The 57,671-nt window shown below is 46.3% G+C and carries 52 protein-coding genes and 1 pseudogene (2 of these 53 cut by a window edge); 21 read left to right on the forward strand and 32 right to left on the reverse strand.

Going from position 1 to position 57,671, the window contains the following annotated elements; genetic code table 11:
- On the forward strand, nt 1-1,055 hold the 3' portion of the coding sequence (locus VIC_RS18735; RefSeq protein ID WP_006961754.1) for a methyl-accepting chemotaxis protein. Its footprint begins 505 nt before the window's first position; the window shows 1,055 of its 1,560 coding nt (coding positions 506-1,560); its start codon lies off the left edge, out of view; it ends in the stop codon at nt 1,053-1,055.
- Between the two features lie 85 nt (nt 1,056-1,140).
- Here VIC_RS18735 and VIC_RS18740 read toward each other — a convergent pair whose 3' ends face one another.
- The 5 genes and pseudogenes from VIC_RS18740 to VIC_RS18760 form a co-directional block, all read right to left on the reverse strand.
- Nucleotides 1,141-1,821 carry a DUF1826 domain-containing protein gene (locus VIC_RS18740; RefSeq protein ID WP_006961755.1) on the reverse strand — a complete coding sequence of 227 codons (681 nt, stop codon included), beginning with the start codon at nt 1,819-1,821 and terminating at the stop codon, nt 1,141-1,143.
- A 357-nt stretch (nt 1,822-2,178) separates the two neighbouring features.
- A pseudogene (locus tag VIC_RS18745) lies at nt 2,179-3,056 on the reverse strand (6-pyruvoyl trahydropterin synthase family protein).
- A gap of 394 nt (nt 3,057-3,450) precedes the next feature.
- The gene (locus tag VIC_RS18750) at nt 3,451-4,149 is read right to left on the reverse strand and encodes a VC0807 family protein (protein WP_006961757.1); all 699 of its coding nucleotides are present in this window, start codon (nt 4,147-4,149) and stop codon (nt 3,451-3,453) included.
- A gap of 179 nt (nt 4,150-4,328) precedes the next feature.
- Nucleotides 4,329-5,111, reverse strand: a complete 783-nt coding sequence (map, locus tag VIC_RS18755) for a type I methionyl aminopeptidase (RefSeq protein ID WP_172974080.1) — start codon at nt 5,109-5,111, stop codon at nt 4,329-4,331.
- A complete protein-coding gene (locus VIC_RS18760; protein WP_006961764.1) occupies nt 5,104-5,328 on the reverse strand; it encodes a ParD-like family protein in 225 nt (74 codons plus the stop codon). Before VIC_RS18760 ends, map begins: the two co-directional genes overlap by 8 nt.
- 328 nt (nt 5,329-5,656) lie before the next feature.
- Here VIC_RS18760 and VIC_RS18765 point away from each other — a divergent pair, with 328 nt between their 5' ends.
- Together VIC_RS18765 and VIC_RS18770 are read left to right on the forward strand one after the other, a co-directional pair.
- On the forward strand, nt 5,657-6,964 hold the full coding sequence (locus tag VIC_RS18765) for a poly(ADP-ribose) polymerase family protein (RefSeq protein WP_006961766.1): 1,308 nt from the start codon (nt 5,657-5,659) through the stop codon (nt 6,962-6,964).
- 163 nt (nt 6,965-7,127) lie between these two features.
- The gene (locus VIC_RS18770) at nt 7,128-7,925 is read left to right on the forward strand and encodes a Cof-type HAD-IIB family hydrolase (protein ID WP_006961768.1); all 798 of its coding nucleotides are present in this window, start codon (nt 7,128-7,130) and stop codon (nt 7,923-7,925) included.
- A gap of 11 nt (nt 7,926-7,936) precedes the next feature.
- Here the strand turns inward: VIC_RS18770 and VIC_RS18775 are convergent, their stop codons facing one another.
- The 9 genes from VIC_RS18775 to VIC_RS18815 form a co-directional block, all read right to left on the reverse strand.
- Entirely contained in the window at nt 7,937-8,578 is a 642-nt protein-coding gene (locus VIC_RS18775) for a hypothetical protein (protein ID WP_006961770.1), read from the reverse strand.
- Nucleotides 8,579-8,665: 87 nt separating this feature from the next.
- On the reverse strand, nt 8,666-9,511 hold the full coding sequence (locus VIC_RS18780; RefSeq protein WP_039952198.1) for a DMT family transporter: 846 nt from the start codon (nt 9,509-9,511) through the stop codon (nt 8,666-8,668).
- Nucleotides 9,512-9,654: 143 nt separating this feature from the next.
- On the reverse strand, nt 9,655-11,427 hold the full coding sequence (locus VIC_RS18785; RefSeq protein ID WP_006961773.1) for a lysophospholipid acyltransferase family protein: 1,773 nt from the start codon (nt 11,425-11,427) through the stop codon (nt 9,655-9,657).
- A gap of 1 nt (nt 11,428) precedes the next feature.
- Nucleotides 11,429-11,881: a hypothetical protein gene (locus VIC_RS18790; RefSeq protein ID WP_006961775.1), complete on the reverse strand. Its 453-nt coding sequence runs from the start codon at nt 11,879-11,881 to the stop codon at nt 11,429-11,431.
- Between the two features lie 15 nt (nt 11,882-11,896).
- Nucleotides 11,897-12,334, reverse strand: coding sequence for a YHS domain-containing (seleno)protein (locus tag VIC_RS18795; RefSeq protein WP_006961785.1), 438 nt, complete (start codon nt 12,332-12,334; stop codon nt 11,897-11,899).
- Entirely contained in the window at nt 12,331-13,077 is a 747-nt protein-coding gene (locus VIC_RS18800) for an NRDE family protein (protein WP_006961786.1), read from the reverse strand. The genes VIC_RS18795 and VIC_RS18800 overlap by 4 nt, the downstream gene beginning before the upstream one ends.
- A 3-nt stretch (nt 13,078-13,080) precedes the next feature.
- Nucleotides 13,081-13,629, reverse strand: a complete 549-nt coding sequence (locus tag VIC_RS18805; protein WP_006961787.1) for a hypothetical protein — start codon at nt 13,627-13,629, stop codon at nt 13,081-13,083.
- 24 nt (nt 13,630-13,653) lie between these two features.
- The gene (locus VIC_RS18810) at nt 13,654-14,784 is read right to left on the reverse strand and encodes a hypothetical protein (RefSeq protein ID WP_006961788.1); all 1,131 of its coding nucleotides are present in this window, start codon (nt 14,782-14,784) and stop codon (nt 13,654-13,656) included.
- Nucleotides 14,768-15,367, reverse strand: a complete 600-nt coding sequence (locus VIC_RS18815) for a DedA family protein (protein WP_006961789.1) — start codon at nt 15,365-15,367, stop codon at nt 14,768-14,770. The genes VIC_RS18810 and VIC_RS18815 overlap by 17 nt, the downstream gene beginning before the upstream one ends.
- A 322-nt stretch (nt 15,368-15,689) precedes the next feature.
- Between VIC_RS18815 and VIC_RS18820 the strand changes: the two genes are divergently transcribed.
- Nucleotides 15,690-16,466 (forward strand): SDR family NAD(P)-dependent oxidoreductase, encoded by a 777-nt coding sequence (locus tag VIC_RS18820; protein ID WP_006961790.1) that lies wholly within the window; start codon nt 15,690-15,692, stop codon nt 16,464-16,466.
- A 4-nt stretch (nt 16,467-16,470) separates the two neighbouring features.
- Nucleotides 16,471-17,466: an AraC family transcriptional regulator gene (locus VIC_RS18825; protein WP_006961791.1), complete on the forward strand. Its 996-nt coding sequence runs from the start codon at nt 16,471-16,473 to the stop codon at nt 17,464-17,466.
- Here the strand turns inward: VIC_RS18825 and VIC_RS18830 are convergent.
- On the reverse strand, nt 17,463-18,368 hold the full coding sequence (locus VIC_RS18830; RefSeq protein WP_006961792.1) for a LysR family transcriptional regulator: 906 nt from the start codon (nt 18,366-18,368) through the stop codon (nt 17,463-17,465). The genes VIC_RS18825 and VIC_RS18830 overlap by 4 nt on opposite strands.
- 111 nt (nt 18,369-18,479) lie before the next feature.
- Here VIC_RS18830 and VIC_RS18835 point away from each other — a divergent pair, with 111 nt between their 5' ends.
- The 4 genes from VIC_RS18835 to VIC_RS18850 all read left to right on the forward strand — a co-directional run bounded on the left by VIC_RS18835 (nt 18,480) and on the right by VIC_RS18850 (nt 21,624).
- Complete coding sequence (locus tag VIC_RS18835; protein WP_039952201.1) at nt 18,480-19,058, forward strand: nuclear transport factor 2 family protein; 579 nt, start codon at nt 18,480-18,482, stop codon at nt 19,056-19,058.
- A 13-nt stretch (nt 19,059-19,071) separates the two neighbouring features.
- Nucleotides 19,072-20,034, forward strand: coding sequence for an NAD(P)H-dependent oxidoreductase (locus tag VIC_RS18840; protein ID WP_006961794.1), 963 nt, complete (start codon nt 19,072-19,074; stop codon nt 20,032-20,034).
- 108 nt (nt 20,035-20,142) lie between these two features.
- The gene (locus VIC_RS18845; protein ID WP_006961795.1) at nt 20,143-21,012 is read left to right on the forward strand and encodes an alpha/beta hydrolase; all 870 of its coding nucleotides are present in this window, start codon (nt 20,143-20,145) and stop codon (nt 21,010-21,012) included.
- A 150-nt stretch (nt 21,013-21,162) separates the two neighbouring features.
- Complete coding sequence (locus tag VIC_RS18850) at nt 21,163-21,624, forward strand: GNAT family N-acetyltransferase (RefSeq protein ID WP_006961796.1); 462 nt, start codon at nt 21,163-21,165, stop codon at nt 21,622-21,624.
- Between the two features lie 61 nt (nt 21,625-21,685).
- On the opposite strand, the gene VIC_RS18855 is transcribed toward VIC_RS18850, so the two are convergent.
- On the reverse strand, nt 21,686-22,591 hold the full coding sequence (locus VIC_RS18855) for a LysR family transcriptional regulator (RefSeq protein ID WP_236612191.1): 906 nt from the start codon (nt 22,589-22,591) through the stop codon (nt 21,686-21,688).
- Nucleotides 22,592-22,877: 286 nt separating this feature from the next.
- Here VIC_RS18855 and VIC_RS18860 point away from each other — a divergent pair, with 286 nt between their 5' ends.
- Complete coding sequence (locus tag VIC_RS18860; RefSeq protein ID WP_006961798.1) at nt 22,878-24,080, forward strand: hypothetical protein; 1,203 nt, start codon at nt 22,878-22,880, stop codon at nt 24,078-24,080.
- A 52-nt stretch (nt 24,081-24,132) separates the two neighbouring features.
- Here VIC_RS18860 and VIC_RS18865 read toward each other — a convergent pair whose 3' ends face one another.
- Nucleotides 24,133-24,558 carry a VOC family protein gene (locus VIC_RS18865; protein ID WP_006961799.1) on the reverse strand — a complete coding sequence of 142 codons (426 nt, stop codon included), beginning with the start codon at nt 24,556-24,558 and terminating at the stop codon, nt 24,133-24,135.
- A 133-nt stretch (nt 24,559-24,691) separates the two neighbouring features.
- Here VIC_RS18865 and VIC_RS18870 point away from each other — a divergent pair, with 133 nt between their 5' ends.
- Nucleotides 24,692-25,327 carry an START domain-containing protein gene (locus VIC_RS18870; protein ID WP_006961800.1) on the forward strand — a complete coding sequence of 212 codons (636 nt, stop codon included), beginning with the start codon at nt 24,692-24,694 and terminating at the stop codon, nt 25,325-25,327.
- Between the two features lie 3 nt (nt 25,328-25,330).
- Here VIC_RS18870 and VIC_RS18875 read toward each other — a convergent pair whose 3' ends face one another.
- The 9 genes from VIC_RS18875 to VIC_RS18915 form a co-directional block, all read right to left on the reverse strand.
- Complete coding sequence (locus VIC_RS18875) at nt 25,331-26,479, reverse strand: DUF1501 domain-containing protein (protein WP_006961801.1); 1,149 nt, start codon at nt 26,477-26,479, stop codon at nt 25,331-25,333.
- Between the two features lie 11 nt (nt 26,480-26,490).
- Nucleotides 26,491-27,849, reverse strand: a complete 1,359-nt coding sequence (locus VIC_RS18880; RefSeq protein ID WP_006961802.1) for a DUF1800 domain-containing protein — start codon at nt 27,847-27,849, stop codon at nt 26,491-26,493.
- A gap of 128 nt (nt 27,850-27,977) precedes the next feature.
- Nucleotides 27,978-28,292, reverse strand: coding sequence for a DUF2834 domain-containing protein (locus tag VIC_RS18885; RefSeq protein WP_006961803.1), 315 nt, complete (start codon nt 28,290-28,292; stop codon nt 27,978-27,980).
- A 17-nt stretch (nt 28,293-28,309) separates the two neighbouring features.
- Nucleotides 28,310-29,314: a S66 family peptidase gene (locus VIC_RS18890; protein ID WP_086026965.1), complete on the reverse strand. Its 1,005-nt coding sequence runs from the start codon at nt 29,312-29,314 to the stop codon at nt 28,310-28,312.
- A 98-nt stretch (nt 29,315-29,412) separates the two neighbouring features.
- Complete coding sequence (locus VIC_RS18895) at nt 29,413-30,054, reverse strand: alanine--tRNA ligase-related protein (RefSeq protein WP_006961805.1); 642 nt, start codon at nt 30,052-30,054, stop codon at nt 29,413-29,415.
- A gap of 2 nt (nt 30,055-30,056) precedes the next feature.
- Entirely contained in the window at nt 30,057-30,521 is a 465-nt protein-coding gene (locus VIC_RS18900; RefSeq protein WP_006961806.1) for a GNAT family N-acetyltransferase, read from the reverse strand.
- 110 nt (nt 30,522-30,631) lie between these two features.
- Complete coding sequence (gene glgB / locus VIC_RS18905; RefSeq protein ID WP_006961807.1) at nt 30,632-32,812, reverse strand: 1,4-alpha-glucan branching protein GlgB; 2,181 nt, start codon at nt 32,810-32,812, stop codon at nt 30,632-30,634.
- Between the two features lie 253 nt (nt 32,813-33,065).
- Entirely contained in the window at nt 33,066-35,246 is a 2,181-nt protein-coding gene (gene malQ / locus VIC_RS18910; protein WP_006961811.1) for a 4-alpha-glucanotransferase, read from the reverse strand.
- Between the two features lie 100 nt (nt 35,247-35,346).
- Nucleotides 35,347-37,800 (reverse strand): glycogen/starch/alpha-glucan phosphorylase, encoded by a 2,454-nt coding sequence (locus VIC_RS18915; RefSeq protein ID WP_006961812.1) that lies wholly within the window; start codon nt 37,798-37,800, stop codon nt 35,347-35,349.
- 556 nt (nt 37,801-38,356) lie between these two features.
- On the opposite strand from VIC_RS18915, the gene malT reads away from it, so the two are divergent.
- The gene (gene malT / locus VIC_RS18920) at nt 38,357-41,065 is read left to right on the forward strand and encodes an HTH-type transcriptional regulator MalT (RefSeq protein WP_039952207.1); all 2,709 of its coding nucleotides are present in this window, start codon (nt 38,357-38,359) and stop codon (nt 41,063-41,065) included.
- A 47-nt stretch (nt 41,066-41,112) separates the two neighbouring features.
- Here malT and VIC_RS18925 read toward each other — a convergent pair whose 3' ends face one another.
- The gene (locus VIC_RS18925; protein ID WP_006961815.1) at nt 41,113-42,036 is read right to left on the reverse strand and encodes a LysR family transcriptional regulator; all 924 of its coding nucleotides are present in this window, start codon (nt 42,034-42,036) and stop codon (nt 41,113-41,115) included.
- A gap of 15 nt (nt 42,037-42,051) precedes the next feature.
- The gene (locus tag VIC_RS18930; protein WP_006961817.1) at nt 42,052-42,543 is read right to left on the reverse strand and encodes a GNAT family N-acetyltransferase; all 492 of its coding nucleotides are present in this window, start codon (nt 42,541-42,543) and stop codon (nt 42,052-42,054) included.
- 325 nt (nt 42,544-42,868) lie between these two features.
- On the opposite strand from VIC_RS18930, the gene VIC_RS18935 reads away from it, so the two are divergent.
- Nucleotides 42,869-45,745 (forward strand): alkaline phosphatase family protein, encoded by a 2,877-nt coding sequence (locus VIC_RS18935; RefSeq protein WP_006961818.1) that lies wholly within the window; start codon nt 42,869-42,871, stop codon nt 45,743-45,745.
- A 67-nt stretch (nt 45,746-45,812) separates the two neighbouring features.
- Here VIC_RS18935 and VIC_RS18940 read toward each other — a convergent pair whose 3' ends face one another.
- Both VIC_RS18940 and VIC_RS18945 read right to left on the reverse strand, forming a co-directional pair.
- Nucleotides 45,813-46,169: a YibL family ribosome-associated protein gene (locus tag VIC_RS18940; RefSeq protein ID WP_006961819.1), complete on the reverse strand. Its 357-nt coding sequence runs from the start codon at nt 46,167-46,169 to the stop codon at nt 45,813-45,815.
- Between the two features lie 73 nt (nt 46,170-46,242).
- The gene (locus VIC_RS18945; RefSeq protein ID WP_006961820.1) at nt 46,243-46,881 is read right to left on the reverse strand and encodes a CatB-related O-acetyltransferase; all 639 of its coding nucleotides are present in this window, start codon (nt 46,879-46,881) and stop codon (nt 46,243-46,245) included.
- Between the two features lie 221 nt (nt 46,882-47,102).
- Between VIC_RS18945 and VIC_RS18950 the strand changes: the two genes are divergently transcribed.
- The 3 genes from VIC_RS18950 (at nt 47,103) to VIC_RS18960 (ending at nt 50,209) form a co-directional block, all read left to right on the forward strand.
- The gene (locus tag VIC_RS18950) at nt 47,103-47,888 is read left to right on the forward strand and encodes a DUF4344 domain-containing metallopeptidase (protein WP_006961821.1); all 786 of its coding nucleotides are present in this window, start codon (nt 47,103-47,105) and stop codon (nt 47,886-47,888) included.
- Nucleotides 47,889-47,926: 38 nt separating this feature from the next.
- Nucleotides 47,927-48,313 carry a thiol-disulfide oxidoreductase DCC family protein gene (locus VIC_RS18955; RefSeq protein ID WP_006961822.1) on the forward strand — a complete coding sequence of 129 codons (387 nt, stop codon included), beginning with the start codon at nt 47,927-47,929 and terminating at the stop codon, nt 48,311-48,313.
- A gap of 234 nt (nt 48,314-48,547) precedes the next feature.
- Nucleotides 48,548-50,209 carry a methyl-accepting chemotaxis protein gene (locus tag VIC_RS18960; RefSeq protein WP_006961823.1) on the forward strand — a complete coding sequence of 554 codons (1,662 nt, stop codon included), beginning with the start codon at nt 48,548-48,550 and terminating at the stop codon, nt 50,207-50,209.
- A 43-nt stretch (nt 50,210-50,252) separates the two neighbouring features.
- On the opposite strand, the gene VIC_RS18965 is transcribed toward VIC_RS18960, so the two are convergent.
- Nucleotides 50,253-51,170, reverse strand: coding sequence for a GlxA family transcriptional regulator (locus tag VIC_RS18965; protein ID WP_006961824.1), 918 nt, complete (start codon nt 51,168-51,170; stop codon nt 50,253-50,255).
- A 106-nt stretch (nt 51,171-51,276) separates the two neighbouring features.
- On the opposite strand from VIC_RS18965, the gene VIC_RS18970 reads away from it, so the two are divergent.
- The 3 genes from VIC_RS18970 to VIC_RS18980 all read left to right on the forward strand — a co-directional run bounded on the left by VIC_RS18970 (nt 51,277) and on the right by VIC_RS18980 (nt 55,383).
- Complete coding sequence (locus VIC_RS18970; RefSeq protein WP_006961825.1) at nt 51,277-51,795, forward strand: cysteine hydrolase family protein; 519 nt, start codon at nt 51,277-51,279, stop codon at nt 51,793-51,795.
- 344 nt (nt 51,796-52,139) lie between these two features.
- Nucleotides 52,140-53,720 carry a S8 family peptidase gene (locus tag VIC_RS18975; RefSeq protein ID WP_021455271.1) on the forward strand — a complete coding sequence of 527 codons (1,581 nt, stop codon included), beginning with the start codon at nt 52,140-52,142 and terminating at the stop codon, nt 53,718-53,720.
- Nucleotides 53,721-53,952: 232 nt separating this feature from the next.
- Nucleotides 53,953-55,383, forward strand: coding sequence for an amidohydrolase (locus VIC_RS18980; protein ID WP_006961827.1), 1,431 nt, complete (start codon nt 53,953-53,955; stop codon nt 55,381-55,383).
- Between the two features lie 60 nt (nt 55,384-55,443).
- On the opposite strand, the gene VIC_RS18985 is transcribed toward VIC_RS18980, so the two are convergent.
- Nucleotides 55,444-56,349, reverse strand: coding sequence for a helix-turn-helix transcriptional regulator (locus VIC_RS18985; protein ID WP_006961828.1), 906 nt, complete (start codon nt 56,347-56,349; stop codon nt 55,444-55,446).
- A gap of 190 nt (nt 56,350-56,539) precedes the next feature.
- Here VIC_RS18985 and VIC_RS18990 point away from each other — a divergent pair, with 190 nt between their 5' ends.
- On the forward strand, nt 56,540-57,514 hold the full coding sequence (locus tag VIC_RS18990; RefSeq protein ID WP_039952212.1) for an alpha/beta hydrolase: 975 nt from the start codon (nt 56,540-56,542) through the stop codon (nt 57,512-57,514).
- A gap of 11 nt (nt 57,515-57,525) precedes the next feature.
- Nucleotides 57,526-57,671 carry the start of a nuclear transport factor 2 family protein gene (locus VIC_RS18995; protein ID WP_006961830.1) on the forward strand. The gene runs 406 nt beyond the window's last position, so only the first 146 of its 552 coding nucleotides appear in the window; its start codon is at nt 57,526-57,528; the stop codon falls past the right edge of the window.

Here is a 57,671-nt window from a genome sequence, read left to right on the forward strand (position 1 = left end):
TGACATCTATGGTGGTGATCTTTGTGATTTGTGTGGCGCTGCTCTTCCTTCTGCTGGGCAAGTTGATGCAACCTCTTTCGGTACTGAAAAATGCTCTGCATGATATCTCTCAAGGGAACGGTGACTTGACGGTTCGCCTCCCTATTAAAGGAAATGACGAAGTCGCTCAGATTTCTTCTGCATTCAACGTCTTTGTCAGCAAAGTCCATGAGATCATTTCTCAAGTGGTCAGCACTGGCGCGGAACTTAACAACTCGGCGATCGCTCTTCGTCAACAATCTCAACAAGCACTGACAAGAGGACAAGAGCAAAACGAACAAACCATGCTGGTTGTGACATCAATGAACGAGATGATCGCGACGGTCAATGAAATCGCATCCAATGCCGCTGGCGCCGCAAATGCTGCGAGCACAGCAACAAATGAAGCCCAAGAGGGCCACAAAACCATCGAGAGCACGACCACTGCGATTACCAACTTAGAAACCGAGATGAACAGCACGTCGAATATCATCGTCAGCTTGGCCGAGAATACTCAGTCGATTGGTTCTATTCTCGATGTGATTAGAGGGATTTCTGAGCAAACCAACTTATTGGCTTTGAACGCTGCTATCGAAGCAGCTCGTGCCGGTGAAGCTGGTCGAGGGTTTGCTGTTGTTGCTGATGAAGTACGTAATCTAGCAACCAAAACCGCTCAGTCGACCGATGAGATTGATGCGATGATTAATCAACTGCAAACCGAAGCTCAAAGTGCAGTGAGCTCAATGAACAATAGTAAAACCTTGATTGTTCAGGGTACGTCACAAACTCAATTGGCACGACAATCACTGGAAGAAATCACAACCCAAGTGATGACCATTTTGGATATCAATACGCAAGTAGCAACCGCCACAGAGCAGCAATCTACCGTGGCCAATGAGATCAACATGAACATGGACACAGTGAGCAACTCAGTGAAACATGGCCTTAGTGCCAGCGAACAGCTTGAGCAATCCAGTCAGCAACTCGCAGAGCTTTCACAAGTGCTCGACAGCCATGTGGGTTCATTCAAAATCTAATCCGCCCTATACCGTCGACTCGATACGATCGAAAAAGCCAGTAACCACAGTTACTGGCTTTTTTATTTGCATGCCATCAAGCGGCTTAGCCGAAGTCCAACGTCATCAGTAACCTTGGTTGATCAGACACATTCGAAGGCGAGCGATGTACTAAGCCTGTCTCTTCATTGCCTTCCCATCGTCCACCCTTTAGCAGCGCGACATCGCCGCAAACAAGCTGCTGAATATCCGACTCCTGACGATATAAACCAGAGACTGAATCCGGCTGTCCGTTGGCGCCACGTCCTAGTTTTGTGCGATCGAGTACGTGGTTGGGTAACCATTGAGTCGCAACACCATGGTATGTGGTCACTAAACGACAAGGCACTTGGTCAACATGAAAACGTGGGCACATAGCGCCGCTTAGTGTCGCTAAGCGCAGGCCTGCCTGCTCTATGTCGAACAGATAGCAAAACATATCAACCAGCTCAGCCATGTTTTCTAATAGCTTTTTAGGCGCGGTGCCATCTGTCGCGTAATCTAGCGCTTCATAAGCCGATTCTGGCGATAGAGTCAGAGATTTGCTGAGATTCGGATTTGCAGCAACAAATTGGCTTACATCATCAACAAATGCCTGATCAAAGTGACGTCGCCAAATCGCAATGTTGACCTCGTCCTGATAGATGTCTCCCAACACAGTCGGTTGCTCCCCTAAACTGAAACTGGGCACCTCAATTGACGTATCTTGGGTACTGATGACCATCGGTTCAGCGACAACTGCATTCATTGCATGACCTCCTATGCGGCAAACGTATCGTATTCCTTTTACAACCTTGCCTGTTATCGATTGATAGCAGCAAGGATAACCATTGAAATGTTATAACATAACAAATAGAAAAACAAAAACAGCTTGCGGCCCAAGATTTACCGAGATGAATGTATAAGCTTTAAACAAAGGTGGCAGGCGCCGAGTGCAACTCATTGAGTTTGAAAGGCATTAGCATGAAAACCAATCGCTGGTCTTCAAGAAGAGAGATAGGTAAGCCCGCCAGATAAGATGCTCAACCTTCTCTCCAGAGAACGTTGAGCGAGTAAGCGCTGTAATAAATGAAACGCGAAGCGGGCTATAAGCGACTTAATTCGACTAGCGGAACGCCATGGCACCCTTGCCTACGCCTCATAAGCGATGATCTGCAAGGATTGATTAGACTCTAGGCTTGGCTTTACTTGATCAGCGATGTAGCCAGCTAACAGTTCTACTGTAGTATCAGTTGGCAGAATTTCGGTTTCACTCTTCGCAATAGCTAACTCAAATTCGCCCTGTGGCGCAGTATAGCGGAACCCATAATGGCTCTCGTCTGAGATAAGTTGGGCATTTGAGCTCAAATTTAGCCTCGTTACAGATACCTGATCTTCAACAGAACCTAAATAGATATCTTCCCAACGTTTTGCGAACGCCGCTTCTTTCTCACTATCACGCTGACCATCCACCAATATTTCAACCGGAGAGCGGTGACCATGCGCAATGCGCTGGCAGTTACCATCGTGCTTTTTAAGGCCATGAGTGTAGTGATAAAACGCGCCGGTAATATTTTCGTGGCGAAGTGTGATTTCTAGTCCCGTCACGTTGCTTGGCAGGTTATCACGGAGGATGTGATAAACGTGCTCAGTCAGACTTTCGATAGTGATCTCTTCTGCATCAATTAAGCAGTACGCTTCATTCGGGCATTGAAGGTGGATGCTTTTGTTGTCACGCATGACATCCAGTGTGGCATAACCGGGCTTGCTTGTGTTGTGAACGACAGCAGCGCTTTTCATCGGCACCAGCAGACGGTGATCAACATGCAGATCGACGAGGTGTTTAATCTGCTTCTTTACCTTGCCAAAGTCTAACACCATGCTCATTTCATTGAGCTCACCCGACAAGGTCGCATCTAAAATCCAACTATCTCCCACGATGCCTCTGTGTTCACAAATGAATGAAGAATCGATAACGGTAAGATCTCTTACAAATAGGTTCAAGTTGAACTCCTTACTACTTTAATGAGATACGGGAGGCTGATTAACATTTCAGCAGGCACTTCGTCTCATTATTTGTGGTTGAATGAATTGGAGTGGCAGGATGTTACAACGGCTTTGCGAAGTCCACCTTTTTTGAATCTCTTTCACAAGAAAAGTGCAATCTCTATGCAATAGTCGCTAAAAGTCATGTAATTCTCTAGGCAGCCACACCTTAAGCGGGGTTAGACTCTACATTTTAGGCTATCAGAGGAAAACCCGCTTTATTCCTTCGCTGCACCTATTTCAGCCTCTAATGCTGTTCATGCCAGTCAAAAACAAACAAGCCTGAACGCTTATCCGCTCAGGCTTGTTTGGTGTATCTATGTTCTTCGGCTTGAATCTACCGATGCGATATCTACTTGTTGGTATGGAATATCTGCTCGGTTTCAAGAGAAGTCATTGCTCGGATTTGACGCCATAGGTAATAGAAAATACCGAACATCATCAACATGCTTGGAATCGCAATGGCTGGGTAGCTGTACAAAGTGAGCTTGCCCAGCTGTTCGTTAAATTCAGGCGTGCCAGCAGGGCTGGTGACAATCCAAGTTGCGAGGAAATAGTTCATCGCAGAAGAAAACGCAAAGGTACTGGCGAATAGATAGTTTGATGACATCAGGCATCGCTCAAATTCTTGAGATTTACCGTTTTCTTCAAGGCGTTTGGTGATCAAAGAAAGGTTTAACACCGTGTCGTTCAAGAGCATCTTCTGCATTAGCGGGTAACGAGTGAAAGTAGAACCCAATACCGCTAAGCCGATCAGGCCAGGGATCAATGCTTCTTTTAGAGCTAACCAACGCGTGTCAAGCTCCAACAGACCGATGCCGCCCGTCAGTAACACACTGACAAAACCAAGCGCGGAAATGAAGTTGAACTTCTTATTACGGATAAGATCCATACCGCCGTAACCAATAGGGAAAAGCAAAGCGACCACAAGCGCCATTGCCGTGCCTAGGTGCTCTTCACCACTAAACTTCATCAATATGAATGAAGGGATGAATACGTTAAAAAGGATCTCAAATAATGGATTCGACTTTTTCGCCGTCGTGTTGCTCATAATTTCCTACTAACTCTATTATGTCGGCTGCTATTTACTTTGGGGGAAGTGTTCATTGCTTAGCGCGAGATGTAAAGCGCTAAAATGTCGAGTTGTGTAACGACTTATTAAATACATAAGCAACCAATACATTGACTCAAATGATACGTAACCCCACTCACGTCAACTCTATCACAACGCTAAGCACAGGACTTCTCTTCATTTCGCAGCGTCAGCACTTCATAACCCGTACTGGTTACCAGAACTGTATGTTCAGATTGGGCAGACAACTTTTTATCACGGGTCACCACCGTCCAGCCATCTTTCTTTGTTTTTACTCTCGCTGTTCCCTGATTGATCATAGGTTCAATGGTGAAAACCATGCCCTCTTTTAGAGTCAGCCCGTGATTGGGGATTCCGTAGTGAAGTACTTGAGGCTCTTCATGCATTTCGCGACCAATGCCATGCCCACAATATTCCCTAACAATGCTGTAGCCATGAGATTCAGCATAACTTTGAATCGCATGACCGATATCCCCCAGAGTGGCTCCGGGCTTCACTTGTTTGATTCCCTGCCACATGGCGGTGCAAGTCACTTCAACAAGCTTTCTCGCTAACGGAGTGGCATCAGGCATCACGTACATCTTGCTTGAATCTGCAATAAAGCCGTTCTTTTCCAGTGTGATGTCCAGATTGATAATGTCTTTAGGTTTCAAAAACTGGGAAGCTTTCGGGACTCCATGACAAACCACTTCATTGATCGAAGAGTTCAACACGTATTGATAGTCATACTGCCCTTTGCTGGCAGGGCGGGCTTTCAACTCATTAACAATAAAGTCTTCCACCTTATTGTTAATGTCCATCGTCGATACGCCGGGTTGCACGTAGCTATCGAGCATATGGAACACCTCAGCAAGCAGGCGACCAGATTCACGCATTAACTCTGCTTCTGCCGCCGTTTTGATAATGACGCTGTTATTCAACCGTTTCCCCTTCCGCTGATGCCACATTGGCTGCTGAGACTTCTGCCGACTTCATCAGGTCAGAAATAATTTGATTAAACGACAGCTGAGGATGTAGCTCTGCCAACATACCCATTTTGATCCAAAACTCTGCCTGAGAGTTAATCGAACGAGACATCACGGAGCTGGCTTTTCTGATCTCTTCATGCAGCTCATCTGAAATTTTGACAATACCCAATATTATACGCCTTATATACGAAGTGTATATTTATTGTATATATAGCGCTTAATCCGTCAAGCCAATTTCTGATCAGGTGAACAGAGGATTTGGAGCCTTGAATAGCAAACCAAAATACTCCTACTTGGGATTAATGGTCTAACCAGATATTGATAGCGAATCACTCACTCCTTACTGGGTTTGATAATGCGCTATTGTTCATATTGTGTAGGAGTATTCGCACATAATGACTGGTTGACAAATGAGCAACAGCTGTGGTGCTCTAGGCAAGCAGACGCATCTAAAAAATACCGATTAAAGTAAAGTTCTAGACGGGGTATTGAAGAATATGATTACCGATTACGCAAAATATCTAAGCTCTGAGCTTCCAAATTACTGGGGCGAGATTAAAACTTCTTGGAAATCGCCAGAAAGTGGCAAATATATCTATCTAGAACTCACAAGTGGTCACCCTTTTCTTAAACACGTTGAAGACTTTGTTAACGAAAATATCTCTGCAAGAAAAGTTGTTTCGCCGACTGCTGAAAACGCTCGTATGCACTATGCCTATGAGATGAAAAACAACCCTCAAAATAGCGAAATGATCGTTTCGAGAATGACGCGGAGAATGAAAGAAGGTAAGGGCGATGTTAAACCTCCAGAGTCAGCAAATATCTCGATTCGTTCTTTGAAAATCATCTATAACAAAGAGTTGCTAGCGACATATAAAGCGTTTCTCAATACCAATTACTCACTTGGCGAAAACTCAGCTAATAAAATTGGTGCCACCAAATTCCAGTCTAAGTTTCAAAATGACACAGAATATACGGACTTCTGTGCACCGGTGCTTAATCGAAGAAATGGCGAGTTGATGCTCTTTCACGGCACCTCACCTTATATCGGTGATTTAATTGCAGGTGGAGGGTTCAGACCAGACCTAGGGAAGAAAAATGCGAAAACAGGTTGCTATGGGATGCTTGGTCAAGGTGCATATTTCTCAGACAATTTCTCGAAGATTATGACCTATTCGACCTGTCCACAGTGTGGTGACTATCGCTGTTTTTGCAGAGATAATACAGGCCGAAAATTCAGTAAAACAGCACTAATCTCCAGAGTTTGCCTTGGACACTCTAAACTGTTTCCTCACCTTATCCATAAAGCGATTCCATTCACATCTGCCAGGAATGATTTTAGAAAAGTGAGTTCAGATCACGCCAAAGAGCTGGGTTATGATTCGGTCATTTCCAGAGGTACCAACAACAACTTCTGGAATATATCCAGTGGCAACAATGAATTTATGATCACTGGTGCCAGCCAAGCTTATCCGGAGATTATCTTTGATTATGTAATTGGTGAAGATAACGTGTCTGACAACAATTACTTTATCAACCTCATTTCAGGTGCATTGGCGAAATACGATGGCGCAACTAAATTTCGACAAAGCAGCCAATCCAAACACGCTGTCAGAACACTGAAAAACTTAGTAACACGCAGAGAGTCCGATAAACTGGTAACTGCGGTAAATTACTATATGTCGGTCTCAATCAAAAATAGCGTATTAGCCAGTCAGTATGGCAATCCCCTCAAGCCAGGCTCACGCCTGCACAAAATGCTCCAGACTGCTATGGTAGAAAGTGGGGCCTATCAGGATTATTAAGCAATACTCTCAGACTGTGTGGCCTGACTACCTCAGGCCACAATCTGACTGACTCCTGTTCTGCATTTCTGCTTGAGATCGTCACAATTTCCTGTACTTTACCTGATATTCGCTTGAGTATTTTCCAAGCCCTTCGCTTTCTGCATTTTTAGGTAAACACAACATGTCGCTTTCAGATATCAAATTCGTCGCTGCCGATATGGACGGCACTCTGCTGGATGAAAACAGCCAGCTAAACCCTGAATTCTTCGAACTATACGAGCAGCTTGAACAGAAACAGATCATTTTTGCAGCGGCATCGGGGCGTCAGTATTACAGCCTGATGGAGACTTTCTCTCCAGTTAAAGATCGTATGATGTTTGTCGCTGAAAACGGCACGCTGGTCATGCACCAAGGCAAAGAGCTTTACAGCTGCACAATTGATGGCAGTGCCATTGAAGCCATCATTCAGCAAGCACGAACAATTAGTGGAACACACATTGTGCTTTGCGGTAAAAACTCAGCTTACATCGAAACGCAAGACCCTCGAGCGTTGGAAGAGTTTGCCAAGTATTACCACCGCTGCGAGTATGTTGAAGATCTACTCAGCGTTGAAGAAGAGTTCATTAAAATCGCCATTTGCCACTTCGATGGAACTGAAGAACTCGTGTTCCCTGCCATGAACGAGCACTTTGGTGACAATCATCAAGTGGTTGTGAGTGCTAAGATCTGGCTGGATGTGATGAATGCAGAGGCTTCAAAAGGCGCAGCCATTAAACATCTCCAACAAACGCTTGGCTTTAGTCATGAACAAACCATGAGCTTTGGCGACTACCTAAATGACTTAGAAATGCTCAAAGAGAGCTACCACTCCTACGCCATGGAGAATGCTCACGACACCATTAAGCAGACCGCTCGATTCCGCGCACCAAGTAATCGAGAGAATGGCGTCCTTAAAGTCATTAAGGACAAGCTGCTTTAAAGCGCATCAATTTAAAGCCCGTCACCGTCGTTTTCGGGCTTTTTCTCATCTTCGATTATCACTGCGGCTTTCTCTTTCTCCGACAGTTCTGCGAGTTGCTGCGTGATTTCTTCTTGCCTCTTGGAACAGCGTTCAACTGCCTCTGCGGTCACTTTAAGGGCTTTAGCCATCTGAGACACATTGTGTGTTGCACTGAATACCGTACTCTGAAGTGGTCTTAGCAATAGCCAGTACACTGCACCGATGGCAGCGATCAAGATGACACCGACTAAAGCGACGATCAACACGATCTTAAACTGCAAATCGTCGAAAAATCGCTGACTCTTTTCACTGACAACTTGTTGCGAGTGCTGAATAGCGGCAGGGAAGCTAGCAACGGAGTCTCTGGAGATGGAGACCAGTTGATTGAGGTTGGAAATAGTCTCACTCAACGTCTGCTTTTGTTGTTCGGTCAGATTATCACTGTGCGCAATACCATCGAGAGCACCCGCAATGCTATCCAACGATGCACGAGTTTGATCGATGGAATTCTCTATCCCGTCCAACTCCAGCGTCACATTAACGTCAATAAATGCACTGTCACTCTCAGGTGGTGGCTGTCCAAAAGCGCTCAGAGAGATTAAAGCAAGCCCCAGCATCATCCAGATTTTCATCGATTACTTCTCATTAAATTCATATTTCTTCTCCATAATTTAGCTTTGATTTCAGCGCGTTACTGAGACACATAACAAAAACGAGAGTTAACTCCTGAAACGAGCAGTAAAAATCAGCGCGATGCCCCCTAAAATCAGCAATGACGACATGACTGCATTTAGAGTGATCGTTTCACCAAGTAGTAAACTACCCGCAATAAACGCAATCACAGGTACCGCCAACTGAGAAACAGAAGCTTGAAGAACGGAGAGTTGCCTTAGAACCTGATACCAAAGAATGTAACCGAACCCTGATGCGAACACCCCAGACAGTAGCGCCCACATGGCTCCCTGCGCAGTGACAGACTCCAATGAGAGTAATGCGGGGCTGAGCATCAGAGCCATCAGGCTCGCCACCAAAAAACCATGAGTTATCGACTGAGCAGCATTGGCAGTATTACGGCCCAGCAATGTGAACCCAGCCCAACAAATACCTGAGATCAACATTAAAGCAGCGGAACCGAAATTGGGTGTCTCGGCAGACGGCAACATAAGCACAACAAACCCCGTCAGAGAAATACCAATGCCAATGCTCTCACCTATTTTAAGGCGGTTACCTGTCATCAAATGGAAAGCAATCAGTGCCATCTGAACCATTCCGAATAGAATCAACGCTCCCGTCCCTGTAGTGAGCTGGGTATACGCGAATGAAAAGCTTACCGCATAACCAAACAGTGCTCCCCCAGCCCACCAACTGGCTCTGTCGCTGACAAATTGGTAGTTCATCTGGCCTCTGAAAGCTAAGATAAGCCATAGCGTCACCGCCCCAGACACCAAACGAATCCAAGTAAATGAGCCAGGATCAATAGCGTGATTTGCGAGAGCAAACCGACAGAAAAATGAGTTAGCGGCAAACGCAGTGAGCGCAGCGACAAGAAGAATAGATTTATGCATAAATTTCCCTTTCAACCATAGGATTGTATGGCGAAAGCTGAGGTTCAGGATAGCTCGGTTGTTTCTGGTTAATACTCGAAAGCTATATCGATAGACAATTAAAAAGCCGCGATGATTATCGCGGCTTAGACTCATGGATGAGTTTAGTGAGACTGTTCACTGCTTAGTTGTGCAGAATGAATCTCTTGATACGCTTTCGCTTCATCCCGCCCCATATATTTACCTAATGTTCTGACTGGTACCGAAGTCAGGTCGACGACAATCAAGCCATCCAGCGCAAAGTTAAAGGCAGGGTCAACATTAAAGCAAACCAGTTTACCGTTCATTCCGAGGTATTGTCTCAGTAACACAGGTAACCCCATACCTTGCTCAAGGCGACTCAGCACTTTAGAGAGCAACGGTAAATCAGCCAATGAACTCAGCATGTCCGGACGCCAGAATTCCTGACCACTTTTCTCTAGTGGTGTTGTTGGCGATACAAGCTTTGCTTTCTCTTCATCGTAATAATGGACAGACATTACCGATGCAATCAGCTGTCTCGCGACCGGGCTGTAATCATTGCTGATACTGACCGGACCAAATAAATGTGTGTATTTCGGATGGCGCTCAACAAACTTGGCGATGCCTTTCCATAACAGGAGTAAGGAGTGCATATTGCGTTGGTATTGTTTCGACACCACGGAACGCCCAAGCTCAATCGACTGCCCCAAAGTATCAACAAACGCTTCGTCATAGTTGAACAGGCTGGTGGAATATAGCTGCTCTATCCCACCTTTAGCGATCAGTTCATCTACAAGACCTAAGCGATAAGCACCCACTAAATCTTGGTTCGCTCGGTTCCAGACAAACAACTGATGGTAGTGCGGGTCAAATCTGTCGATATCGCACGATAAACCGCTGCCTTCACCGACTTCACGGAAGCTCTCTTCACGCACACGGCCAATCTCCTGCATCATGTGCGGAATCACATCCGTTGGAGCGCAGTAAACATCAAAGTCACCTTGTTCGAGGAGCTTGTATTGTTCAATCTGCGACAACTCATTCTCCAATGTGGCAACACCTACAGGAGCAATGATTGGCTCGGCATCATCCGTCTGTAGTGCAGACATCTGTGGCTTTCCCATACTGCCCATTAAATACGTGTTCAGGCGGAAGTACTGGGTAATATCTTCTTCATCCTCAAAACCTTTGATTTCTGAGAATGGGATAGCATTGCCGATTGATACGGATATCGTCTGCCCTGATTTGTTGAGCAGTTCACGTCCAAGTAGCGCCGTTCTCAGCAAAGGGTGGATTCGTCCCGCTTGATAGAAGAGCTTGCTGTTCATACCATTGATAAAAACCGGCACCGTTGTCGCTTCGGCATGCTTCACAAACTTAGCGACGGACTTACTCCACGCTTTATCGGTGATTTTATTTTCATTCGCCTGCCAAGCAGAGACTTCGCCCGCAGGGAAGATAATCAACACCCCACCCTCTTTGAGGTGCTGATTGGCTTCTTTGATCGCTTTTCTGTTGGTCTGTCTGGCTTGTTCTCCACCAAATACGTTCACTCCAATGAACAGGTCATCCAGTTCAGGAATGCGTTTTAGCAGTTCATTCGCCAGCACTTTTACGTCCTTTCGCGCCTTAGAAATCAGAGACGCGAGAATTATCCCTTCAATGCCACCAAACGGATGGTTAGCAACAATCAGCACCGAACCTTCGGCGGGGATATTTTCCAGACTGCCATGGTCAACTTCATACTGGGTGCCAATTCGGTTGAGCGCTTCTTGCATAAACTCAAAGCTGTCTTCCGGCAAGATATCTTGCTTGTAGAGTGCGTCGAGCGTTGATAAACCCGTTGCCCACTCCACCATTGACTCACCAATACCAAACGGCGTTTTTCGCGGCAATCTGAAAGGACTATCCAACATATTAAGCTCCTTTTGCTAGCAAGTTATGCGTAAACGTTCCTTCCGTTTTCACATCACGGATGAACAGGAATACACCGCACGACCAAACAATACATGCCATACCGAATAGCAAACCACCATCGTCACCAACAATCTCACCCATAGCGTTGAACTCGGGCATAACAATGCCTAGTGGAGTGAATAGGTGGAAGAAAATCGCACCTGTCATGATACCTGCACTCATTGCCGCACCAACACCGTGTAAGCGAGTAAACAGCAGGATTGAGGCAATCAGCTCGGAAAAGCCAATTAAGTAACCACCGTAAACACCAAACCATTCAATCCCTGACCATTCCCCTAGCGTGCCAAAGATATGATCCGTCTCATAAGAGCCTGAGAACTTGAAGAACAACGATTGAATAAAAACAAAGGCAATAAACGCTGAAGGAATATGCTTAATCGGAGAAAATTTCATAGAGGGAAATCCTTGTTAGTTAACTAAAGTTGGCCAATTGATATCAGCTTGCTTGATGTGACCAGCACGGTCGTCATCCCACCAGCTTTTCACTTCTGCGTCATAGTTCAGGTAAAGCTTACCGTCGACGATCGCCCATTGTTTTGGATCCGCTGACGCAAAATCGTTTTTAGCTGAAATCGCCCACGCGCAGTAACCGCCATATTGAGGAGCGTAAGCTTCAGGGTCTGCTTTAAATTTGTCTAAATTTTCCTGAGAAGAGAAATACCAGTCAGCGCCCTCATATTCGACTTGCCACTTGCTGTCTCCTTTAACAGGTTTACCTTCGGTAAAATAGGCAACCGTGTCATAACCGCTCACTGCTTTGCTGCTGAATATTCCGGTGTAAATTTTATCTGCTGACCAAGATGGGAAACTGACTAACATGATTAAAAGGGCAAATAACTTCTTCATTTGAAGACTCCTTGTTCTACAACGTCGGCCTTCAAACAACTTTGTGTCGTTCGAAAATCAACATTGCGATGATTGTCGATTGATTGGTAATTCATCTCTTGTTTAGTAGAAGACACGACAACTGAGGTAAAACTTACAGTGCGAGCGTCATTTCTTTCCATAAGAGGAGAAAGGTGCGGATAGCTGTCATCAAACGTCTGATGAAAGCGTTTACCTATCTCTTCATCTGGCGTCGTCAACACTAATTCGTTAAACAAACTTAGGCGATATTGTCTCGCGTCTTCGTAGTGCAAAGCCGCCGAGACTATCGGCGCAAACGCATGTGAACGCGTAAGCTGCTCCCCATCCCAAGTCCATAACACGGTTTCATTCGCTGTTCTGCGTGTATCGAAAGAAACCACAGTGAAAGGTGCAAAGTGTGTGAGTTCCATTTCCAACAATCGAGCATCGACAGTCTGACTGGAACAACTGCTAGCAAGACGTTTAATGATCATACCCCGACTGGTTAGCGGACCTTTTGGTGTCTTCCCTTGGTAGAAGTTAAGCAAACACACAGTAACACCGTGCTCGTTGGCGGAAATCCAACTGCCTCCACCCACAGGGTCAATCGGCATCACACAGTGCACACCATCAATGACCAGACTTTGTGGCTCAAGCGCTGGCAGGCGAGAACGCTGCTCGTCGCGATTGAAATAAACTTCGTAGTGGTTATTGCCATGGTAAACCCAAGATAATGTACACATAGATTACTGCGCCCTTTGGTAAGTTGCCGTCGTTGGTGCGACGCCAAAATGGCTATCTGATGCCACGCCTCTTAACGATGCCACGACTTTCGCCATCGCAAAGTGATGAGTAGCGTGGAGCGCGGCGAAGGTAATTTCGCGGACAAAGGTCGAAGTGACTTCTTCAACATGCGTTTGAGAGAGCATCACTTCTGTTTCAACCTGAACAGGTTGATTCAGTTCATTGGCTGGTAAACCAAACAGCCATTCAATCAGCTCAGCTATCTCCTGCTTAGCGACATTAATATCTCGCTCGACGTTATGACCGCGGCGGCGAACGTTGTAATCAATTTTGTCACGGTCCAAACGAATAGCATGAAACAGGTCGAGCCAATGACGGTAGTGCTCACCAATCGAGCTGCTCACATGAGGTTGGGCGATAAAAGTATAATCTTCCGGTTGCAACGTTTCTAAAAACTCGTAGCCCTGATTGAGCGTCTCAATGCAGCCGACAACGGCCTGAGAAGTCTGAGATTTAGCAAGCATGGCTGAAAGCGTCGAAGTATTCTTCATAAACATTTTTCCTGCGCAGAGCTATTAATCGGTCATGGGATAAAGCTGAGTCAGCAATTTTTCTTCTCGCCACGCCCGTAGTAGCGCACCCAGAGAAGGCGTCTGATGGCCTTGCTGTTTGTGTTTAGAGCCAATTTGATAAAGCAAACGGTACTGCTTAAGCAGCGTACTGAAGATATGCGACAGTGATGTGTCGCTGTCCCAGATATGCGCGGCTTCACTACTCGCGCCATTGATTTCGAGAATGTCGAACGCTTCACCACGCATTAATGCATTGATATCTTTAAATTTCACATCCAGACGACCGTAGTTAAAGCCTTCAAAATCACCGAGAACTTCGTCCAGCTTTTGTTCGAGAGCCTCCGTGATGAATTGATTGCCATCGCGGAAGATACAACCACGCGAATGGCTGCCCGCAAATGCCAACTGAAACTCGTCCCCTTCCGGAATAACCACATCGAGATGTTCGCTATGACGAGGCAAATACAAATGCTGAAGTTTGCCTGCACGTGGACAGTGTTCAATCAACTGTTTGAGTGAAGAGCGTCCATCACCCGTCACACGTGGGGAGTATTTAAGAGTGATGGAAATAACCTTGCCTCGCTCCTCTCCCGGTTGTCTGACATAAAATATGCCCGCTTCAGCACTGTAGTCCGAGCGAACTTGCAACAGAAAGCGTCCTTGAGAAGGGAACTGAGCGATATAGTCTTTGAGTTGTTGGTCGCCATTCACCAACTTGACCCCAACCCCTCGGCAACCCAAATCAGGCTTTGCCACAAGAGGGTAAGTAATTCCTTGCTGTTTGAGTTGTTCTTTTGCTTGTGTAAACAATTGCGCTTCGTTGGTGTCAGATTTCTCCAACGTAATGAAAGGCAAAATCCACTGGCGCGTAATATCTCCAGCCGCGCTGAAAATGTCGTGTTTGGATTCTCCAACCATACCGCTAAGTTTGATCGCAGGGTTAGCAATCAGCGGCAGTGCCCAATCTCTGTGATACAGGCTTAATGCTGCACTTTGGATAACCACAGGCGCATAAACGAACCAAGCTGGTAAAAATTCAAATGGCGAGATGACTCTTTTCGGTTCATGGAGAACTGGCATTCCCGCATTGACCTTTCCTTGTGGAATCATTTCGACATTAGCGAGCTGTGTCATAAGAGCCTCTTAAGAATGTTTTTGTAATAATTTTATTGAGCATCCACATTAAGCATAGACCTGCCGGAATCAGCACCCAGCTTACGTGACTCTCTTTCAGCCAGGCCACACTGCCTAACTGGTAGAAGGAACCAAAAATCAAAGCAGTCCAAAGCCCTGTTGCACCAATCACCGCGACAAAAAATCGCATCATAGGCACATCAAGAAAACCACTTAGCGTGAAGCCCACCGTGCGTAGGCCAGGAATGAAACGAACAATAAACAGGGTGATAAACGCGCTCTGGTGAAGTTTCTTCTTCACTTGACGGACACGTTGATATTGGAAAATTCGATATCGTAGGAAGCGTACACGTTGTGCACTTTTCCCCATCAGATAGAGGCCAAGATCTCCTGTAGCAATCCCAACGAAGATAGCCGCTAGCGCCATACTCATTGGCATTAGCTCTTGTACTGCGAGCGTTGCCGCGGTCACGATGGCTAAGTCTTCCAGTAAATAAGAAAGCAGGATGATGCCAACAAACAGCATTGCGACTGATGTATGCCCAGCGTACAACCATGCCTGTATCTGATTTGCTAACTCCATCTCTAACCTCAGCAATACTTCTTCAAATGTTCAGCGCTACTCGCATAGGCCGGCTAACTATCCATGGCGTTTATTGCTACGCCATGGTTAACAAGATAGGGAAATCAATAAGAAAATTTCACATACATACAATTTAGTTGAAAAAAATCCGCTAAGGGGAAGAAACCACTGAGTTTTTTCGCGATACAGATCAAGACTCGATGGCACAATTCGCGAGTAAGCTGTCATTATCTGCCAGTGCGTGGCACGATCAGATTGCTTAATATTTCCTCAACGACATGATGCAACCTAGCAGAATGGCAGTCACAGTGAGGAAAAAGAGATGATCGAAACAGCATTAATCACAGGTGCTTCTGGCGGTATAGGCCTAGAGCTAGCGCGTATACACGCTGAAAAAGGTCGAGATATGATTTTAGTCGCGCGCTCTGAAGACAAACTTAACGAGCTTAAACAAGAGCTCGAAGCGAAACATCAGACGCAAGTGTATGTCATTGCTGAAGATCTGTCCGATCCTCTTTCCGCTGATCGTATTGCCGAGAAAGTTAAAGACTTAGGGCTTGAGATCGACATCCTCATCAACAACGCTGGCTTTGGTGGCCATGGTCTGTTCCATGAGCGAGAATTGAGTGCCGATCAAGCGATGATGCAAGTGAACATGATTACACTCACAAACCTTACTCATCATTTTTTACAAGATATGGTCGCACGCAAGCGCGGAAAAATTCTCAATGTTTCTTCCACCGCTTCCTTCATGCCGGGCCCGCTGCAAGCAGTCTATTACGCAACTAAAGCCTATGTTACTTCATTTACTCAAGCGATAGCCGAAGAAGTCTCTGAATACAATGTGACTGCCACTGCTTTATGCCCTGGTGCGGTTGATACCGGCTTTGTTAAAGCAGGAGATTTAGATGGGCTCGATGTGTGGAAGAATGCCAAATCCCCGCGTTCTGTCGCTGAATGTGGCTATAAGGCAATGGAAAAAGGTGAGTTGGTCGCTTTTAATGAAACAGGGTTGAAGCTTATGCTTAACTGGGTGGTTCCCCTACTACCACGTAAAACTGTGCTAAAAATGTCACGTCAATTTATGGAAAAAAACTGACACCATGAAAAGAGCCAACAAATTTATCATTGCGCCCAACTGGAAGTTACTGCTCAGTGATATGCAAATTGACCCTGCTGATGTTCTCAAATTCGCAGAGTTACCCGCCGACCTGTTTAACCGTGAGCACGCCAGTTTGGCGCCTCACGAATATTTCCAGCTTTGTCACGGAATGGAGCAAGCCGCCGGGGAGCGTGAAGTTCCATTGTTACTCGCGGAAAACTTTTCAGTGGAGTCATTTGATGCTCCTGTCTTTGCCGCGATATGTAGCCCGAATATGAATGTGGCACTCAGGCGTCTGAGCCAGTACAAGCCACTGATAGGGCCGATGGTTTTGACCGTCAATCAGGCAAAGAGCTTTACCGAATTGACCACCAGCTGTTACGGCCACCGTGGTCCACTGCCTCGTGCGTTAGGGCTGATGGAGTTAGTATTCTTTACGCAGCTCATACGCACAACCACCCGTGAGAACGTCAAACCCATTCGCTTGTCTCTGCCTGAACTGCCTGAGAAATTATCTCTGTACGAAGACTATTTCGGCTGTACGCTAAGCAAAGGAAAAAGCGTGAGTATTCGTTTTTCAGCGCAGGACGCCGCACGTCCCTTTCTGACTTCAAATTCAGCCATGTGGGAATTTTTTGAAACCAAACTCAACCAGAAATTAGCTGACTTAGATCAGTCCGCCTCAACCGCTGAGCGCGTGAAGGCGGTTCTCTTAGAAGCCTTGCCAAGTGGGGACAGTTCTATTGAAGGTGTTGCTGAAAAACTAGCGATGAGTAAGCGCACACTCCAGCGCAAGCTCAGCAGTGAAAAAGAGAGCTTCCAGGTATTGCTGCAAAATGTGCGTGCTGAGCTAGCCGACCATTACTTAGAAAAATCTCAGATGTCTCTAGGGGAAATCTCTTTTCTTCTCGGTTTTCAAGAGTCTAACTCCTTTATTCGTGCCTACAGTTCGTGGAAAGGTGTGTCACCGGGCTACTTTCGCGAGCAGTGTCATTAATTTGATAACGCGCTTTTCTCCAGCAGGAAGTCAATCAGGACTCGAACACGCTTAGCTTTTTGGGTGTTCTTATGAAAATAAACGTAGAGCCCAGAGTAAGGTGCCCAATACTCCTCAAGTACTGGTACTAGTTGTTTAGAGGCAAATAGATCTTCCACCATAGGATCGACAATTCTGCCAATACCTAAACCTTTTAGCGCGGCATCCAGCATTAACCCAGTATCATTAACAACTAGGGCATGAGGCATTTCCACCGTTAATCGTTCCCCCTGATTGCTAAGCTCTAAGGGTGCTAGCTGATTAGAAGAAATAAATCGATACTGGACGAGTTTATGTTGCTTGAGAGCTCCGGGTGTGTCAGGCATTCCGTACTGCTCAATGTACTCCGGAGAGGCAAACAAGGCTTCCCTCATCGCTGGCGTCAACTGCCTCGCGATCATGCCTTCTTCGACGCGATCACCAAAGCGAATACCCAGATCAAAACCTTCATTGAGAATATCAATTGCCGCATCAGAGATAGATATTTCCAACTGAATATTGGGGTAACGCTGGCAGAACTCCGCGTATATAGGCTGAAGTAGATATTGATAAACAAATCGTGGGGTTGTCAGCCTGACTTTGCCGGACGGCACTTTGCTAAGGTCACTGATACTCTCAAACGCCAAACTCAGATCTGACATCGAATCCGATGTACTCAGATGCAACAAGCGCCCTGCTTCCGTTAATTCAATACGTCGAGTTGTGCGAGTAAACAAAGGTAGCCCCAGTTGTTCCTCCAAGGCTTTCAATGCATTACTCACAGAAGGTGAAGCCATTTCAAGCTTCTGCGCCGCTTTTGTAATACTTCCTTCACGCACAATGGCATGAAAAACCGTTAACTGATTGAAGATAGTGCCATTCATCTCAAACCCTCCAATTATTAGCTCAAGACTAACAATTATTTAGATAAATACCATCTAATCATTACGAATCAATTCTCTTAGACTGATTTCCATACCAACAGCAATCACGTAATGAGTGAGGAAATCATGTTCAGAACCATCAAATATGTCGCTCTTCTGGCAAGTACTATCGCTTTTTCACATTCCGTGTTAGCGCAGTCAGGAGTCGAAAACATGTCAGCAATTCAAGACGCCAAAGCGATTAATAATGCCAAACTTTGGCCAAAGCCCGACAACCCAGTAGCAGCTGGCTCTGAAAACAGCGAAGCACTCAAAGTCGTGCAAGGTTTTTTCGCCGCTTACGCCAAAGGTGACCTTGAAGGAATAAAACAATATGTCTCTGAAGAGGTGGAATGGCACATTCCCGGTCGCCACTCCTCAGCAGGCACAAAACGCGGCATCACCGAATTTACCGAGTTCTTTGGCAAACTTGGGCAGGCAGGATTCAAAGCGGAAGTCATGATTCTTGCGGCAAATGATACCTATGTCATTGATGCTCACCGTGGGTTCAGTACAGCTGCCGACGAAAATATCGACCTGAACTGGATTCTTCTCTACCAAATTGAAGACGGTAAGATCAAACGCGTTCAAAATTTTTCAGGTGATTTATACACCTCTGACGCTTTCTTTAACGCATTTTTTGCTCAGTAACGGGAGAACCATCATGAGCCAAGTATTAGTCATTTCAGGTCATCCTGATCTTAACGCTTCTTATACCAACACCGTTATTTTGGAGCAGATCCAAAGCAATTTGAGTGATGTGGAAGTACGTCGCCTCGACAGTCTTTACCCAGACTATCGAATTGATGTAGCGGCTGAACAACAAGCGATGTTAGCAGCGGATATTATTGTGCTTCAGTTCCCATTCTATTGGTATGCGGTTCCCGCGTTAATGAAGAAGTGGATCGACGATGTCTTCAGTTTCAACTTCGCTTATGGGCCTGAGGGTGACAAGCTGAAAGGTAAAGATTTCATTTTATCCTTTACTGTAGGCGGTCCTGCTGAAAGCTATGATCCACTGGGCTACAACCATTTCACGGTTGAGCAGATGCTTCATCCTTTGCAGCAAACCGCTTATCTTGCTGGAATGAACTACCGTCAACCTATCTACACCCATCGCATGGTTTACATTCCAAACGTATATAACGAGTTGGAGGATGTTCAAGCGCGCGCAAAAAATCATGCAGAGCGTCTGTGTTCGCAAATTTCGGAACTACTGACTTCACCAACAACACGAATTAATAAATTCATCACCGAATGGTTTGCAAGATTTGACGTATTACCAGAGGACAGCGATTTCTTTACGCGCCATCTTGCACGAGACCTCACCCTTTCAATGCCTGAAGGACAATTCCTTGGTCATGAGGGATTTCGTGATTGGTATCGAATTGCATTTGAAACATTTAAACCCAACTGCCAACACTTGGTAGAGCAAATCGAAGTCATACCCAATGGCGATAAGTTTGACGTAAAACTACGAGTCCGCTTACTGGCAGACACTTATCCTGATTCCACCTTTGTCGGTCAGTCGGTGAACATTTTGGTCGACGAAACTTGGCAAGTAAGCTTCGACACACAAGGTGATGTTCTTATCCACAATTATCTTGTGGCACCTGTCGTGAGTTAATCACCAAGAAGTCCCTGCTTTCGAGCCGGGACTCTGGATATCTTTTCTGCCATAGATGTATCAAGCATCTGAAAATACTATTTAGTCAGCCAAATAAAGAGCATGCTCATGAAATCTATCATTCTAAATACTCAAATCGGAACACTGGCCGCCAATCTGTATCTTCCTCAAGAAATCAAACAGACACTACCCGTCGTTATTGTCACTGGTGCTTGGACAACAGTGAAAGAACAGATGCCCGCGGTTTACGCCGAAGCTCTAACTAAACAAGGTTTTGCCGCTATTACTTTTGACTTCAGAGGCTGGGGTCAGTCGCTGGATGAAGTTAAATATCTGGAAGAGCCTGCAAGAAAAATAGAGGACATACGAGCGGTTATTGATTCACTCGCTCAACGCGAAGATATCGATGGCTCAAACATTTTTGGACTGGGTATTTGCGCCTCCTCTGGCTACATGCTGGATGCAGTAGAATCAAACCCGCACATCCGAGCTGCGGCGGCTGTCGCTCCTTGGCTACACAACGCCGACTTAGCGAACGCTATCTATGGCGGCGAAGCCAGTGTTCAAAACCTCATTCAGTTAAGTGAAGACGCTGCACACGGTGAACAAGCTGTCTACATTGAAGCAGCAAGTACGACAAATCAGAATGCGTTAATGTACCAAGCGCCATACTACACAGAAGCCAATCGTGGACAAGTGGCTCAATACGACAATCTGTTCAATGTCGCTTCTTGGAAAGGCTGGCTAACTTATGATGCGGTTTCCGGTGCAGCAGATCAGGACAAACCTATTTTATTAGTTGCTTCTGAGGACATGGCTTTACCTGATGGCACGCATCAGTATCTGGCAAATGCCAAAGATAACGTAAGTGCTATTTGGTTGGAGGGCGTTTCGCAATTCGATTTTTATGATGTGCCCGAGCATGTAGAGAAAGCGACTCAAGCAGTCGCACAGCATTTCCGCAGCCACATTAAGTAAATTCAGCACGACTTCCACTGCATCAAGCCCTGAACTTATCCGGCGGGGCTTTCTTCTCATCTAGTATCACAATTACGACACATCCGAGTTGCCTTTTCTAAGCCAACATCGCTTACTATCAACTCTAATTAAATCAAGGCGTTGAAATTAGTGTCTATTCAGCTACTGCCTATCTCCGAGCAAGAGTTTCCAGAGGTTTTTCCTGTTGTAAAACAGGCGCTTTATGAGCATGTTGATTCTGTGTTTGGCTGGGATGATCAGTTCCAGCAGCATCGGCTGTCTACCGACTATCAACCAGAATGGTTTCATTGGGTCGTTAGCAAACAGAACAAAATCGGGCTAGTGTGCTTCAAACCTTACGACACCGCTTACCACATTCACTTGTTGATCCTCTTCCCTCAGTATCAAAATCAGGGCTTTGGACACATAGTCATGCAGCAGATCAACACTCTCGTTAAAAGTGAAGGCCGCAACAAAATCACGTTATCCAGCTTCACTCGCAACACCAAAGCGATCCAATTTTACACTCGATTAGGCTATCAAGTCACTGAAGAAGATGAATGTTTTGTCTCAATGACATTAGATCTTGAACAGCAAAAAATGGATTACTGATATGCAGATAGAGACCACAAGACTAGTCCTGCGATCACAACTATCCAAGGTATACAATCAATCAATTACCAAGCAGCCGCTCTTTCATTTGCTTACTGTTGAAGTCGTCGATGAGCCGTTCTTTGAACGCACGCAAACGCGCCACTTCTCTCTGCTCTGATTTTGATAACATCCAGATATCGTGTTTGATTTCCGGTTCACATTTGGGAACACGAACCAATGTCGGTTCTTTGTCGGCAATAAAGCACGGCAAGAGCGTAATCCCCATGCTCTGCTTAGCGGCTTCTAACTGCATCGCGCTATGGTTCATTCGACACGAAATAGATAAATGACGCAGAGGGGAGTCATTAAAAATAGGGCTTTCTTTGCCTAGCTCTCCCCAACCTATCAGTTGAGCGCTGGAATCTGACATCCAAGGATCGTGTTGCTCAAGGTAGTGTGGTGTAGCGTAGTAACAGATGGCAATTTTACCTATGATCCGCCCCACTAAGTGCTCGGGAGGCATTTGATTCATTGGCATAATCCGCAGCGCGATATCGACTTCATGATCACCCAAGTCCAGCACCTGACTCGACAAAACCACTTCGGCGTTGATATCAGGATACTGCTGACTGAACATAGCGATCGTCGGCATCAATAAATGGTTGGCAATCGCATCTGCAGTGGTGATACGAATTTCACCGCTGTATTTGGCGTCTTTCCCTTTGAGCTCGATCTCTGCTTGTCGTAGTGACATTTCTGCTTGCTCAGCATAACGCTGCAAGCTCTCCCCTTCAGGAGAGAGTGTGTAACCTGAGGTATCTTTACGAAATAGAGATACTCCCAGACTTTTCTCTAGGCTAGCAATTCTACGAGTAATGGTTGAATGGCTGACATTAAGACTTGCTGCTGCCGAGCGTGCACTGCCAGCACGCATAGTCTGGAGAAAAATCGCCACATCGCTCCAGTCCATGGATGAATTTTGCACCAATATATTCCTAACTAAACGTAACTCATCAATCTATTAACTATAATGCTTTGTTAATAAATTCAGCTAGAACATACTGATGTGATATTGATCCAAGTCTGAATTATCTTTCTCTCCTTGGTTCAAATATGCACCACAGACGTGCATTTTTCTCTCTACTCACTCTCCACAATTATTCCTAATATCAAAAAGCATCAATAAAAACACTCGTTCACTGGCGTATTCGTTACCTAAGAAACTAACTGTTTCCAACCCGCCACAACTGGTCGATATTCAAGGGGGAGAGATGTTCCAAGATTTTTCTAAAGCGCTACTGGATGAAATTCAGCGCCGAGAGATTGCAAAAACTAGAGCTAAAAGCAAGAAATTCCTAGCGCAAATCAATAAGCAAAAAAACCTTAGTCAGGGTTTTCTATTAGTCAATCAATCCCAATACAAACGTGAATTGGCTGAACTGAAAGCAAAACTGAAAAACTCTACTTTCCAACAAACGCCTGAAGGTCAAATGTCCAAACTCACGCTGGCGATTTTGGAGAATGATACTGAGCTGGAAAAATATCTTGATAAAGATGTTGTCGAAGAAATTCACCATAAGGACTTGAGATGGGGTAGTGAAAAGCCTAAGCCAAATACTTCGAAAACCACAAAAGTGGGGACAGGTATACGCTACAGCGATCGCACTCGGAATCAGTTAAGTAGTTTACGTTTCAAGCGCAAACAGTTATTTCTGTTTTACAAACGCATTATTGAAGCTCAGGTTGCTCTGCGTGTCTTATGTGATGATGTTGTCTCAACCGTAGGAGGTAAGGTTTGCGCACCTCCGGGGGCTTTCAACGGTATCAAGAGCTTTAACGGCGCCCTCAACAAAATCACCCAACGTGAACGTAACGATGAGGTTGGAGACCTAAAAGACTGCGCGCGTATGACAATCGAGTTTGATAACCAGAAACAAATGTTATTGGCGAAAGCAAAAATTGCTCAATCTCAGGAGTTCTTGGCCGTCAAGAGCTACCAGAAAGCGCTCAAAGACCGATATTCAAGTGGCACACAGGAAGACGGCCTGCTCAAATTCAACTCCTCTGCACAGAAGTCTGGCTACAAGGATATTAAATTTTTCCTCAAAATGAGCAATGGCGTCATCGGCGAGCTGCAACTTAACACCAAAGACATGCTGATTGCGAAAGAGAAAGAGCATGTGATTTACGATATTTTGCGTGAATCGAAAGATCAAACCAAGCCCTATACCATCAGCAATCCCGACGTGGTGATAAAAATCCGAGAGCACATGAACGATGGGTGGTTCTCATTTATTGAAACTAAAGTCCCTGAGGTAAAGGAAGCATTAGTGCAAGTTAAGCAAATGGTGAAGAATATTCCCATGGGGATCAGCCCGACACTGACTGTGATGCCCAAACAAGCAGAAGCACTCAACAAAGTCAGCCTCGGCTTGTATGCCAAGGGCGAGCTGCCTGGTGCGCTAGTCGTTTAATCGCTTATAAAATAACTCAGCCCATAGCTTTCACTATGGGCTTGTCGTTCGATCAAATCACCAAACTGCCATCTTCATTAAACTCCCAGCAGTCTCCATAAGCGACTTCCCACAAGTACCCATCTGGGTCTGAAAAATAACCGCTGTATCCACCCCAAAAGACATCTTGTGCAGGTTTCTCAAGCTTTCCTCCTGCCTCAACGGCCACACGCAGCACTTCATCCACTTCGTCTTTACTTCGCGTGTTGTGCGCTAAGGTTATTCCGCTAAAACCTTCCCGCTTAGCGGCAAAAGCCGGCGAGACATCGTCAGCTAACGCCTCAAGAGGGTATAGCGCCAAACAGGTTCCACGTGTTTTGAAAAATACGATCCCCTCTTCTGGCGTTTTAGCCGATTCGAGGCCGAGCTTAGTATAAAAGTCGAATGAGGCTTTGAGGTTACTGACGCCAAGCGTAATGATGCTGATTCTAGGTTCCATCGCAGAGATTCCTTTTATTTGTTTGTTCTATAGTAGCGTGGTGAAAACAAATACCCCCAAATGAATCCCATTTTTGTGTTTTCTGTAGCCCAAGTTTATTTTTAATTTATTCCGTGCCTATTTCTAAACAACAATGAAATTCTACCTAGCCACTCTCGCCATCGTTGGGTTTTCAACACCAGCTCAATCTGAGCCTATTCAGCCATGGCAATTTGATAGCAGTGATAATGGCATTTCTATTTACATCAGAGAGCACACGGATGGGTTGGTTGAAGTGCGCGCAGAAATGTTTGCTCCCACCTCCTATGGCGCCTTTCTAACCTTATTGGAAGACAGTGACAATGTTCCAAACTGGATTGATAACGTTAGTCACAGCCGAGTGCTGCGGCAAATCAGCGAGACTGAAAACATCGTCTATACCCAGTTCGCAGCGCCTTGGCCTGCCAAGGATCGCGACATGGTGACTTATTCCAAATTCGTAATCGACGATGCCAGTTTTACATTACGTATCAAGGATGCGCCAAGCAACACCTTAGCTGAGCAGGAGGATTACATTCGGATCACCCGGGTTAAAGCCACTTGGACGCTACAAAAGCTTACTAATGGGACGACTCACATCGAGTACATCGCATTTGCCGATCCCGGAGGTGCGCTACCTGATTGGTTGGCCAATGATCTGGCAAAAGAGAGCGCTCGTAATACTTTCGAAGGCTTACGGCAGCAGCTCCCTCACTACCAGACTGCGACTCATCCAAAAATCAAAGAGTAACACTTAAACGAAATCAAACTTCCACGGTGGTGCCTGCTCACTTTGCGGAAAGATGGTCTCAAGTTTATCAGCACTGACCGATAGATGTTGGCCCAGCACGCCTTTAATCACAGAACGCATGTCAGTGGTTGGCTTGAGGTCTCGGCCTTGATACAGCTCGGCTTCTCCGAGCCCCGGCCAGTCACCAAGCACCTGACCACCATTGATGGCTCCCCCTGCCACCAGCATGACATTGGCTGTTCCGTGATCCGTCCCTTTGGTCCCATTTTCACGCGCGGTTCGGCCAAATTCACTGGCCGCAATGACGACTGTACGTTGCCACTGCTTACCCAAAGCTTGCTTAAGAGCCGCTAAACCGCTGTCCAGTAGTTTCAGTTGATTACTCAACCTTCCATTCACGCTGCCTTGGTTAGCATGAGTATCCCAGCCGCCAATTTCCAAGGCTGCGATGTTAGGCCCTGTTGGGTCAGCCAGAATTTCTCCGGTCTTCTGGGTCAAAGACTTGAACTGCTTACCGACGCCTTCATCGCCGACTAGCTTGTCAATTTTCATCATGCTTTCAAAGTTGGCAGACAAAGTAGCGTCACTTTGAAATAGCTGCTCCAGAAGCTCGGTTTGCCGTTCTCGGGTCTTAAGTCGGTTCGGATACCAGCTATCAACACTCGCATCGCCTTGCATGATAAGCGGTAAGCCCGAATCAATCGCAATACCTTGATTCTGGCTTTCGAGGCTGAGTAATCGGTTTAGCCAGCCTTCACCATAAAACGGGTCTAGAGTGCCGTTCTCTAGTATCTTCTGACCATCAAAATGAGAGCGCTCACGATAAGGTGTGGCACAAGCGTGGACAAAACTGATTTCCCGCTCCTTAAACCACAGATGACATTGATTCAAAGAAGGGTGAAGGCCAAAGTAGGAAGTTAGATTGAGTGACTGCTCCGGCTTGAGCCCAATCGAAGGTCTGAGCGAGGTATACGACTTATCACCATGAGGCACGACGACATTCAATCCATCCATTGCTCCACGCAAAGATATCCAGACAAACAGGTTATCTGAGTTCGTCTTAGCAAACACAGGCATTGGTAACAGTGAACTAATGCTCAGCGCAGCGGCACTCCGGAGAAAACGGCGACGATTTAGCTGTAAATTCGACATCAAACTTCTCCTTAGCGATATTGAAACTGCGGGCTGAGCCAAAGTAGCGACAGCTGTATCATGGGATTCTTGGTTTTATTGAGCACTAAACGCGTGTGCTCATCCAAGTCAGAGTGATAAAGCCGTTTGATCACTTCATCGACCACTTTTTGCGGCTTGATGCCTTTGGTTTTGGCATTTTTTACCGTTTTCGCTGCCAGCATATTGGCGATTTGTAATCGCTGCGTGAGAGCAGATGGGCTGTTGTAATCTTTATCTCTGTCCGGCCACCCCGCCGGAGAGCCTGGTTTGAATGGAGCTTGGCCTAAAGCATTCAGCGCATTAAACGCCTGCTTATCATTGATATCAATTTGTGCGCTCCGCAATACGGCAAACATCCACTCTTTAGGCATCCTGTATCGCATCGGTTTGGCTGATTTCGCCTGCTCACTGTCAATCAAAATCCGATAAACGGGTTGTAAATCACCCTTTGATTTCAGGTAGGCATCCACCATTTTGTCTTGCAGCGAGGGGGGCGTTTCACCAAAGAAATGCTGGCACAGTTTTCGGGTAAGATGTTTCGCCGTATCAGGGTGCAACGCTAACGTTTTTAGGCAAGCCTCACCTTGCTCTGTCCCTTTCTGCGCATAAGTTTTCCCCATGACTGTCACGGCTCCGGGTTCATGCATATTGGGCACAAAGCGGAATCCAACATTGGGGGCTTTTAGCTTAATACTCCAGCCCGAAATGGCCTTTGCTAGCTCAATCACATCCTGCTGGGTGTAACTGCTATCGACACCTAAGGTATGAAGCTCAAGAATTTCTCGCGCTAAGTTCTCATTGAGCCCTTTGCCTCTTCTTTTACCTAGTTTGGAATTGGGCCCTGCTGAAACCTGATTATCCAAGTACATCAACATGGCAGGGTGTTTCGCCACCCTCATCAGCATATCGCTGAAGTTGCCATTCCAGTATTGGCGGACTACATCATTTTCGATTCGAGAAGCGAGTGGCATTAAGCGTCGATTATCCACTGAGATGGCGAAGTGATTACTCCAGAATTGGATTAAGCGTTCTTGAAAGCCGTAAGGGGTATGCAGGCTCTGCTGATGCCTCGCTTCAACCTGCTGTCGATAGTGCTGGCGAAAAAATGCCTGAGTCTGTTTTTGTAGCTCACGCTTTTTCACATCGTCATTTTTAACTTTGGCGCGTTGGATTTGATTGTGACCAAACTGCGCCAGAATCTCTTCGGTGGTTGGCAGTGCCTGAATAGCAGGGTGAATATAGCCTGTTTCATCAAGCTGATTCGCCAGTGGCACCGTCTGTTGACCGAGTCGGGGGCCAAAACCAAACCTTTGTTCCGCAAGGATTTTCGCGTCTGGGTAATAATTCATAACGTACTTCCTGATACGACATACAGTAAGTGTAATCAGAGTCCGTCAGAGAATAATGAGCTTTACATTGTTTTACCCTACGCAATGTAAAAGTTTCGTCTTTTGAAAACGACACCATACCGGTGTCGTTAATCAACCTTTAGCTGGCGCTCACGCAAATAAAGGTAAAGAGGTAAGCCGCAGGAAACACCCACACATAGCGTCGCAACAATAGCCCAATTACGCCCTTTTACTTTGAGACGTTTACCATCAACAAGAATAAAAACAATCAGTGCGATCGCTGCAATGATGACGTCTAGCCAGGCGAACTGACTGAGAGGGTATGCCATTGCCTCAGATATCAACTCTGGAATATTCAAACCATGATGCAATAACCATGGTGCAAAGGCTGCATAGGGAACAGCCACTCCAATAACAGCTAGCACAAGATACAGCCTTGCCATTACTCTTCTCCTGTCAGTTAGTTAACTACCCAAGGAGACGTGAGAGATATAGTTCCTTGATCAAAATCGAGCTCTGCTTCAACACCTAATGGTGTGACCAGCATAGGGTGCGTGTGGCAACTGTCGAAGCTATAAAGGATCGGGACTTTTTGACCGTTCAATACCTCATACAACACATCAAGAGGCGTGCGACCTGTCCCTTTGTCATCAAACAGCTCATGCTTACCAAGTACGATAGCAGCGACACGGTCAAACACACCGCAGAGCTTGAGTAGGTTGAAACTGCGCTCTACCACAGCAATGTTATGAAGAGAATCTTCGATAAGCAGAATGTCGCCTTTACTAATGTCAGGCATATAGGGACTTCCCCAAATCCCATTCATGGTGTTCAGGTTTCCACCAATAATACGACCTCGTACTTTCCCGTCACCAATAAACTGCCATTCATTGGCTGTCACAGGTTTAGCATTCACTTGGGATTCCCAGTCAATCATGACATCTGTCCAGACTTCTGGCATCTGATAGCGATACGGTAGCGAAGGTGCGGAGCATAGTATGGATTCAAACGAAGAAAAAGTGTCGTCAACCAGAGGTGGAAACTCGCCAAATGATGCAACCAAAGCAGGGCCATAAAAGGTGATGAGCCCTGTCTGAGCATAAATCCCCAATAAAAGGGCCGTAACGTCAGAGTAACCAATGATGATTTTCGGATCAGCTTTCAGGGCCTCATAGTCAATATAGGGCAGTAATGCGTTGCTGTTAGAGCCGCCAATGGTCGAAATAATACAGCGGACTTCTGGGTCACGAATCAAGACATTAAGTTCCTCGGCACGTTCTTGAATCGAACCCGAGCGATAGTGATCTGACTTTCCGGTTAACTTCCCGCTTTTGAGCCTGAATCCTTTGCTTTCGAGGTACGTTTTAGCTCGTTGAAACCGACTCGGGGCAAAATAAGTAGCTGGTGACGAAGGTGAGAAAAATCCTATGGTGTCACCTTTCGATAAACGGCGCGGCAATAATATAGACAAAGCGGGTACTCCTTAACCCTAAATAATTTATGCCGAGTGTAACCAATCCTTGTGTTAATTAGCCACCGTTCAAGATAAAAATGTATGATAGATCAAACCACTAGGCGTATTTCTACCCGCTCTTTCCCTCGGCCAATATTCTTACGTTTCAACGCTATTTTTCCCACCTCAGAGGTTCTTCTCAGGTGTGTACCGCCGCATGCTACCTGAGCGAACCCTTCGACGCGCCAAAAGCGCCTTTCACTCGCTTTGTCCTCAAACTGACTCTCAATTAATTGACCTTTATTAATCAGGGCTTGAGCTTTATTTTCAAACTCTGGAAGTAGAGGGGAGAGACTCTCGGGCCAGACGAAGTCAATTCGGCTTTTGTCTTGACCAATATGCGCCCCAATCTTTTCGATATCAGGATAACTTTGTGTAAACAATTCAAGTATCACCTCTGCTGCAAAATGGAGCTTCATCAGAGCGTAGCGACGAGTCCAATTAATCACGGTAATAACCTCGTCACCAACCTGAAATGGCGGTTCTGCTGCTAGAGTGTAGGTAATCTCTGACCCCTGCTTTTGTGCACACTCAACCTGAATGCCTGCGATTGTACCCTCATCACTTTCCTGACCGCCTGACTCAGCATAGAATATGGTTTTATCCAGTCTGAGATTACGGCCCTCAATCCAACTGACGGTAGAAAGCAGCTCAGTTTGATAAGGATTTTCCCAGAATACTTTTACCGTCATGGTTATCGCCTCCATTCATATAGAATGTCCGGCAGTCCTTCTTCGTTTTCTGCATCGCCGCCAATCGCAACAAAACCATGTCGCTCATAGAATTGCTGAGCTCGAATGTTGTTTTCGAACGTTCGTAAACTCAGGCGTCCTGACGACTGCTGTTTCGCCATTGCCAAAAGCTGGCTGCCGATCCCCATTGACTGAAACTTTCGATGGACATAAAGCTGATTGATTTCACTGTCACTAATGGCAACAAAAGCTACCGATAGACGCGTCTCGTTGCTTAGCGCCACATAGATTTTATGCGTTTCAGGTAAGATGTGATTGAGGAAAAATGCTTGTGATTCAAAGGTATGTACCGGGGGGATACCAATCGCCTCCTGCATTGAATCTCGCCACAAAGACACGACATCATGAGTGTGGCCTGGCTTAAAAGTTGTCACTTCAAAGCGCTGTGTGGTTTGCGTCGTCTCCATTCGCTCTCGCAGTCCCTTTAACTATTCCATTCCCCCTACCTTAACGATTTAATCGCCAAAAACAAAAGGGCCAGTCGATTGACTGGCCCTTTCTGTTATCTGCATCAGCATTACTTCAGTTTATAGAACACCGTAGCTAATGGTGGCAGACTGAGGTACAAGGATTGAGGCTGACTTTCACTCTCAACCTCTTCTGTCACCACACTCTGTTTCACCTCATAACCACTGCCGTTATAGCGCTGGTCGTCCGTATTAAGCAGCAGTTCATATTCACCAGCCAATGGTACACCTAATCGGAACTGATCGTGAGGAACAGGGGTAAAGTTGGTGATAACCAGGATACGCTCACCATTATCGCTTAAACGTTCGTGGGCAAGAATCGAAGACTCAGCAGCATCCTGCAAACGCCATTCAAAACCTCGTGGCTCGCAATCCAGTTCATGCATCGCGCGTTCAGAGGTGTAGAGCTTATTGAGATCTCGAGTTAGCGCTTTCACACCTTGGTGGCGTTCAAACTCCAGCAGGAACCATTGTAGCTGATCGTCATGATTCCACTCCGCCGTCTGACCAATTTCAGCCCCCATAAAATTGAGCTTCTTACCTGGCTGAGCGTACATGTAACCAAGGTAAGCACGTAAATTAGCCGTCTGCTGCCACTCATCGCCCGGCATCTTATTGTGAATTGAACCCTTGCCGTACACCACTTCATCATGTGAGAGAGATAACACGTAGTTTTCACTGTGTGCATACACCAGTGGGAAAGTGATGGTGTCATGATGGTACTTACGGTGGACAGGATCTTCCTGAATGTATTGCAATGAATCGTGCATCCAGCCCATATTCCACTTAAAACCAAAGCCTAGGCCACCCATAAAGGTAGGGGCTGAAACCCCTGGGAATGCCGTCGATTCTTCAGCAATGGTCATCGCATTCGGGAAGTATTTGTACACTTCCTCATTCATCCATTTCAGAGTCGCGATGGCATCGTAGTTTTCGTTGCCACCATCGACATTTGGAATCCACTGGTCGTGACTACGCGAGTAATCGAGGTACAACATGGATGCGACCGCATCGACTCGAATACCATCAATATGGAATTGTTCAAACCAGTACAGAGCATTGGATACTAAGAAGCGGCGTACGTGCTCACGGCCTAAGTCGTAAATGTAGGAATTCCAGTCCTGATGCCAGCCTCGGCGTGGATCAGGGTCATGGAAAAGCGGTGTTCCATCGAAATTAGCCAGCCCGTGATCGTCGGAAGGGAAATGAGCTGGAACCCAGTCCAGCACCACACCAATTTCAGCTTGGTGACACTGGTCGACGAAATATTTAAAGTCATCCGGCGAACCAAATCGACTCGTTGGTGCAAACAACCCAACAGGCTGATAACCCCAAGAGCCGTAGAAAGGATGCTCAGAGACTGGCATCAACTCAACATGGGTATAACCCATATCCACCAGATAAGGAATAAGCTGATCAGCCAATTCACGGTAGTTCAAGAAATCGCCATTATCATTGCGACGCCATGAGCCCGCGTGAAGCTCATAAAAAGACAACGCTTCCTTACGCTTTTCCGTGACTGGTCGGCTTTGCCACTGATTATCCTGCCAGTCGTAGCGAGAGTGATCATAAGTCACCGAGGCAAAGGAAGGGTATTGTTCTGCATACGCTCCCCAAGGGTCTGCCTTATGCGGCAGTCCTTCACCATTTGGCCCTTTCAGCTCAAATTTATACTGAGTCCCTTCTTCCAGACCTGGAATGAAAATGCCCCAGATACCGTAATCGAGACGCTGCATCGGTGTGCGTCGGCCGTCCCACTGGTTAAACTCACCGACTAAGCTACAAGCTGAAGCATGGGGTGCATAAACGAGGAAACGAATGCCCGAAATCTGCTTGCCATCGCGCTCAAGCGTAACAAATTGCGACCCCATATGATGGTACATATCTTTAGGCGTATGCAGGTCATCGTACTCTGCGTAGATAGTGTGATACTGATATGGGTCATCGATCAGTTGCTCTTCGCCTCCCCAGTGAACAGCTAACTGATAGTGAGTAAATTTCAGATCGCGTTGTTGCTGCATGATAAAGCCAGACGCATCTTCGCGTACCAGCTCAACACGTTCTTCTCCTTCAATCACCAGCTCTACTTTGTCGGCACCGGGCATCCATACCCGAAGAGCACCGTGTTCCGGATCTAAGAAAGGCCCAATAAACGAAAATGGATCCGCATACGACGCATGTGAAAGTTGGTTATACACTCTGGTTTTTTTGTCTAGTGTTGCCGCTTTCAAGTTATTCTCTCCCTAACCTAACTTTCTAAAAAATCCCGAAAGTCTGCTTACTTTTGAGGTGGATAATTGCGGACAGGAACGCTGGTTGATAAGCGTTAAAATCGAGGCGCAACGTAAACAGCTTCTAGTTTTATAAAACAAAGCCCGCTAATGATTGCGGGCTTAATATAGCGTTCTGAAAGTTTACCGAATTCCGGTTTCACATAGAGTGATAGAGTCGATATTTTTCTATGTTATTCGAGATAAGATCCTGTTATTTACTGACCTTAGCACGCACTTCTGTCAACTTATGCGCAATGCGATTCACCCCTTCCTGAGCAAATACTTCATCTAGATTCATCGACAGTTTACGACGCCAGTTTGGATACTCCTCAACGGTGCCAGGAATGTTGACTGGCTTGTCCATTTCTAGCCAATCTTCTAGCTGAACACTGAGCAGAGTGGAAGAACCCGCAGCAACGTGCAATTGCAGCGCTTCTGCAAGATACGAATCCATTGGAACGTATTGAGCATCACGCCCTACGCCTTCTGGCAGATAACCATGCCATGCCACAGAGTCTAAAATGCCCTGCTTACATTCAAGACGATCAGCAAACAGGCCTTTTAACTGCTCTGGATCTGGGTACAGACCCAGCTCTTCGCCCATCTTTAAGTCGTCACAGTGCCAGAAGCCACGTAAAGTCGGCATATCATGCGTACATAGCGCAGACATAGATTGCTCCGCGTAGTGCGCTGGTGAAATAAAGCCACCATCTTCCTCAGACGTTTCGAAGAAGAATACCTTGTAAGAATGCACACCTGCTTCACGCAGAATTTCGACAATCTCGTCTGGCACAGTACCTAGGTCTTCACCGATCACGCTACATTGATGGCGATGAGATTCCAGCGCAAGAATTGCTAGCATATCTTCAACTGGGTAGTAGATGTACGCGCCTTTCGTTGCGTTTTCACCTTTCGGAATCCACCAAAGTCGTAGCAAACCAAGAACGTGGTCAATGCGCAGCGCACCACAATGCTTCATATTGGCGCGTAACAATTTGATGTACGCATCATAACTGGTTTCCTGAAGCACTTGAGGGTTCAATGGCGGCAGACCCCAGTTTTGACCCAACGGGCCAAGAATATCTGGCGGTGCACCAATGCTGGCATCCATCACAAGGTTACCGTCATCTGCCCAAGTTTCCGCACCTGAGTCAGCGACACCAACCGCTAAATCACGGTATAGGCCAACGGACATGCCTTTCTCTTCAGCTAACGCCTGAGCTTCATTAATTTGGATATCCGCTACCCACTGTAGGTACATGTAAAGGTGTACTTGGTCGTGGTTCTGTTCAATAAACTTCTGAACCGCTGTATTTTCAAAACGACGGTACTCATCAGGGAACACAGGCCAACCCCAGACGTTGGAATCTTCAGCGTGCAGAGAAGCATGCAGAGCATCAAACGCTGCTTGATGCATCAGGCTGTCACCGCCTTCCTCCACAAACGCAAGGAACGCTTGAGCGCGCTCAGTGTTCTTGTCTAAGTGGCGCTTTTTGAATTCACTGAACAGCAATGGTAATACGCTCAGCTTGAGATCCGCCACTTCGGTGTAATTGACCCAATGCGATTCGCGAGCTTTTTGCAGACGTTGCTGGAATTCCGCGCTGCCGACACGTTGCTGAGCTTCAATACTCAATGCAAACTCAGGAACAGAACTGACATCAATGTACATGATGTTCAACCAACGGCGTGAAGACGGGCTGTAAGGGCTCGCCCCTTCTGGGTTCGCTGGGAATAGAGAATGAATCGGGTTCAAACCAACAAAATCACCGCCACGGGACGCAATATCAGCCACCAACTGTTTCAGATCACCGAAGTCACCGATACCCCAGTTGTGCTGAGTGCGTAAGGTGTAAAGCTGAACACTCGGGCCCCACATTTTTTTACCACTGTCGATCTCGTCTTGCTTGAAACAAGATCTCGGCGTGACAATCAGAGTCATCTCATAAGGGGACTTACGACGCTTACGAGTGATGGTTAGCTTGTGGTAACCCCACGCTAAATCACTCGGCAATGCAAACACTAAAGGGCCACCCTCTTTACGCTCATCACGAACGATTTGAGACTGAAGATAGCCTTCAAGTACCTCTCCCTGCTCGGTATCTAAACGCCAGCTGAACTCGCTTTCACGAGCGCTAGCACCAAGATTTAGTGCCACTTCAACCGGATCACCATCACGTACTACCAGTACCGGATCCAGGACATCCTTCTTGTGTTTTTTCTCTGCCGATTGCAGAAGAGTTTCATCATTTGTCGTGTCGTAGCCTAAAGACGCCAGTAGGTAACGAATCGTTTCATCGTCAACTTTTGCCTCATCTCCCCACGCGCTAACGTAGCTGTCGACAATTTTTGCCATTTCAGCGACTTGTTTTAATGCGTTTTGTTCTTTCATCGCTCTCTCCGAAGGACTGAATACCTTCAACATGTAGGGTTTTTATTAATATGTAATTAAGAGAGCCAAGGCTTTGCAGCCTTGGCTTTATTGTTAGGAATTAGCGTTTAACGCTTTCTAATTTCCAGATGTTATTGACGTAATCTCGAATAGAGCGGTCGGAGCTGAACTTGCCAACTAATGCCGTATTCAGAATCGCTTTCTTCGCCCAACCCGCTTGGTCACGGTATTGCTTATCCATGTCTTCGTGCGCCTTCACATAAGATGCAAAGTCGGCCAGACATAGGTACGGGTCACCACCATCAAGTAGGCTATCGTATGTTGCACGCAGTTTACCTGGTTCACCCGGAGTGAATTCTTCACCTAGCAATAGCTCCAGAGACGCTTTCAGTAGTGGGTCTGCGTGGTAGTAATCAAATGGGTTGTAACCTTGTGCTCGTAACGCTTCAACACCATCAACTTCTAGACCGAAGATGTAGATGTTGTCGTCGCCGACTTCTTCACGGATTTCAACGTTTGCACCATCCATAGTACCGATAGTCAGTGCACCGTTTAGAGCCATCTTCATGTTACCTGTACCTGACGCTTCTTTACCCGCAGTAGAGATTTGCTCTGATACGTCAGCAGCAGGAATGATGATCTCTGCCATGCTCACACGATAGTCAGGGATAAACACAACTTTTAGCTTGTTGCCGATACGAGGATCGTTGTTCACCTTCTCAGCAATCTTGTTGATCGCATAGATGATCTCTTTCGCTAAGTGGTAACCTGGTGCCGCTTTAGCTGCGAAGAACACAACACGTGGCGCCATATCGAAATCAGGATCGTTCAATAGACGGTGGTAAAGTGACAGAATGTGCAGCATGTTTAGGTGTTGACGCTTGTACTCGTGCAGACGCTTGATCTGAACATCGAAAATCGCGTTGGTATCAAGTTCGATACCCATGTTTTCAGACACCCAGTCCGCAAGACGCTGTTTGTTCTCTTTCTTCACAGCCATGAATTCTTTCTGGAACTTCGCGTCATCCGCAAACTTAGCGATTTGCTCTAGCTGTTCCAGTTTTGCTGGCCATTCTGTACCAATCTTTTCTGAAATCAGTGCAGACAGACCTGGGTTACAGAATTTCAGCCAACGGCGTGGCGTGATACCGTTAGTCACGTTGTGCAGACGAGTTGGATACAGTTCATCAAACTCAGGGAACAAGTCACGTTTAACCAGTTCAGAGTGCAGCGCAGCTACACCATTCACCGCGTAGGAACCGATCACACACAAGTTCGCCATACGCACCATACGGTGGAAACCTTCTTGGATAATCGATAGCTTTTGCTGTTTAGCGACATCACCCGGCCACTTCTGACGTACTTCCTGCAGGAACAGGTGGTTGATGTGGTAAATGATTTCCATATGACGAGGAAGCAGACGTTGAATCAGAGACTCACTCCACGTTTCCAATGCTTCTGGAAGCAATGTGTGGTTGGTGTAAGCAAACGTCTTTGAGCTAATATCCCAGGCTTCATCCCAACCTAAACCTTTTTCATCGATCAGGATACGCATCAGTTCAGGAATCGCGATAGTCGGATGAGTATCGTTTAGCTGAATGGTTTCGTATTTTGGAAGCGATGCCAGTGTGTGGCCAGCTTCTTCGTGGCGACGAAGAATGTCACGTACCGATGCTGCTGAGTGGAAGTACTGCTGCATCAAACGCAGCGTTTTGCCTTTCTCGTGGTTGTCGTTCGGGTATAGAACTTTAGTGATGTTGCCTGCATCGATTAACGAGTGCTGAGCTTCGAAGTAGTCACCATTGTTAAAGCTCGCTAATGAGAATGGCGCAATAGCCTGACATTCCCAAAGGCGCAGTGGGTAAACCGTATCAGATTCATAACCCACAATTGGCAAATCCCATGGCATTGCTTTTACAGACATGCCTGGAACCCAACGACGCTTCTCTTTGCCGTCCTCATGGTAAACTTCAACGTGACCGTAAAAACCAATTTCCTGAGCTAGCTCAGGACGTGCAACTTCCCACGGATAGCCTTCAACACCACGCCATGCGTCTGGCGCTTCTTGCTGATGACCTTCTTGGAACGACTGTTTAAACAGGCCGTACTCATAGTGAAGACCGTAACCTACGGTTGGGAATTCTTGTGCCGCTAGAGAGTCCATGAAACACGCAGCCAGACGACCCAGACCGCCATTACCCAGTGACGGGTCACGCTCTTCTTCAAGCAGGTCTGTTAAATTTTGCCCCATCTCTTCCATTGCTGCTGTGATTTGCTCGTACAAACCAAGGCTGATCAAGTTGTTGCCTGTCAAACGGCCAATCAAGAACTCAAGAGATAAGTAGTTAACGCTTTTTGCGTTAAGGATTTTGTCATCCTGCTCCGTTTGCAGCATATCAAACGTAGTCAGCTCAGCCAGAGCTCGGCCCATTGCCAGATACCAAGCGCGGCTGTCAGCTTTTTCAACCGTCGTAGCGTACGTCGCGGTCAGATGCTTCTTGACGCTTTCCTGGAATGACGCCTTATCAAAATTTTTCTGTTGCGTAGGTTTCATTAGAGAAATCTCACTTATTGGGTTTAATCCATCTGAGACATATCGTGCATTGACACGACAACCAAAACATCCTCCCAAATACACGGCTTATTAGGAGGAGGATGAAGGGCGTAGAGGGCGTATGACCAGAGGCTCAGTGATCTAACTCTCAAATCAATTGGGCTCACACCTAAGCTCTGGTGATAAAGATCACACCATCAACGGATTTCACCTTAACGCTGATGTATGAATGTTAGGTGTCTGGATTCTCAATAAAATAATCAATATGTTCATCTGATCACATATTGAGCGGAAGATTTACGCAACTTTCATTGTTTTTGGTGCAGAAGGAGCGATAACTCTCACTTATAAAATCAACATAAAGTGACAAACATCACAAATAAAGGGCGTAGAGGCAGGCAAAGTGTGAAATACGCGAAAATCTGGTGGTTGATCAATAACTGTCGCTATTGTTCTCAAGTAACATCCCTGTCATTAGGTCTGATTGACTAAGTTTTAATCAACACACTCCGAGTAGAATCTGGATTCGAGAGTGTTTAAGAACAGGGAAAAGAAGATGTGGATTCCTTCGAAATTAACCCGTCCGGGACGTTTACACAACGCAATTGTCCGCCCAAGAGTTCTCGATTTATTACAGCAAGCCCCCTGCTATAAACTGGTCCTATTCCGCTCGCCAGCGGGTTACGGGAAGACGACTATGGCCTCGCAATGGCTGGCTGATAAAGCCAATGCGGGCTGGTACAGTATTGATGAAAGCGACAACGATTCGTTCCGCTTTATCAACTACCTGCTACAGGCATTGAATAAAGCTACACATAACGCTTGTCCAAATTCTCAGAAGCTGGCTGAAAAGCGCCAGTTCTCTTCACTTCACTCCCTTTTCAGCGAAGTGTTTGCCGAGTTCGCCAATTTTCATCAAGAGTGTTATCTGGTCCTGGATGACTACCATCTTATCTCTAACGATGATATCCATGAGGCGATTCGCTTTTTCCTCAAACACATGCCAGACAACCTAACTCTAGTTGTCACCAGTCGTGCGACACCGCCGCTCGGTACGGCTAACTTACGTGTTCGCGATCTGATGATCGAGATTGGTGACGAATTACTGGCATTCGATACAGAAGAAACCACCCGCTTCTTTAATCAGCGAGTCGCAGATGGGATTGATGATACGACTGCTGACAACTTAAGAAACTATGTCGAAGGCTGGCCTTCAGCATTGCAACTGATCGCGCTTCAGGCTCAACACCAGCACAAAACACTGGCTCAATCCGCCGAGTCATTCTCTCAGTTTAATCATGCCCATCTTTGGGATTATCTGGTGGAAGAGGTGTTTGACCTACTGGATGCAGAAACACGCCTGTTCCTGCTGCAATGTTCTGTTCTCGATCACTTCAACGATGTGTTGGTTTCTACTCTGACAAAACGTGATGATGCGCTTAGCATGATTGAGTCACTCAATCGCTACGGCCTATTCATCCACCCACTTGAAGGCGAACAGAACTGGTATCGCTTCCACAACCTGTTTGCTGAATTCTTATCCCATGAGCGCTCGGCACGTATTCCTCAGCAAGAGCAAGAACTGCATCAAACCGCTGCCAAGGCGTGGTTGAATTTATCTTCTCCACATCAGGCGCTTCGTCACGCACAAAAAGCGGGGAACCGTCAGCTTACTGCAGACATCTTGAGCCAATATGGCTGGAAAATGTTTAACGGTGGTGAGTTACAAACGGTAGAAAAAGCGATCAACACCCTCGCCCCTGAGCAGCTCTATAGTGAGCCAAAATTGTGCATGCTTCAGGCATGGTTAGCGCAAAGTCAGCACAGATATAATGATGTTGGCGATCTGCTATCCAAAGCGGATGAGCAAATGAAAGCGCTCAATGTAACGCTGAGCACTAAAGAACAGGGCGAATTTAACGCTTTACGTGCGCAGGTAGCCATTAACCAAAATGAACCGGAAAAAGCGCTCGAGCTCGCTGAGTTATCTCTAGGACAACTTGATAGCACGGTTTACCGAAGCCGTATCGTAGCAACGTCCGTTGTTGGTGAAGTAAACCATGTGCTAGGTCATCTTAGCCGCGCATTGCCTATGATGCAGCAGACCGAAAAGCTGGCACGTCAGTATCAGGTTTACCATCAGGCGTTATGGGCGATGCTTCAGCAAAGCGAAATTCTAATTGCCCAAGGTTATGTCCAAGCAGCCTTTGAAGTGCAGGAAAATGCCTTCAAGCTGATCGAAGAACAGCAGCTGCAGCAAGTTCCAATGCATGAGTTTCTGCTACGTATTCGTGCACAGATTTTCTGGTGCTGGAATCGTCTTGATGAAGCTGAGGAATGCGCCTATAAAGGCTTGGATGTACTGGGCAATCACAGCCCAAGTAAGCACCTACATAGCTACTCTATGCTGGCACGCATCGCTATTGGCCGTGGTGAGCTGGACAAAGCCAACAAGTTCATTGAGCAAATTGTTCACCTACAGAAGCAGTCTACCTACCATGTTGACTGGACGGCTAACGCTTCGTTGTCTCTGATTCTGTTCTGGCAGGCACGAGGCGATATGGAAGCCATCCAACATTGGCTGGAAACCACACCTCGCCCAGAAAAAGCGTGTAACCACTTTACTCAACTGCAGTGGCGTAACATCTCCCGTGCACAGATCAATCTAGGTATGTTTGATGAAGCGGCTGAAACGCTTAAATTCCTTCAAGAGCAAGCGAATCAAAACAGTCTGGTCACGGACAATAACCGCAACCTGATTGTTGAAGCTGTACTGGCGACCACACAGCAAGATGAAGAGCGCGCTAAGTTACTGCTCAAACAAGCACTGGAACTGACAAATCAGACGGGTATTTTGGGTAACTTCCTCGTTGAAGGCGGCAAGATCGGTCATATTCTCGAAAAGCTGGTCAACAAAAATGAGTTGGGTGATCTTGAACGCCATCGCGCTCAGCAGCTGCTCAAAGATATCTCGACAACTCAACGTAGCCGCTCGGTTCACTTTGATGAAGAATTTGTTGAGAAGCTGGTTAACCACCCGAATATTCCAGAGCTGGTGCGCACCAGTCCACTAACTCAACGTGAATGGCAGGTACTTGGCCTGATCTATTCTGGCTTTAGTAACGAGCAAATTGCTCAGGAGTTGGATGTGGCGGGCACCACGATCAAAACTCATATTCGTAACCTGTACCAGAAGCTCAATATCGCTAACCGAAAAGAGGCGATAAAAACAGCAGAAAACCTACTGCAATTAATGGGTTACTGACACTAGACCCTCAATCTCAGCAAAAAGCCCTGACTATCAGGGCTTTTTTACATCTGCTCAACGCCAGAAGCGTGCATCAGCTTCAAATGCCGCTGTAATGCCGCAAAGCTCTGCTCCCGAAACCATCGATGGGCAGGATCTTTTTGATACTGACTGTGCCACAGCAGATAGTAACTATGCTTGGGCAAGTCGAAGGGCAATGGTTTTACAACATAGTCAAACCGATTGGAGAAATAGCCCGCCAGATGCAAAGGCGCGGTAACCAGCGCATCACTCTGACAGACCAATTCCATTGCCGCAGTAAACGATGGCACTCTGGCGATCACCTTACGGCGAATCTGGCGCTGTTCAAACTGCTCGCCCACATACTGACGCATCTCTCGCATACCATGCACCATCACGTGAGAAGCATTAAAATAATCATCCATTTCAAGGCTAGCCTGAGCCAGCGAATGACTACCAGACATCAGCACCACATATTCGTCTTCAAGCAATTTTTTGCCGTAGATATTCTCAGGAAAGTAGTCGAGTGTGGTCGCCAGTACATCAATCGGGCTGTCACCGAGAACGCTGACATTCTGATCTTGCCACAGCTCTCCATTTACCCCTGCGTTTGGCGCCAATTTGAATAGTTCAGAAGACACCAGAGGCACACTCGATTCAGACAGAAATGCAGTGTAGGCCAGTCTAAACTCTCGCTGACAAGCATGAGGCGAAAACTCTTCCGCCGCATAAAGCTCATCTAATGCCCCAATCAACTCAGGCAGTTGAGCGAGCAACTGCTGGCCTTTAGCACTGACCACAAACTGTTTGCCTTCCCGAATCAAAATCGGGTCGTCAAAGGCCGTCCTTATCTGGCTCAAGGTTCGGCTCATCGCAGACTGGGTGACGTTGAGCTGCAGTGCCGCCTCGGTCAAGCTACGAGTTTGGAGCAGTACCAGCAATGGGCGCAGCAGTTTGTAGTTATTCATATCACCTTCTTAGCATCACAAAATTTTAAGCATCCAAACATCGCAGCCATTGTGCAAGGTACCTTCTAGCGGTGCAGTGAGGTGTTCGAATTCCAAGCTTTCGTAGAGACGCACCGCCGCAGACATATTGGATAAAGTGTCCAGATAGCAACGCTCAAAACCTTGTTGCTTAGCAAATTCTAAACAGGCCAACGACAAGGTTTTCCCCAAGCCAAGCCCTCTACTCTCTTTGAGTAAAAAGAGCTTCTTCAATTCACACGTTTGCTCATCTTGCCCAAAAGGCGCAACACCACAACCGCCAACCACCTTGTCATCCAGGAGCGCAACTAAGTACAAGCTTCGGTTCCGTTCATGATAATGCTGACTCATATTGTCGACCTCAGCATCAGACGGCCCAAACCCTTCTCCCACAGCACCATACTCTTTGCCGACCTGCTTGATTATCTGGCAGATCGCTGCATCGTGTTGCGCTGTGATAGGCACTATACGAAGGTTTTCTTGGCTCATAGTCATCTCTCTTCAATATCATCTTGAACAGCTAATAAGGTAAAGCCAATCAAGAATGAATTAAAATCACTTTAAATCATATTCACCATGATAAAAAGTCATCATTTGAGACTGGGAAATCCCTTCCCATCTCTTAGGGTTTACATTGTAAATTAATCTGAATTACAGCTTTTCTCACTAGGATTAATTATCTAACAGCAACGACAACTGGAACCAAGTCACATTCTGACGCTATCAAATCGAGGCTTTGGTCAGCCTGTTCTTGCACTCTCCCATAAGCCTGCCAGAATGAAAATCATCAGTATAATGAATGAGATAATAAGTAATGGCTTGGTTGAGAAAACGGCTTCTTCCTGCTGCAATTGTGGCAGCAGTTACCCCTTTAAGTTCGGCTTACGCCGATATCGGCGATACCCCAGTGATCGGTGGGCTATTTAACTCAACAGAAGTACTGAAAAATCAAATCACCTCGTCATTGTCCTACTCCACGCGCTTTGCTCGTGACATGACCCTGTTTACCATTGGCGGTCTCACTCTAGAGACCTACCTACTGACATTACCACTTGATGCAAGCACGAAAAGCCGGGTCATGACACAGCTTGCCGATCCGACGTATTCCATTCCTCTCGGCTATTTTCTTTATCAGTTCTACGATCGCTACACAGGAATAAGCAGTGACGATGAATTTAAAACCTACCTGCAAACTGTGTATGACAAACAAGCTCTGAAAGGCTTTGAGCACTCGCTCTTTGCTCTAGAGGAGAAAGCCAAAAAAAAGCCTAAGCAACACGCTAAAGATCAGGCTCACCACGAAGGCATCCAAATTAATGGTCAGTTTATGGCGGCTATGGTGACCGTATATGACGCTTTGGTTCAGATTGGCGAATGGCAAGATATGGATCGACTGCCTGAGCAATACACATATCTGACCAAGTCACCTGAGGATTTAGCACTGGTCGCCAAAATTCAACCTATCGTGGTTGGCATCATGCAACAAGCCGCCTCGGGGATGGAAGAGAGCGACATGAAACAGGCCATACTCGGCATTGTGGCCGATGGTGCAGCCGACAGAGCCAGCGAACCGAATAACAAAGCACAAGCGTTAACCATTACCTTAATTGATTTTGTGCGTCTCAATGTGCTGAAAGCCTATCGTCAGTTTGTCTATCAGGATGAGAGACAAGAACGCCTCAATGACTGGCTACAAAACGCGTTTGATGATCACCCTCAACAAGCAATTGAGTTTCTCGAGTCACAGCAGAACCGCCGCTTTGCTGTTCAGATAACGGTCGACGGGTTGCAACAAGGGTTAATCGAAGGGTTGGTTGATCCAGATAAGCCTTTTCTCTCCCACGCTTACCAACAACATCTTAAGAGTACTGAGCTCGGCAGCCCTGTCGCAACAAGCAGCCCAGAACACGTTCAATCCATGCGTTTTCTTCAGGTTCTATCAGAACAAACGTATCGTGACCCTTATTACTTACCGTTCTTCAAACGGCTTTACCAAAACCATATCGACTCCATTGCTCGGGTCGGAATATCTTCCACACCGACGATCAGCGTAAGAAACCTGCCTATCATCAAAACAGGGGCAAAAGTCTCTGGCGAACAGGGAACAGGAATCCCGAATTTCCACTTTGTCGACCGAAACGAAGACAGAGCCTATTACTTCTTTGGTAATGATGCCCTTCAACTCGATCGCTTAATGCAGGCCAATCAGGTTCAGACGATGTTTGACCGACTGGTTCACCTGAAAACGCTTAACTGTAACGCCCAATACGACTGGAATGCTCACACCAGTTACGACGGTCTGGTTAACCTTGGCGCAGGCGAAGCACTGCGTGACTTTGGTGAGAAACGTTGCTTGAGAGAACTGAATGAAAGAGCCGAAGTGGAAAACGTGCTAACGAAGCAGCGTCAGTCCCTCATCGATAACATTCAAAGCTATCAACAGATACCGCTATGGGACTTCTACACTAAGCTGACCCGCAAATGGAAGATTGAACAGGACATCGCTACTTATGCAGAGCTTGATGGGCAAGGGATGCCAGATTACGCTCTGATCTACAATCCGTGGCCGGATCATTTTGCTCACTTTGTTGGCCCTTTTAGCGATGAAATCATTATGCCAACAGGTGAACTTAACCGTCTCGATTACTGGATACGTCAAATTGAACAAGCGTACAAGGACGCCGGTATTTACCAGCAGACACTTTTGGGAATGGCGGGGGACCATGGTTTATCTCCGGTCTACTACACCTTAAATCCGGAGAAAGCGATCTTTGAGCCACTTTCGGAATCACTCGACTACCCTCTAGTGATCAAGAAAATCTCATCTGATGAAGGCGAAGGACCAAAGATCACCAATGCATTAAATTATCCGAGTAACAAAGGTGTTGATGTGGTGGTAGCCTCTACCGCTGGCGGTAACTTCATGATGGATATGTTTAATTCGCAATCGGGTTGGCAAACACAACCTGTCTATTCGGAGCTGACCAACTGGACACCGGTCAATGCACCACAAGGGGAAAAGCTGGACATCATTGCAGAGTCAGTAGAAAAGCTTTCAGATAGTCTCGACTACTTGGTCGTCAGAGAATCAACCTGCGATGAGACAGAGTGTCAGGTACGTTTGGTCGCTCAGCGTGACGGCAAACGAATCGATGAGCTCATCATCAAACAAGGAGAGCGCTATTTCTACAAAGCCAATTGCAAAACAGCGTTACTGGAAGTCAACAAACTCAACCCTTATCTGCCTTCACCAAATCAAGCAAAGCTTGAGAAGTTTGCTCAGTTGATCAATCAATGTGTCAACCGAGCAGACATCGACAACCCACAAAGCTGGTGTGATGAAATGCAATGGCGCGAACTGACTCAGTTTACGCCTAGGCCTGATTCAGTGGTACAACTCGCTAAGCTTTACGCCGAACCGCGAGCAGGTACAGTGAATTTGTTCCCTCGGGAAGGCATTGGCTACAATACGAAAGTTCCGGGCCGTCACGCAGGCGAAAGCTATTTGGAGAAGGACGCCTTTATCGGATTTTGGGGCGCTCCAATTGGCAAACAAGCTACGCCACTGAGTAGTGAGGAGAACGGCTCTCTGGCTCCGACTCTGTATCAATACCTGACCGGAGATGACGTCAAAGCCGGAGAAAATGGCTGGGGATATCCATCATTGCTTAGCAAACTCGATATTCACTAAGCCTCCTTCAATAACAGAAAGCAATAACAAAAAAGCGCCTTACGGCGCTTTTTCAGCTATCTGGAAATCAGAATTTCTTCGGTGCGTAACCAGTCATGACTTCAAGTCTCAGCTCTTTACCCAGCTTAGTCATTGGGTGAACCACGATTAGACCTTTGACTGACCTTTTCAGCTTACCCATGTCTGCTTGTTCTTCTTTAGTAATTGCACGTGAGAACGGCATGTCAATCAAGCTCTTACGCTCTTTGTTCATGTCGTATTTCTGTTTGCTTTTCATCACGTGAATTTTTTTGCTTAGCTTATCTGCTTCATCAGTGAACTTAGTCACCATTTCCTGATCACCACGAGATTTCGCCGCATCCAGCTTACGCTGACACTTGTCCAGACGATTGTGAAGGTTTTGAAGTTCTTGCTTAGTACTCATGGTATTGATCTCATTGAAACAGAAAAGGGCGGCGAGTGTAGCACAAGCTGACTCGCTGCCCTAATTTTAGTCGTTAGACATGTTTTTGGTCGTAATCTTTCATGGCTTTTTCGAGCAATTCGAAGTCTGGTTGAGTCAGAAACTTACGCATCGCAGCAAATTTCTCTTCAGGCCACTGGTAGATTTCCAGTGCCACCAGCTTCTCTATCAGCTCAGGGGCAAAACGATGCTTAACCAATCTGGCAGGGTTTCCGCCGACAATCGAGTATGGTTCCACATCTTTGGTCACCACACTGTTGGCCGCTACAACCGCACCTTCACCTATGGTCACGCCCGGCATGATCATGGCACGCATGCCTATCCATACTCCATCATGAATGACGGTATCGCCTTTACCTTGATAAGAGCGCTCAACCTCTTCCATAAATGGATAGAGACAAAACCAGTCCGTTCTATGGTTGTGATTTCCACCCATCAAAATAACGGCTTCTGCTGCAATGCAAACATAGTCACCGATATAGAGCTGATCAATATCCCATCTCGGCTGCCATTGCTTACTGATTTCGTCACCATGCAAATAGCGGACGACGGACTGTTCAAAACCGTTATCCCAACAATCGCTGTAGTAGCTGTGAGTCCCTTTGATATGAATGTTTTTGTTCTGTACCACTTGATGCAGTAACTGAAATGTCGACCAATGTTTTTGTGACATGACAAAATCCTCAATGTTTAATTCAGATTTGCCACGGAACGAATTTCGTGGCGTTGCTTAGACGTTCAGCTAAACAACGCTTATTGGATGCGCGGCTGCTTAAGCAGCGGGATGATTTTCATGGTCAGGTCTCCTTTCGAGGTGCAACTTTACGCGAAAAGGCGGTTTTTATGTCAATATTGAGTCAGCATATTAAATATACAGATAGATTGAGTTTGCCTATGTTTAAACACCTTTTCCCGCTGGCAATTGTTGCTATGACGACAGCGATCACGCCGGCGGCATATGCCGCTGAGAAGAACATTCAGATCCAATACCTGCCTCCCGCTAACCAAGCAGAAGAGCAAATGAAAGCAGACATTGAAACAAGCGGAGTCAACGATACCGTAATAGAGTTGTCAGATACGCTGTTCCCGTTTAACAAGACGCTAACGATTCAATATGGTAGCGAAGACGGGCCACTTTATGACCCAGAAAAGCACACGGTGCATATGCCTTATCACTTCTATCAAGAGGCACTGGATTACTTTATCAAGAACAAGTACGACGAAAAGTACGGTAAAGAGGCCAAACTTGGAGCGATGGACACCGTTTTACACACGCTGCTCCACGAAGCAGGGCATGCATATATCGCCGATCAAAACATTCCTATTCTCGGTAAAGAAGAAGATGCGGTGGACAATCTTGCTGCGATTTTAATGATCGAATATTTAGACGATGGTGATGAAGCCGCTATCAGCGCTGCTGATATGTTTGCTTTTGAGTCCGACGACAGGCCAGATTACTACGACTTTGGTGAATACATCGATGAACACAGTTTTGACTTGCAACGCTACTTCTCAACTTTATGTTTGGTTTACGGCAGTAACCCTGAAAAGCACAGCAACTTGCTGGATGAAGTAGAAAATGATTACTTGGCTGATCGAAAAGATTTTTGTGTTTTCCAGTACCAGTCGCTCAGCGATATCTGGCACACTTATTTAAAAGAGCCTGTGGCTGATCAATGAAGTCGTGTATACGTAGAAGATGAAAAAAGGATAATCCTATGACTCAACTTACGATTTTCTACGATGGTACCTGCCCACTGTGTGTGAAAGAAATGGAGCGCCTTGCACACTACGACAACCAAGAGCATTTGATGCTGGTTGATATTCACTCCGAAAACTTCCTCAATTATCCTGAGATTGACGCCAGACATGCGACTAAAATTCTTCACGCATTGGATAACAACGGGACGCTTCTGCTTGGTTTAGATGTGACTTATCTCGCATGGAAACTGGTCGGAAAAGGCTGGTTGTACGCTCCATTGCGTTGGAAGCTCATCCGTCCAGTTGCAGATTGGTGCTATCTCAGATTTGCAAACAACCGATATACCATTTCTAAGCTGCTGACTGGAAAGCGAAAATGCGATTCCGGTCAATGTTTCCGATAAAATAGGACTAATGTCTAACATCGAACACGAATTAACCTATCAAGATTCACAGTCCTACGTCGATAAATTGGCTAGTCTTATAAAATAAACGTTTGGAACAATGCCCTTCTTTTACTCACAAACTCGAGCAGAAGAAGAACGCGTGAACCAAATTAATAACAACAGGCGTTTCATACCAGAAGCAGCTCTGACAATGTAAAAACGCCAAAGACCTTTCAAAGACAGGATGTTTGTATGAGTCTAACTATTCGAAGTCGCCTGTACATTTTGGCGCTTGTTCCTTTACTGGTAATTGCACTGGGCATGCTTGGTTTTACTTACGTAAAAACCAGTGAACTCAATGACCAACAAATCGATGTAACCCGCACTAACATGATGAACATGAAGAAAGCGGAACTGAGAAACTACCTTCAAATGGCAAAATCTGCCGTCCAACCTTTTCTTGATAGAGGCGCCAGCCTAGAAGAAGCCTACCCAACCCTAAAGACTTTAGAATACGGTAAGACAGGTTATGTGTTTGGCTACGACTCTAAAGGCATACGAAGAGTCCAAGGTCAAAGTAGCAAAGGGATTGGCGACAGTTTCTGGAACCTACAGGACAAACAAGGCAATTACTTAATCCAAGATCTGATACGTAACGCCAAAACAGGTGAATTCACCACATACTACTTCCCGAAACCGGGAGAAACCGAAGCATTACCTAAGCTGAGTTACTCTATATTTATTCCTGAATGGGATTTGATGCTAGGTACTGGTTTCTATACCGACGACATCGATGCCATTGTGGCTGAAATGGAAAATGCGACGACGGAAGCGCTACAGGAAACCCTCTCTGCCATCATTTTGTTCTGTATCGTGATCGCTGGTATCGTTGCTGCCTTTGCTGTGGCTGTTAACCGAACCATTCTTAAGCCATTAGAAATGTTCGATGCTTCGATCAGTTCTTTTGCCAGCGGCGATGCGGATCTGACCGCCCGTATGGAAGATTTCAAAGCGCCAGAATTCTCCCAACTTAGCAAAAACTTCAATGCTTTTGTCGCTAGTCTGCAAACCATCATTCGAAGCGTCAGTGATGTAGGTCAGCAAGTTGTTTCCGAGACCAGCGACATGACGGGTCGCGCAGCGAAAGTAGATGAGTTGGCCTCAGGTCAACGTCAAGAGACTGAGCAAGTAGCAACCGCGATGACCGAGATGACCACAACAGCATCTGAAATCTCGAACAATGCCAGCCAAGCGGCGCATTCTGCCAAAGAAGCTGATGACAATGCCAAAGAAGCACAAGGCATCGTCAATTCTGCCGCCCAATCGGTGGAAGCGCTTGCCGAAGAAGTCTCTCAGGCGAATGGCGTTATTTCTCGTCTTGAAGGTGATGTGCAAAACATTTCTTCCTCTTTGGAAGTGATTCAAGACATCGCAGAACAAACTAATCTGCTGGCACTGAACGCAGCCATTGAGGCCGCTCGTGCTGGTGAGCAGGGTCGTGGATTTGCAGTTGTTGCCGATGAAGTTCGTAAACTGGCGAGTCGTACCCAAGACAGTACTGGTGAGATTCACCAGATGATTGAACAATTAAAAGCTGCATCGGACGACGCGGTAAGAGCCATGGAATCAAGCCAGAAGCGTGGGGCCAGCACGGTAGCAGAAGCCAATGCTGCTGCTCAGGCGCTGATTCAGATTCAGGAATCCATCGGCACCATCATGGATATGAACTCCCTAATCGCAACCGCGACCGAAGAGCAAAGCTTGGTAGGCCAGGAAATTTCACAGCGCATAGTGGTGATTTCTGACCAGAGCTCTCAATCGGCTGAACTGGCCAACGAAAACCGTTCAGGCAGCCAAGAGCTGAATCAACGCGCCAATGAGCTGTACGAATTGGTAGACAGATTTAAGGTGTAAGCCTCCAACTCCCAGAAGCCCGCAATCATTGCGGGCTTTTTATTTATCGTCTAAAGCGCCGACGAAACTCCCCCGGGGTCAGCCCCATTATCTGACTGAATACCTTGCGACATGCACTCGCGTTTTCATACCCTACCTGATGGCTTATCCACTCAAAAGAATGAGTTGAACCTTCCAGGTAGTCACAAGCCTTCTGCACCCGTACTCGCTGCAAATACTGGTTTGGATTCATGCCTGTGGCTTTCATAAATCGACGCTGAAAAGTTCTTTCGGTCAAGTTTGCTTCAACAGCCAATTGTTTTACCGACACTGTCCGAGAAAAGCAGGCACTGATTCTGTGCTGAATTTCAACAATTGCAATATCACCATGAGAGAATGATGGCGTGAATTGCTGATAAAACCTCTGTTCTCTTGGCGCAGTATCGATGACCAACATCTTACCCAGTTGTCGCATGATTTGTGGTGAAGCATACCTGGATACCAACTCCAGTCCGAGATCCAACCAAGACATCATGCCACCAGCTGTAATCACATCGCCATGATCAATTAAAATTTGATTTATCTCCATGGGCTGCGATGGGTACTGTGACTTAAAGGTCTCAGCTAGCCCCCAATGGGTAGTCAGAGTCCTTTGTCCACCAATCCCTGACGCCGCCAAGATAAACGCGCCAGCACACGCCGACGCAATCACACTGCCACGTCGGTGTTGCTCAACCAGCCATTCGAGTACTGGTGCTTCTGGTTTTCGGTAGAACTGATCGTCAATGCTGGGCGGGAGCAGCACGACATCAAATTGCTTGGGAGGCATATTACACGCGTCAATAATGTGCGCTTTGAACTCCGTCTCAAGTTCACTCTCACGGCATGCTCGGTTGGCTAACTGAAAAAGCTCTTCAAAACCAAATACGGCCGATTTGAGAGCAAAAGGATAGTTAAATACGGCAATATTAATCTTAGGCATACAATGTCGTTTTTAGCATTATTTGTGTCATTTTAGACTCTAAAAAGCCAAAAAATAAAGCGCCATAATGACTCTACTTTGAACGATACCAAACAGGAGAGACAAAATGAGCCAGAAAGCACTACTCGTCATCGATCTACAAAACGACTACTTTCCAACCGGGAAATTCCCTCTTTGGAACACAGAGAACACGTTAACCAATATCAAAGCAGCGATTAAAAAAGCCCAACAGAAACAGATTCCTGTGATTCACATTCAGCATATTGCAGACCCTGCTATGGGTATCGCCCCCTTTTTCAACAAAGGTAGTACAGGTGCAGATATCCACTCAGAGATCCTCGCAAGCGCACCGGAAGGGGATATTGTCGTTAAATCTTTCGCAGACAGCTTTGAACAAACAGAGCTAGAAAATGTGCTCAAAAAGCATGGGGTAACTGAATTGATTGTTTGCGGCATGATGACGCAAAACTGCGTGACTCATACTGCGATTTCCAAAGCAGCAGAGCAATATGAAGTATCTGTGCTGGCCGATTGTTGCACCACCACAGATGAAATGATTCATAATATCGCCCTTCATGCCATCTCTACACGTGTTCCGTTGATAAACACTGAGCAACTGATTTAAGCCTCAGTAAGGCCTCTTGTCTAACAGGGGCCTTCTGCAAACCCGTCATCCAAAATAAATCACTATTGCCTTAGCACGTAGATTCCACCACATAGAGCAAAAGCTCTCATTTATGATTCTTATCCCACGATTCAAGAAATAGTAATAAGTCAATTTCAATAATCTTATAAACCACGCGCAGATTTATAGACTAACTAAAACAACAATATGCAACATATTGGATATATGCATAGTGTGAATTCTGTAGTCAGGTTCTCTTTGAACCACGAGAACCCACCTGACATGCTTGATGTTTGTAGTAGGCCATGTTCAACAATCTCTTTTACTATTCAAAGGAAGACAGTATGTTTAAGAAATTATTAAGTTGTTGTATCGCCTCGACTCTTTCAGTGATCTCAACCTCGGGGCTTGCGCAACAGAACGAAGGAGGAGCCATTGCATCTGAGGATCAAATGCTTGCGCCTTTAATGACGGCGTCGGCAGAATCTGCGATTAAAAATCAATACATCGTTGTGCTAAAACAGCCATTAACGATGAGTAACGACCAACAAGCCCTTCAGCAGTTTACGCAGCAAACCGTTTCTGGTTTAGCTAGCCAACACGCCTTTAAGATCGATAAAGTTTATGACCGTTCGTTAAGTGGTTTTGTAGCGACTCTTTCGGCTGAACAACTGAAAGCACTTCGTGCAGATCAACAAGTTGACTTCATTGAGCAAGACCAAATCATCTCACTTGATCCTGTCGTCTCCGCCAACGCGACTCAGACTAACCCAGTTTGGGGATTAGATCGAATCGATCAACGTGATTTGCCACTCAGCAACAGCTACACCTACAACTACGATGGTTCAGGTGTGACCGCTTACGTTATCGATACTGGTGTAACAAACACTCACGTTGAGTTCGGTGGCCGCGCAAGATCAGGTTATGACTTCGTCGATAACGATAGTGACGCAACCGACTGTAACGGTCATGGTACTCACGTAGCGGGTACCATTGGTGGCTCACAATATGGTGTGGCGAAAAACGTCAATATCGTAGGTGTACGTGTACTAAGTTGTAGCGGTTCAGGTACAACTTCTGGCGTCATTGGCGGTGTTGATTGGGTAGCAGCAAACGCTTCTGGCCCATCAGTAGCCAACATGAGCTTGGGTGGTGGCGTTTCTACAGCGCTTGATCAAGCGGTTGCCAGCGCGGTTCAATCAGGCATCAGCTTTATGCTAGCAGCAGGTAACTCCAACGCTGACGCTTGTAACTCTTCTCCAGCTCGCGAGTCTAGCGGCGTAACTGTAGGCTCAACAACCAGCAGCGATAGCCGCTCAAGCTTCTCAAACTGGGGGAGCTGTGTTGATGTATTTGCGCCAGGTTCAGATATCAAATCAGCTTGGTACGATGGTGGTTACCGCACCATCAGTGGTACATCAATGGCAACACCTCACGTAGCAGGTGTCGCGGCTCTGTATCTGCAAGAAAACAACTCTCTGTCACCTGCTCAAGTATCAACGCTGATCAGTGAACGTGCGAGCGTAAACAAAGTCAGTGATACTAAAGGTACCGTGAATAAACTGCTATACAGCCAAACCGACAGCGGTTGTGACCCAGATTGTGGTACACCTTCTCCAGATGGTGAACTCACCAACGGCACACCTGTGACTGGTATCAGCGGCAGCCGCGGTGAACAGAAGCACTACTACATCGACGTGACTGCTGGCCAGACACTAACTGTAAGCACTAGCGGTGGTTCAGGTGATGCCGATCTTTATGTTCGCTTTGGCGCCAAACCAACGACTAGCTCTTGGGACTGCCGCCCATATCGCTACGGCAACACTGAGACATGCACAGTGTCTAGCACTCAAAATGGTCGCTACTACGTGATGCTTAATGGCTACACTAGCTTTAGCGGTGTCAGCGTTCAGGCTAGCTACTAACTTTCCCACTTTTCCTTAAACAATAATGCCAGTCAGCATTTGCCGACTGGCATTTTTTGATACTAAACACAGACAAATCTCTTTCTTCACGTCATGATACTTTACTCAATTCGGTAACTGCACTGACCTAAAACTGTCATATTTCGGTGTTAGGCTGGCGCGCTTTTTATATACAGATAATTTTTCTCTTGCTATCGATACGTTTCGAAAACCAAGAGGCTTCAGGGCATCCATGAAAAAGCAAACTCTCTCCATTGCTATAGCAGCAACATTCCTCTCTGGTTGTGCTCAACTTGCGCCAGAAAACCAGGTCGATCTGATGATCACCAACGGTCAAGTTCTGACCATTAACGCCGACATGGACGTGATCGACAATGGTGTCGTTGTCGTTAAAGATGACACCATTGTCGCGATTGGTGGACAGGAACTGCAAGATCAGTATCACGCTAAACAAACTATCGATGCTGATGATGGCATCGTATTACCCGGCTTTATCAACGCCCACAACCATTTGCCAATGATTGCCTTTCGCGGCCTTGGCGAAGAAGGGATTTCCAACCGCCTGTTTGCCTACTTCTTCCCTCTAGAGGGCGAAAAGCTCAGCCGAGAGCTGATTTATAACGCCACAAAACTCGGCACTATCGATCTCGCTCAAAGTGGCGTAACGACCTATGCGGACATGTATTACCACATGGATGAAATGGCCAAAGCGACCAAAGAAGTGGGGCTGCGCGCAGTACTAGGTGAGACCGTGATAAAGTTTCCCGTCGTTGATGCCAAAGAACCCTATGGTGGCATCGAATACGCGGAACACTTTATCGATACATACAAAAACGATCCACTAGTCACTCCAGCTTACGCACCTCACGCCGTTTACACGGTCAGCAAAGAAAAGCTGCAACAAATCAATCAGCTGTCAAAACAACATGATGTGCCTGTACTAATCCATGTTGCCGAGTTCCCGAATGAGCAGGAGCGCATCAAAGAGGAGCACAACGCCAAATCTCCGGTCGATTACCTGGCACAGATTGGCGCACTGGATGAACGCACCGTTCTGGCCCACGCCATCCATCTCTCAGAACAAGATCAACAACTGATCAAACAGGCTGATGCAGGTGTGTCATACAACCCAATGGCCAACGCCAAAGGTGCAACAGGTATTGCCCCAGCATGGGAGATGTATCGATCTGGTATACGTATGGGGCTGGGTACAGACGGGCCAATGAGCTCCAATCAAGTCGATCTCTGGCGTACGCTCAGCTATTCCGCCAACATGCAAAGACTGAAACATAACGACCGTACCATCATGATTCCTCAGCAAACTATAGAGCTGGCTACCATCGGCGGCGCAAGAGCCCTGCATATGGAAGACCAGATCGGTTCATTGGAGACAGGTAAAAAAGCGGACATTATTATTGTAGAAACACAGTCTGCGAACATGATGCCAAACTATGACCCGTACGCGACCTTGGTATACCAAGCTAACCCAAGCAATGTTTCAACTACCATCGTCAACGGACAGGTCGTCATGCATGAACGTGAAATGGAAACCGTGCAGTTGGACGACATTCGCCAGAGCGTTGAAGCCTTCGAAGCCGATATCAGTGAATTTGCTAAAGAGCTGGCCAAGAAAGCGATTAAATCTAAAAGTCTGATGGATTAATCAGGTTTAGAGGAGGGCCTCTATACGAAAAGGCCCTCTTTCCAATCTCTAATTCGTCTATTAGTTTTCATTCTGTTTTACGAATTGCCCTGGCGTCATGCCGAAATGATTTTTGAACGCACGCGTAAAATGAGACTGATCATTAAACCCAAGCTCGTGTGCCGTTAACGCAATATTCGCTGAACCTAACGAAAGTACCAATCGTGCTTGCTCCAAACGCTTGTTCATCAAGTATTGATAAGGCGTTACCCCGATGAGCTTTTTAAACTCCCTCAGAAAGTAAAACTTGCTGCAGCCGAGCAAGTCGGCGAGATCATCAACCGCGATATTGTTGCCGATGTTTTCTTCAATGTACTGGTCAATCTTATCGACTTGGTGTTGGTCGAACTTAGAGGCAGCAAGCTGGTTGTTCTTTAGATCAAAGTAGTTGGAATAGTTTTGAATGTAGTGAGTTGCCAGCAACGAGATCAAGTTATTGAGGTAGGTTTTACCATTTCGCCCTTTGGCTTTTGCTTCCAACATAAACAATTCAATGATGCCTTTGATGGTTTCATCTAACACATTGTAGTTGTTCAAAAATTGCAGCTCAATCCCGTCTAAATTTAATGGGCAGTATGAGAAAAACTCCTGTTCTTCAATCGCTAAGATAACGAAATAACAAGGCTCAGCTACATCGTGGGTAAATGGGGTTTTAGGCGGGTTAATCCAAATGTTGCCCGGGCTGGTTTTCAGGTCGGCGAACGTGCCATCCTTTTCGACGCTCCAATTCAAATCTTTTTCTAGCGCAAGCGCAAAGTAGAAGTATGGGGTGTAGACATTCTTTGGATAGAAGTAAGGAGACGATCCTTTTTCTACCAACACGCCGAGCCAATCTAATCCATGGTTTGAAAACTCAATATCCAGCACATCGCCGCAACCTGATAGCTCGTTAGATTCAGAGTCATAAAACTTTAGCTCGGACTTCATTTTCTTCCCTTAGTTATCTTCCACTTGCTAGCTGAAACTAGCTGAGTTTTGCACATTTCGTCAACTTATTGAGGGGCAAGAAAATACAAAAATTCAGGCAGGAATGTTCAATCTTCTCTCGCGCTGCAGCGCTAATCTATACCCAAGTTAGCCGCATAGCTCAGGCAATGCACCAGACAGAGAGGACGCCATGTTTAAGAAATCGCTTTTACTACTATTGAGTAGTTTACCGTTCGCCACTTTTGCTCACTCAGTTTCTGCAAATGATGACAACACGAACCTAGCTTTAGAGGAGACCACCATGAAACACATCGAACTTAATACTCAAGTAGGTCAACTTGCTGCAAACCTTTACCTACCAAAAGACGCGAAAGATGCTCCAGTTGTGGTTGTGACTGGCGCATGGACAACGGTGAAAGAGCAGATGCCAGCGGTTTACGCTCAAGCATTGGCAGAGCGAGGCTACGCCGCACTGACGTTTGATTTTCGGGGTTGGGGGGAAAGCAAAGACCCAGTGATGTATTTAGAAGATCCTGCACGTAAAACGGCAGACATTCGCGCAGTAATTGATGTGGTGAGTCAATTGGACGGTGTTGATGCATCACGTATCGCTGGTTTGGGTATCTGTGCGTCAGCGGGTTACATGCTAGATGCAGTGACAGGTAACGACAAAGTAAAAGCTGCAGCCGTAGTTGCTCCCTGGCTGCACGACAAAGCGATGGCGACAGAAATTTATGGTGGTGAAGAAAGTGCTAAAAACTTACTTGCATTAGCGGCAGAAGCAGCTCGCTCAGCAACGCCAGTTTACATTGAAGCGGCAAGCACGACCAATGAGAATGCATTGATGTTCCAAGCGCCTTACTACACAGAGACAGACCGTGGATTGATTCCTGAGTATGACAACCAATACAACGTTGCATCTTGGACAGGATGGTTAAATTACGACGCTCAAGCAAGCGCAGCAACACAAGATAAACCGGTACTTATGGTGGCATCTGAAGCGATGGCTCTGCCTGCTGGAGCTCACCGTTACCTTGAAAATGCTGGCAGCAATATTGACGCAGTATGGCTATCCGACATAAACCAATTCGACTTCTACGACCAACCAGAAGCGGTACAGCTAGCTGTCGATGAAGTTATTAAGCACTTCGAAGCGAATCTATAAGGGAGCACGTAATGAAACTAAAACAATACTTGTTACTGTTTATTGGAGTGATAACCATGAGTGTAAACGCCCAGACTATGACCTTAGATGAAGCTAAGATTCGCAGCAACATTAACAGTTTCTCAGCTTTGGCAGACCAAGGGGCATTTGAATACTT

This window comes from Vibrio coralliilyticus ATCC BAA-450, assembly GCF_000176135.1.
In the GTDB taxonomy this organism is placed as follows: domain Bacteria; phylum Pseudomonadota; class Gammaproteobacteria; order Enterobacterales; family Vibrionaceae; genus Vibrio; species Vibrio coralliilyticus.

Excerpts from the sequence above, each read along its gene's own strand:
- VIC_RS18840 (WP_006961794.1), top strand. The coding sequence starts at position 19,072 with ATGAGCCAAGTATTAGTCATTTCAGGTCATCCTGATCTTAACGCTTCT.
- VIC_RS18900 (WP_006961806.1), bottom strand. The coding sequence starts at position 30,521 with ATGGAGACGACGCAAACCACACAGCGCTTTGAAGTGACAACTTTTAAG.
- VIC_RS18870 (WP_006961800.1), top strand. The coding sequence starts at position 24,692 with ATGAAATTCTACCTAGCCACTCTCGCCATCGTTGGGTTTTCAACACCA.
- VIC_RS18970 (WP_006961825.1), top strand. The coding sequence starts at position 51,277 with ATGAGCCAGAAAGCACTACTCGTCATCGATCTACAAAACGACTACTTT.
- VIC_RS18780 (WP_039952198.1), bottom strand. The coding sequence starts at position 9,511 with ATGCATAAATCTATTCTTCTTGTCGCTGCGCTCACTGCGTTTGCCGCT.
- VIC_RS18915 (WP_006961812.1), bottom strand. The coding sequence starts at position 37,800 with ATGAAACCTACGCAACAGAAAAATTTTGATAAGGCGTCATTCCAGGAA.
- VIC_RS18770 (WP_006961768.1), top strand. The coding sequence starts at position 7,128 with ATGTCGCTTTCAGATATCAAATTCGTCGCTGCCGATATGGACGGCACT.
- VIC_RS18860 (WP_006961798.1), top strand. The coding sequence starts at position 22,878 with ATGTTCCAAGATTTTTCTAAAGCGCTACTGGATGAAATTCAGCGCCGA.
- VIC_RS18880 (WP_006961802.1), bottom strand. The coding sequence starts at position 27,849 with ATGAATTATTACCCAGACGCGAAAATCCTTGCGGAACAAAGGTTTGGT.
- VIC_RS18940 (WP_006961819.1), bottom strand. The coding sequence starts at position 46,169 with ATGAGTACTAAGCAAGAACTTCAAAACCTTCACAATCGTCTGGACAAG.
- VIC_RS18985 (WP_006961828.1), bottom strand. The coding sequence starts at position 56,349 with ATGAAGTCCGAGCTAAAGTTTTATGACTCTGAATCTAACGAGCTATCA.
- VIC_RS18750 (WP_006961757.1), bottom strand. The coding sequence starts at position 4,149 with ATGAGCAACACGACGGCGAAAAAGTCGAATCCATTATTTGAGATCCTT.
- VIC_RS18895 (WP_006961805.1), bottom strand. The coding sequence starts at position 30,054 with ATGACGGTAAAAGTATTCTGGGAAAATCCTTATCAAACTGAGCTGCTT.
- VIC_RS18775 (WP_006961770.1), bottom strand. The coding sequence starts at position 8,578 with ATGAAAATCTGGATGATGCTGGGGCTTGCTTTAATCTCTCTGAGCGCT.
- VIC_RS18935 (WP_006961818.1), top strand. The coding sequence starts at position 42,869 with ATGGCTTGGTTGAGAAAACGGCTTCTTCCTGCTGCAATTGTGGCAGCA.
- VIC_RS18925 (WP_006961815.1), bottom strand. The coding sequence starts at position 42,036 with ATGAATAACTACAAACTGCTGCGCCCATTGCTGGTACTGCTCCAAACT.
- VIC_RS18765 (WP_006961766.1), top strand. The coding sequence starts at position 5,657 with ATGATTACCGATTACGCAAAATATCTAAGCTCTGAGCTTCCAAATTAC.
- VIC_RS18875 (WP_006961801.1), bottom strand. The coding sequence starts at position 26,479 with ATGTCGAATTTACAGCTAAATCGTCGCCGTTTTCTCCGGAGTGCCGCT.
- VIC_RS18790 (WP_006961775.1), bottom strand. The coding sequence starts at position 11,881 with ATGAAATTTTCTCCGATTAAGCATATTCCTTCAGCGTTTATTGCCTTT.
- VIC_RS18835 (WP_039952201.1), top strand. The coding sequence starts at position 18,480 with ATGAGTGAGGAAATCATGTTCAGAACCATCAAATATGTCGCTCTTCTG.
- VIC_RS18950 (WP_006961821.1), top strand. The coding sequence starts at position 47,103 with ATGTTTAAACACCTTTTCCCGCTGGCAATTGTTGCTATGACGACAGCG.
- VIC_RS18885 (WP_006961803.1), bottom strand. The coding sequence starts at position 28,292 with ATGGCAAGGCTGTATCTTGTGCTAGCTGTTATTGGAGTGGCTGTTCCC.
- VIC_RS18740 (WP_006961755.1), bottom strand. The coding sequence starts at position 1,821 with ATGAATGCAGTTGTCGCTGAACCGATGGTCATCAGTACCCAAGATACG.
- VIC_RS18975 (WP_021455271.1), top strand. The coding sequence starts at position 52,140 with ATGTTTAAGAAATTATTAAGTTGTTGTATCGCCTCGACTCTTTCAGTG.
- VIC_RS18800 (WP_006961786.1), bottom strand. The coding sequence starts at position 13,077 with ATGTGTACATTATCTTGGGTTTACCATGGCAATAACCACTACGAAGTT.
- VIC_RS18805 (WP_006961787.1), bottom strand. The coding sequence starts at position 13,629 with ATGAAGAATACTTCGACGCTTTCAGCCATGCTTGCTAAATCTCAGACT.
- malQ (WP_006961811.1), bottom strand. The coding sequence starts at position 35,246 with ATGAAAGAACAAAACGCATTAAAACAAGTCGCTGAAATGGCAAAAATT.
- VIC_RS18980 (WP_006961827.1), top strand. The coding sequence starts at position 53,953 with ATGAAAAAGCAAACTCTCTCCATTGCTATAGCAGCAACATTCCTCTCT.
- VIC_RS18955 (WP_006961822.1), top strand. The coding sequence starts at position 47,927 with ATGACTCAACTTACGATTTTCTACGATGGTACCTGCCCACTGTGTGTG.
- VIC_RS18815 (WP_006961789.1), bottom strand. The coding sequence starts at position 15,367 with ATGGAGTTAGCAAATCAGATACAGGCATGGTTGTACGCTGGGCATACA.
- VIC_RS18820 (WP_006961790.1), top strand. The coding sequence starts at position 15,690 with ATGATCGAAACAGCATTAATCACAGGTGCTTCTGGCGGTATAGGCCTA.
- VIC_RS18990 (WP_039952212.1), top strand. The coding sequence starts at position 56,540 with ATGTTTAAGAAATCGCTTTTACTACTATTGAGTAGTTTACCGTTCGCC.
- VIC_RS18865 (WP_006961799.1), bottom strand. The coding sequence starts at position 24,558 with ATGGAACCTAGAATCAGCATCATTACGCTTGGCGTCAGTAACCTCAAA.
- malT (WP_039952207.1), top strand. The coding sequence starts at position 38,357 with ATGTGGATTCCTTCGAAATTAACCCGTCCGGGACGTTTACACAACGCA.
- VIC_RS18845 (WP_006961795.1), top strand. The coding sequence starts at position 20,143 with ATGAAATCTATCATTCTAAATACTCAAATCGGAACACTGGCCGCCAAT.
- VIC_RS18825 (WP_006961791.1), top strand. The coding sequence starts at position 16,471 with ATGAAAAGAGCCAACAAATTTATCATTGCGCCCAACTGGAAGTTACTG.
- VIC_RS18930 (WP_006961817.1), bottom strand. The coding sequence starts at position 42,543 with ATGAGCCAAGAAAACCTTCGTATAGTGCCTATCACAGCGCAACACGAT.
- VIC_RS18945 (WP_006961820.1), bottom strand. The coding sequence starts at position 46,881 with ATGTCACAAAAACATTGGTCGACATTTCAGTTACTGCATCAAGTGGTA.
- VIC_RS18795 (WP_006961785.1), bottom strand. The coding sequence starts at position 12,334 with ATGAAGAAGTTATTTGCCCTTTTAATCATGTTAGTCAGTTTCCCATCT.
- VIC_RS18960 (WP_006961823.1), top strand. The coding sequence starts at position 48,548 with ATGAGTCTAACTATTCGAAGTCGCCTGTACATTTTGGCGCTTGTTCCT.
- VIC_RS18810 (WP_006961788.1), bottom strand. The coding sequence starts at position 14,784 with ATGACACAGCTCGCTAATGTCGAAATGATTCCACAAGGAAAGGTCAAT.
- VIC_RS18830 (WP_006961792.1), bottom strand. The coding sequence starts at position 18,368 with ATGAATGGCACTATCTTCAATCAGTTAACGGTTTTTCATGCCATTGTG.
- VIC_RS18965 (WP_006961824.1), bottom strand. The coding sequence starts at position 51,170 with ATGCCTAAGATTAATATTGCCGTATTTAACTATCCTTTTGCTCTCAAA.
- VIC_RS18785 (WP_006961773.1), bottom strand. The coding sequence starts at position 11,427 with ATGTTGGATAGTCCTTTCAGATTGCCGCGAAAAACGCCGTTTGGTATT.